This is a genomic window from Paenibacillus sp. S29, assembly GCF_049319765.1.
Taxonomy (GTDB): domain Bacteria; phylum Bacillota; class Bacilli; order Paenibacillales; family Paenibacillaceae; genus Paenibacillus; species Paenibacillus polymyxa_B.
In genome coordinates, this window is record NZ_JBMOUI010000005.1 from 230,686 (window position 1) to 288,356 (window position 57,671).

Consider the following 57,671-nt stretch of genomic DNA (forward strand, 5'->3'; position numbering starts at 1 on the left):
ATAGATGCGTCTTGTACCTGGCGGTACAGCAAATGCAGCCGTTCTGGTTGACTCGTGATGGCACTGTAAGTCAGTGAAACGCTCAGCTTCAAATATTCAAAGCAAGCTTCACGTATTTGGCGTAATAAGGTTTCTAGCAGTACAGTGTCTGTATGCTCTGCGGGATCGAGAATGTTAAGCATCAGCAGTACACTGTCCTCATCCATATCAACGGTCTCCACCCGGTACGTTTGTCCGCATATTTCAGAAGCAATGTTCATGATTGCAAACTTATAGGGCAGCAGATCAGGTCCACGTTCGCTTTGCCATCGGGTATATTCATCTATGCGCAGCAGCACAAGGCGGTAGTCTTTGTCGAACTGGAACGTAATCCCAAGCTCGCGTAATCGTTCCGGTTCTTCACCGGCAGGAGGATTTTGGATTCCTCGGATCACATTCCGTAAAATGTTTTGCCGGATCGTGTACATGCTGTTTCGTTTCTCCGATTCCAGTGAATTCATATGCACAACAATTTGGCCAATAGGCGTATACAGCATTTTGGATAGCAGCCACGAAGCCACGAATCCTGCCAATGCAATGATGGCGGCTATCAGTAACATCGCATTACGAATAACACTCGCCATTTTGATAACGCTTTCATATGGTGTGACACTAATATACTGCCAACCTAGTCCGTCCGGGGAGGTGTAGGAAATGAGTGATCTTTTACCATGAAAGTCTTCTACAAAATAGCCTGTTTCTTGTTTTTTGACTCTCGTGTGCAACCATAGCTGCTCTTTTTCGTTCAAAGTTTCGTCTGTCAATGTTGTACCAGACAACAGTCTGCCCTGATCGTCTAAAATATAAGCGGTCCCGCCTGAGATTGGATTCGCCGACATTTCCTTGTTCATCCAGGCCGCCGACACATTCACAATCACAGCCGAATTTATCGCTTCGTTCGAGTTAATTGCGTCATAACATAAATACGTATAGGCTGCGATATCTGGGCTTGCTTGCTCTACTCCAGCTCCAGAGTCTGATGCCGACAGCAGCGGATACGTGCGTGGAATAGGCGTAAAGGGTTTATAGTCCTGATAATGATCCAGCACGCGAATGATATCTGTATCAGCCAGTTCATGTTTGCTGAATAACCCGTTTTGACCTTGTGAGGACGCAATGTAGAAGGTGCCGCTTTTAGGGTTAAACACGTAGATGGATTCGATATACGGCATGGAGTTAAGATAATTGTTCAATTCAGTCATGGCAGCGGTTACATCATATACATTAGGTTTTGGATAATACAACAACTTGGACAGGGTACTGCTGCGATACATTTGAAATGCCAAAGATTGAGCAATAGACGTCATGTTAATAACTTCTTTGCTTCTCAACGTCAAGCTGTTGTGATTGGCCTCGAATGCCTGCTCCTTTTCCACGCGAATATAGTAAAAATAATACACAGTGGTGGATACCAGCAACGTTAGCGTAATACATAACGTAATGCTGACCAGCAATTTGCTGTGAAGCTTGTGATGCTTTTTGAAATTGCTCATATGAACAGGCCTCCTGTCTGTGTGCGCGTAGCTGTAAAGTACACCCTATTTATGTATTCATTATACGTGTGATCTTGTGAACAGGACAGTGAACAAACCGATTCTTTGTGAAAAATAATGATATTTTCGTAAAAAGGCCAGGAACACTTATACGCATTGGATTGCGTCGGTTCCCGGCCGGGTTTGTGTATTCAAATAAAAGAAGGAAAGATGACGGTACTGCAATTAGTCAGGAAATTGAACGTTACCATTAACGATATAGGCTCCGCCTGTACCATTTTCCGCTAGAGCTGGGATTGTGTCGTTTAGCACGACACCGCGAATGTCCGTAATCCGTATTTTCAGAGGTTGTTTTCCTAAGTTAGTACCTAGAAAGTGGTTGTAATCCTGTTTTTCGAGATTGAGCCATTGTCCGTTTTGTTGGACTTCCATCTTCAAGACCGGATATTTATGATTGCGTACTTGAATGGCTGCCCACCATTGGCTGCTGCCTTCTTTAATGCGGTAGGAGACATTGCCGTTAACCGGAGCTTTGACAACTTTCCACGAAATATTAATTTTTCCGTCTATTTGATTGCCAATCAGGTTGAACGCGTTTGGGGACAGATCGAGCGCGCCACTTGGACCTTCAGGGTAAAGATCAGTTACATATACGGTTGTTTTCCCTTTGGGACCTTGAACTTCCAAATAGGCTCCAGCTAATGCAGCTTTGATTCCGTTATAATTCAGTTGTGTGCGGTTAAGCGCTGTAATTTTGGCATCCGAAGGGATGGGATCAAGCAGTAATGCCCCTCCAGAGTAACCTGATCCTGTATATGTGGCGTACCCCGTGTATGTATCATTCCAAGCAGCTGAAGCGGGAAGGGCGAATAATACAAGACTTAGCAACGATGTTAGACCGATGGTTTTGAACTTTCGGAACGTCGATATTTTTTGCATAACATTTCCTCCTTATTCATTTAATAGATTCATATAGTAAATATAAACACTATATTACCTAATATTTCAAATTGTACAATAGGACTTTGAGGCAAAAAGAAAATATTGAAGATGTTTGTCAACATACTCATAGGCCATATGGCGTGTTTTTTAAGAAATGGTTGTACAGATAAAGAATAAGGGGAGGATTAAGTAATGAGGACGAAACTAGGACTTTTGGATGAAGTCTTTTAAATAGAATAAGCGAACTATTGTTCTCCTTTTGTTTGTCGTATACAATCGAATCATGCTGATTCAAATGGAGTGATGTTGAACTCTGTTGTATGCTGCAACGAAAGGATGTTTTGCACCATGATGGGAAGAGCCCATTTGATTATTGGAACCGGGGTCTCCCTGTCGGTATTAGCTTTAAGTGGATACGAAGTGACCCCGGCTGCCGTGGCAGCTGCTGTGGTCGGTTCACTGTTGCCGGATATTGACGAGCCTAACTCCATGCTCGTGAGCCGTGCGCTGCCAACCAAAATGCTTAGGCTTATACAGCTTCTAATGATTGGGGCTGCTGGTTGGGTATTTTTCACCCGTTTGGCTCCACCGCCATGGAATCTTGTTCTGGCTTTGCTGATGATCAGTGCTTCTTTTATGCCTTCACGATCCATGCGCAAGGTTATTATCTTTCTAATTGGTATCGGCCTAGCCTGGTATGGAGAACCATATGCACCGTGGAATTATATCGCCGGGTGTCTGCTGATCATTTGTACGTTAGTCCCACACCGGGGGTTGACACATACGGTATACGGGACAGTCGCATGGACTGCGTTGCTTTATGGTACGACACGTTTGCACGGTGACAGCATATGGCTGGCTGGAGGTCTAGCGTACTTGCTGCATTTACTGGCAGATTCCTTGACGAATAATGGAATCAAACCTTTGCCGCCGTTCAAATGGAAGCTGCGATTTAAATTGATGAGTACCGGAACCCGGAAGGGAGCTAAGATAGAAAACGTCTGTATTGCTTTAACTACTGTACTTGTAGTGATTGCTTTGCTTCGTTATAAGCATTTGATTTGATATATTCTATCTTTTGTTTCTATTAAATTAAAAAAACAGTCAAAGCACGTTGTACGTGTCTTGACTGTTTTTTTATAGATTGCGATTCTCTGTTACAACTTAGGCTCGTTCAATAATGGTATTCAGCGTTGTACGATCCAGATTTTGAACCAGCTTGATGATCAGCTCTTTGGCTGCATCATAATCATCAGTGTGAATAATGGACGAGGAAGTATGGATGTATCGTCCACAGATGCCTATGACAGTGGATGGCACGCCAATTCCGCTCAAGTGCACTTGACCTGCATCGGTTCCCCCTGTGGAAATGAAATATTGATACTTGATTTTGTGAGTTTCCGCCATGTCTTGCACGTATTCCACAATCCCTCGATGTGTAATCATACCTGGATCAAATACCCGCAGCAGTGCGCCTTTACCGAGGTGCCCGTAAGCATTCGGGTCGCCGCCCATATCGTTGGCTGCACTGCAATCCAGTGCAAAGAATATATCCGGCTGAATCAGATTGGCCGCTGTGCGTGCACCACGCAGTCCCACTTCTTCTTGAACAGTGGCCCCCGCATACAATGTATTGGGAAGCTTGTCTTTTTCTTTATGTAATGCTTCAAGCAGTTCAATAGCCAAGCCTACACCGTAGCGGTTATCCCATGCTTTAGCCATGATTTTTTTAGGATTTGCCAGTGGAGTGAAATCACAGATCGGCGCAATGGCCGTTCCTGGTACGATCCCCAGATCTTGCGCTTCTTGTCTGCTGTCTACGCCGATATCCAGATACATATGCTTGATGTCCATAGGTTTGCTGCGTTGTGATTCATCCAGCAAATGAGGCGAGACAGAGCCAACTACACCGATAACTGGGCCTTTTGGAGTCAATACTTGAAGACGTTGTGACATAATGGCTTGGCTCCACCAGCCTCCAACCGGCTGAAAACGAATCATTCCAGTTTCCGTAATACCATTCACGATAAAACCGACTTCATCCAGATGGCCTGCCACCATTACACGTGGTCCACTCTCTTGACCGCGTAGCACCCCAAAAAGACTGCCCAATCGATCTTGCACGATTTCATCGGTATAACCGGATATCCGTTCTTTGACCCATGCCCGCAACTCACGCTCATGTCCAGGAATGGAAGGAAACTCCGTTAAGGTTTTAAACAATTCCAATGTTTTTGATTCCATGATGTATACCTCACTCCTTATTAATTAACCAGTGGTCGTCATGTATTCAGTATGAATGGATTTGTATCGAATGTCCACGATATCATTTTCCTGACATAACATTTCTCCAAAAAGCTCATAATGAAAAAGACCCAAGCAATTCGAACCGCCAAGCGCGAAAACTTACAGATAAGGGGTGGTGAATGATGCCAGCTAAATCCGGGCAGCGCGGTTTTCGTACTAATACGTCGCCGCTGTCCATAAATGAGAAGGACTATCAGAATATTTCACAAAAGCATGAACCCTCGAGAAAAGTATTTGCCAATTGTGTGCGCGCTTTTCTGGTTGGAGGCGGGATATGTGTGATTGGACAGGCGATTCAAGAGGCTTTTATGGCAGGAATGCACATATCAGCCAAGGAGGCCGCCCCGCCGACCTCATCGATGATGATCTTGCTGGCGGTCATATTAACCTGTATCGGGGTTTACGATAAGGTTGCTCAATGGGCAGGAGCAGGAACCGCTGTGCCCATTACAGGCTTTGCTAACTCGATGTGTTCGGCTGCATTGGAATATCGTTCCGAGGGACTGGTGCTCGGAGTAGGCGCCAATATGTTCAAACTTGCAGGCTCGGTTGTCGTATTCGGGGTGGTGGCTGCATTTATCGTAGGCGTTATATATGCCATCCTTGGTGTGGGAGGCAATCACTTATGAGAAGACAGGGCGGACAAACCTGGAAGTTTGAATCGAGACCGCGCATTATTGGAAGTGCCACTGTTGTGGGCCCGGATGAAGGAGAAGGGCCGTTGTCCACAGATTTTGATTATATTTATGACAATATAGAAATCAACGAGAAAACGTGGGAAAAAGCAGAACGTAGATTGATTGAGCATTCTACAGAGCTGGCGTTAATTAATGCCAATTTGAACAAAGAAGAAGTGCAGTTTTTTATTAGTGGTGATCTGATGAATCAGATTATCAGTAGCTCCTTTTCGGCTAGCAAGCTGGCTATTCCCTATTTGGGTGTTTTTGGAGCCTGTTCAACATCAATGGAAAGCTTAGCCTTAGCCGCACTTATTGTGGACTCAGAGGCCGGTGACTACGTGATGGCGGGTACGACCAGTCATAACTGTACTGTAGAAAAACAATTCCGCTATCCTAATGAATACGGATCACAGAAGCCCCCTACGGCTCAGTATACTGTTACCGGTTCCGGCGCCGCAATTGTAGGACATGCCAAGTCAGGGACGGTGGTGGATTGTGCTACCATTGGACGTGTAATGGACATGGGCATTAAAGACCCTTTTAATATGGGTGGAGCCATGGCTCCCGCGGCTGCGGATACGCTGTTGTCTCATTTTCGAGACACTGGCCGTGACCCTGGTTACTATGATCTCATTGTAACGGGCGATTTAGCCTCAGTGGGGCTACCAATTGCCAAGGAGTTGCTCAAAAAAGATGGGTTCGATATGAATCAGACGGAATTTAATGATTGCGGTTTACTGATTTACGACATCAATAAGCAAAAGAAAGTCATTGCAGGAGGCAGTGGTTGTGGCTGCTCGGCTGTTGTAACCTACGGGCATTTGTTGAAGCGGATCGAAAAAGGAGAGCTGCAAAAGGTACTGGTCGTGGCGACCGGAGCGTTATTATCTCCTTTGACTACACAGCAGGGTGAAAGCATTCCTTGTGTTGCCCATGCTGTAGCTTTTGAAGCGGGAGGAACAGTATGATATTTCTATGGGCTTTTTTAGTGGGTGGTGCCATTTGTGTCGTGGGCCAGTTGATGATGGATGTGTTCAAAATGACGCCGGCACATACGATGAGTACGTTGGTGGTTGCAGGTGCAATTGCTGATGCTGTTGGGATATACGATCCGCTTATTAAATTTGCAGGAGCGGGTGCGACCATTCCAATTACCAGTTTTGGTAACTCACTTGTACACGGCGCATTAACCGAATTGGAGAAGGACGGATGGCTGGGTGTCATTACAGGGATCTTTAGTCTGACAAGTGCAGGAATTTCCTCTGCGATTATTTTCTCTTTTCTGGCATGCTTGTTTGTTCGTCCAAAAGGAAGCATATAAAAGACGCGTACTATAGAGTTGACATAAAAATAAATGATTATATACATGTGCCCTTCGGATCTAATGACCGAAGGGTTTTTAATTGTTCTGCACATGAAAGATCGAAAGAAGGATAGAGTTTGAATCATACGGGCAGGGGGTTAAGTGTACTCTGTGCCCACCTTCATGTACAATAATAGGAAACATGTTGCTATCTAGGAGGTTTACAGAGCTATGCCCGTACGTCAAGAATCTGTGCAGATTGTATCTGCAATCCGTTCTAATCTGGAATCATGTATATTAGGTAAATCCTTTGAAATAAAATTACTGCTTACGGCTATGCTGGCGGGTGGACACATTCTGATCGAGGACGTTCCGGGTACGGGGAAAACGCAAATGATCAAGGCTCTTGCCAAATCCATGCGCGGTGATTACCGCCGTGTTCAATGTAATCCTGATATTCTCCCGAGTGATATTACAGGGGTATCCATATTTCATCCACGGGACGAGCGTTTTTATTTCCGTCCGGGTCCTGTGATGACTAATATTTTGCTGGCGGACGAAATTAACCGAGCGACGACGAAAACCCAGTCGGCTCTGCTGGAGGTTATGGAGGAACGCAGTGTGACAGTGGATGGGGACACTCATATGTTGCCTCATCCTTTTATGCTGTGTGCGACACAAAATCCGATTGATTTTGAAGGCACTTATATGCTGCCGGAAGCACAGTTAGATCGTTTTATGCTCAAAATCAGCTTGGGTTATCCTGACATGGAGACGGAGCGAAACATGCTGCTTCATCATCAGGCAGGCCAGCCAGCAGACCGTCTGGAGGCTGTAGCTCATATGGAGCAGATTGCTGACATCCAGCAGGAAATTAGAGGGATTTATATGGACGAAGCAGTGACGTCCTATTTACTTGATATCGTTCGTGCGACAAGAGAACATCCATCCGTGCTGCTGGGAGCTAGCCCCCGGGCGGCGCTTGCTTTTGTAATGGCTGCGAAGGCATACGCTTTTCTGGACAACCGTGACTATGTGCTGCCTGATGATGTGAAGGCGCTGGCACCTTATGTGCTAACGCATCGTTTGTTGCTGCGTCCCGAGGCGCGTCTGGACAGTTCCAGTGCCCAGTCCGTGCTGCAGGCTGTCCTTCGGCAGGTTCATGTACCCGTACGAATGGAGCGTCCTTAGGGAATGAATATGGTCAAAAGGAAGCGCAGGCTTCCACGGCTGTCAGGCCGCATCTGGCTTCTGGTGGTCATATGGGTGGTGTGCCTGCTATATTTGTTGTTTCAGGGCGGCAAGACGTCGGTCATGCTGTTGTCTATGGTTACGCTGTTAATCGTTTATTTATGTATCGTTGGTCTGAGCGGAGTTCGCCGTGTGCAAGGCTCCCGGCAGCTTTCGCAAGGCTCGCAGTTTGGAGAAATGCTGCATGCGGGAGATCAGGTGCATGTAAAGCTGAGCCTTAGTATACCTGGTTTTCTTCCGTTACCCTATGTCATTGTCCGTGAGGTCCTCAAGCGACATACAGGTGAATCCTGGTCGTTTGAGGACAGTGTCATTCCCAGTCTAAAAGGGGGCGGTCAGCTTACATTTCAGACTCCTGCTTTAGAGCGAGGAAGCTATCACTTTGAGGATACGGAATGTGTGAGTGAGGACATCTTCGGTCTGTTGGAGCACAAAGGCAGCTTGAACGCACGCGGTGAATTTCGGGTGCTGCCCCGAACGGTATTCATTCCATATTGGCAGATGAATGACCGTCGCTCAAGGATGTCTGGACCGCAGACCGTTCAAACTCGAACGCGGCGTGAAACGACACAAATTAACGGTGTACGGGATTATGTATATGGAGATCGGTTTTCGCGCATCCACTGGAATGCGACGGCGCGTACAGGTAGCTGGAAATCCAAGGAATTTGAGCATGAGACCGTTCCTAAAACGATGCTTGTGCTGGACGTACACAAGAAGCATTATGTAAACGCCGAACAGTTTGAGCTAGCTGTATCCTCTACCGCTTCATTGCTGGAATATGGTGGACGGGAGCGAATGGGGGTTGGATTGTGCACAGCTGGAGAGAAAGGTACCGTCTTTCAGCCAAGTGAGCAGACAATGGAACGACAACGAATGATGCATCACTTGGTAGACATACACACAACTTCACAAGGTAACTTGAAATCCGCTGTAGAAAGCAGTGTACGCCAGTTTCCGCAAGGCTGTTATTTTATACTGATTAGTCCGCTCAAGGATTATCAGGCGATGGAGCTTCTTCGCTGGGCCGATACCCGGGGGATGACTCCGTGCCAAGTCTATATCGGAGAAGGTTCTGCTGAGGGAGAAGCTGAAGAATGGATGAGCATGCTTCGTGCAAGAGGAATCAAGGGCTACGATGTTGAGAGCCTTGAGGAGCTCCCGGCTGTAATGGGGGGAGGGACACTATGAAGAGCTGGTTACAATCGTTAAAGGGTTCCTGGGCCCCCGCTTTTACATTTTTATGGATTATTATTATTGCCATGCAATGGGTTTCTTTTGCTTCCGAATTATGGCTGGAAGAGACAAGAGCACTTGTACTGATGACCATTACGATGCTGGCTCTGGTGAAGATTGTACTACCATTTCGTCCTTGGATTGAATTTATTGTTAAGGCGGCGGCGCTGTTTTTTATTTTGTATCGGACATTGGTGTCTTACTCCATCATTATCCCCTTCGGAGGGGTAGCCAATCGCCTGGACCAATTTATATCCAATATGTCTCCTTATATTTGGTTTTCCCTTATCGCTTGGCTAGTTATTGAAATGGTGCCGCTCATCGTTACAACGAAGCAGCGGATTCTTGTTTTTGTGGGTATTAATATTGCCGCGCTGGCAGTGCTTGATTCCTTCACGCCAACTGTGCTGTGGGAGGAGGTTGCTTGGATCGTCTTTGCTGGTATGGGTTGGCTAGTGACACAGCATTTGCAGTATTTTCGGCAGCATTATCCTCAGGGATGGAAGCATATTCGGCGCTATCCGTATAAAATAGCAGCCAATATTGCGGTCATTTTTGCGCTCATTATTATGGCTGGTGTGAATATGCCCGAGGTACAGCCAGCTTTGACGGATCCCTATACAGCGTGGACCCAGAGGGATAGCTCAACCACCGCTGGGATCAGCAATGGATCTGGGGCACTGAATCAGCGGATGAACACCGCATCGGGTTATAGTCGCCAGGATAATCGGTTGGGTGGAGGTTTTAATTTTGATTATTCTCCTGTCATGACCATCACGACCACTCAGCGAAGCTATTGGCGGGGGGAAACGAAACGAACCTATTCTGGTACAGGCTGGAGTGACGGGGGCAACGATGATCAAACGCTAAATGATGTGCCAATGACCGCAGAGCTTGAAAACACACAAGAAACGCGGCATTCGACTGAGCAGGTCGTTCAGACCATTACGATGCAAAACGACCAAAGCTATCCTGTTCTATTTGGCGCTTATTCGGTGCAGCGTGTTCAATCGGTGGACAGAGATTCACGGGCAGATGGGTTACGTTGGAACCCGGAACAGGCGGAACTGCTTTGGAATCCATCCTCCCGAAGAACTGCTTATCCTAAAACGTATACTCTGGTATCGCATGTCCCTGTGATCCCTGAGAAAGAGCTACGCACAAAAACTTTTAATGAGTTGTACGGAAAAAATAAACAGGAAGCCTATCTACAAATTCCAGATGAGTTGCCACAGCGGGTTCGTGATTTGGCTCAGAACGTAACGTCAACGGCGAAAACGCCGTATGAAAAAGTCGGATTACTACAGCAGTATTTGCAGCAAAATTATGCATATACGAACAATCCGGACCTCTCACGGAAAAGAAGCAGAGATTTTGTGGATGCCTTTCTGTTTGAGATTCGGGAGGGCTATTGCGATTATTATTCCACCTCATTAGTCATGATGGCTCGCTCTGTTGGGGTTCCAGCCCGCTGGGTTAAAGGGTATGCACCTGGTCAGCAGACGTTTTCAGATGATGCAACAACGGGCGAAAGTGACGAAAATATGTCCTCTTACTCCGTGACAAATGCGGATGCTCATTCCTGGGCGGAAGTATATTTAGGTGAATACGGTTGGGTCCCTGTAGAAGCTACGCCTGGCTTTGATATGCCACTGCTTACGGAACAGGAGGATTCAAAGACTCCAGAAGCCCCTGAGGTTAAAGATCAGCCTGAACCAGAACAGCCTGAGCAGACCCCGCAGACTAATCCGGAGGAAGGTTTAAAAATTCATCCTGTAATTATAGGTTCTGCTGCTACAGTTCTGCTGCTGTGGGCTGCTTATATCGTCTGGCGTAATCGGGCAGACATTCACTTTTACCTGCTGCGTTTACGCAGAGGTAAGCCGCTGACTCCGGATGAAAAGGTGGTCGTCGAAACTGAGCACTGGTTAAGGTACATGCGAAGAAAGGGATTTGTCCGCGCCAGTCACGAGACGCTGAGGGAATCAGTTAATAGATGGTCGCTAGAAGTACCGGAACACGCTTCAATTTTACATCAGCTGCTTGGCCGATTTGAACAAGCGCGTTATAGTCCCTCATCTGTAACCGCAGAAGATTGGCATATGGTTCGCCAGCAGGCATCTCTGTTACACAAAGAAGGATGGATAAAACGATGGGCTGGACGAAAAGCTGCGACGGATCAGAAGGATCAAGACTAGTCTATTTTTGATTAGGTCCAAACGCCGTCTAATTTAATCTTAAGCTATATATTTAGTGAAAAAGCTGTCCGTTTGTTGCGGATAGCTTTTTACTAAGCCATAGTAATATGGTATAGTTTGTCGTATGAAACTGAGGTGACCGACGTTGTTTGAAATGCTGATGCCCAAATTACGGGTGAATACCGTCTTTGATATTGATCTTGAAGGCTTGTATGCTCAAGGATATCGCGGCATTATTACGGATCTAGATAACACGCTGGTCGGTGCAAAAGCGCCGAATGCGACTCCCGAGCTGGTGGCCTGGTTTGAGAAGGTCAAACAGGCGGGTTTTAAGCTTGTCATCGTGTCTAACAACAATATGGACCGTGTATCCGTGTTTGCTACGCCTTTGGACATTGAATTTATACATGCCGCACGGAAGCCCTCCAACTCGTCTTTTCGTAGAGCCATCCGTATGATGGGGCTGACTCCGGAAGAGACTATTATGGTCGGGGACCAAATGTTGACGGACGTATTGGGAGGCAACCGACTGGGATTGCATACGGTGTTGGTGCTACCGATATCCATTCATGATGAAGGAGTCATGACCCGATTTAATCGGCGGTTGGAGCGAATCGCGCTCACAAGGTTACGTAAGAAAGGCTTATGGCTTGAGGAGGAAAAGAAGAATGACTGAAAGACCTGACGGCGGCACTGCCGTCAAATGTAGTGGTTGCGGTATCACCGTGCAGACCACTAGCCCGGAGCTTCCGGGATATATTCCTGAAAAATTGCTTACTCGCGAACCTGTCATCTGTCAGCGTTGCTTCCGGATCAAAAACTATAATGAGACGTCTTCAGTTACGGTGGATCAAGATGAGTTCTTGAAGCTGCTCAGCCAGATTGGCGACAAAGATGCGCTCGTTATCCACATTGTAGATATTTTTGATTTTGAAGGTAGCTTGATTTCCGGTTTGCAACGCTTTGTAGGCTCCAATCCAGTTATACTGGCTGTGAACAAGACCGATTTGCTGCCTAAGGTAACGAATTGGAACAAGGTACGTAACTGGGTACAAAAGCAAGCGAAGGAGCAAGGACTTCGCACGGAAGAAATCGTACTGTGCTCAGCTAAAAAAAATCAGGGCTTTGACCGTCTGTTGGATGTGATATCTGAGCTCCGTGGTAACCGCGATGTATATGTAGTCGGAGCGACAAATGTGGGTAAATCGACGCTTATTAACCGCTTGATTCGTGATTATAGCGATATGGAGCAGGAACTCACAACGTCCCGTTACCCGGGAACTACACTCGATATGGTGAATATTCCGCTCGACGACGGCAAGCACATTATTGATACTCCGGGTATTGTATACCCTTGGCGATTCAGTGAAATCGTCTCCCGCCAGGACTTGAGCGCTATTATGCCAGACAAGCCGCTGAAGCCTGCTGCATATCAGCTTGATGCCGGACAAACATTGTTTTTCGGCGGTATGGCCCGATTTGATTTTGTGGAGGGTCAGCACCAATCATTTACCTGCTACATTAACGGTGGTCTTAAGATACATCGCACGAAGCTGGAGCGAGCTGATCAGTTGTTCGCTGATCATGCCGGGGAATTGTTATCTCCGCCAACACGCGATCAATTGGCAGAGATGCCGGAATGGACAAGACATGAGTTCCGCGTTCCACGCAAATCTCCATCGGACATCTACATTTCCGGTTTGGGATGGATCAGGGTAAATAGCGAGAACGGAGCTCTGATTGCGGTTCATGCTCCTCGGGGAGTCCGTGTGCTTTTGCGGCCTGCGTTGATATAACGTTGCTGTAACCATGTTATAGGGCGGCAAGGAACAGGTACTGGTTCCTGCCGCCATTCATGTATTTGTGCAGCCTAATATTTTGCAATATGGGGGAGAACAACGATGAACAGCGGGGAGTCTGAAGCGACCGAACAAGGTCTTGTACTATTGGGCGTATTGGGTGATCCGATCAAGCACTCCAAATCGCCTCTTATGCATAAAATAGCTTTACAGGCAGCGGGGATTGAAGGAGATTTTGTACCTCTTCATGTCAAACCGGATCAGCTGGAAGATGCCATGAAGGGGATTCGCGCTTTGCATTTCCGCGGAGTCAATGTGACGATTCCCCATAAAGTTGAGGTTATGAAATATCTGGATGAGATTGATGAAGGGGCCAGACTCATTGGCGCTGTCAATACGATAGTGAATGACAATGGACGTCTTAAGGGCTATAACACGGACGGAATTGGCTACGTACGTTCCCTCAAAGAAGAGACTTCTGTCGAGTTGAAGGGCGCAAGAATTGCTGTTCTTGGAGCCGGAGGGGCTGCTCGTGGTGTGATTCATGCTCTGTTGGAGGAGCAACCGGAATCGGTTATTATTTTGAACCGAACACGTGACAAAGCTGAGCAACTGGCATTAGAGTGGACGACGGAAGCGATCCCAGTGAGGGGTTATTCCAACGAAGATGCCAAGAGCGTGCTAGCCACAGTGAATGTGTTGATTAACACAACCTCGGTGGGAATGTCTCCTTTAGCGGATGAGCTTCCACTGGAAACGAGCTTGATTCCGGAGGGAATCATTGTGAGTGATTTGATCTACAACCCGCTGGAAACGAGACTTTTACGGGAAAGCCGTGAACAGCGCGGCTGTACTGTACATGGAGGCTTGGGCATGTTCGTGTATCAGGGGGCTGTGGCTTTTGAGTATTTTACAGGGGTTGTCCCTGCTGTAGAGCAAATGAGAGCGGCTGTGCTGAGTAGCCTGTCGTAAGTAAGATTGTACATTAAAATTATGGAAATGCTGCATTGCATATGTGGCGACGAAGGGGTTAAATATACATGTTAACAGGTAAACAAAAAAGATATTTGCGTTCAATGGCGCATCATTTGGACCCGGTTTTTCAAGTAGGTAAAAACGGTACGAATGAGCATCTTATGCGTCACATCAACGATGCGATTGAAAAGCGTGAGCTGATGAAAGTGCAAATTTTGAACAACTGTTTGGACGACAAGCATGAAATTGCGGAAGAACTGGCCGCGGAGACAGGTTCTGAGCTTGTACAGATCATCGGGAGCACTATTATTTTGTACAAAGAATCCCGTGATCATAAGGAAATCGAGTTGCCTAGAGGATAACACGCGGGGAGAAAATTATGAAAATCGGTATTATGGGTGGTACATTTGACCCGATTCATATTGGACATCTGCTGGCTGGAGAAGCGGCAAGAGATGCCTATGGGCTGGATCAAGTATGGTTTATGCCTTCTCATATTCCTCCGCACAAGCATCAGGCGGGGGCGAGCGGTAAGGAACGTCTGGAGATGACGAGTGAAGCGGTGGCAAGTCATCCTGCTTTTGAAGTGCTGGATATTGAAGTGCTTCGCGGGGGAGTATCCTATACCATTGACACGATCAAGGAGCTTCAGGAGTTGCACTCTGCTGTGGATTTTTATTTTATTATTGGTGCGGATATGGTGAATTACTTGCCTCATTGGCAGGGAATTGAGGAACTGGCGCAGCGGATTTGTTTTATTGGTGTTCGGCGCCCAGGGTTCCAGCTGGCGTTGGATGAGTTGCCGCATTATTTGCAGGACAAGGTACTGCTGGCGGATATGCCAGTGGTGGACATTTCGTCGACGGATATTCGAGAGCGTGCTGCGGAAGGGCGCACTATCCGTTATCTTGTGCCAGATCGTGTGCATGACTATATTACAAGGGGCGGTTTGTATGAAGTACAGCCGTGAGCAATTAATGGAAGCCGTATCTGGTCAAATGCCTGAAAAGCGCTGGAAGCACACACTAGGTGTTATGCATACCTCAGTGGAGCTTGCGCAGCGCTATGGAGCAAACCCGGATAAGGCTGAATTGGCGGCTATTTTGCATGATGTAGCAAAATATTGGCCTGTCCAGCAGATGGAAGAGGTGATTCGCAGTCATCCCGAATGTGATCAGGAGCTTTTGGAACATGACAAGCAGCTCTGGCATTCAGAGGTAGGATACTGCGTTGCAGCAAGAGATTACGGAGTGGATGATCCGGAAATAAGGAATGCGATTCGCTGGCATACGTCAGGACGCGTAGGTATGAGCCTGCTGGATAAAGTCGTGTGTCTCGCTGATTACATCGAACCGGGACGGGATTTTCCGGGGGTTGAGCATATCCGTAAACAGGCAAAGAAAAGCTTGGAGCAGGGCCTTATCGCTGGATTCGACTCCACGATTTCATTGTTGCTGGAAAAGAAAAAGGTTATTTTTCCACTAACAGTCTTGTCGCGTAATGACTTGATTCAACAACTAAAACAGAGAAAAACGGAGGTTCATGAATGACCCTAACTAATGAGCAATTAATGCAAACAGCGGTTGATGCTGCAAATGATAAAAAGGCAATGAATGTTGTCGCACTGGATTTGCGGGGAATATCACTAGTAGCTGATTATTTTGTCATCTGCCATGGTAATTCGGATACACAGGTACAGGCGATTGCAACAGAAATTCGCAAACGTGCTCATGATGAAGGTGTAACCATCAAAGGAATCGAAGGAATGGATTCCGCCCGTTGGGTTCTAATGGATTTGGGGGATGTCGTAGTGCATGTCTTCCATCGCGACGAGCGCGAATACTATAACATTGAACGACTCTGGTCGGATGCTAAGGTTGTGGAAAAGGTATGAGTTTGATCGCCGGTACTTATGTCACCATTATGGTGGATCGTGAGGTATCTCCTTTCGGCTACTTTCTCACTGTTGGTGAGCAGGATGTGCTGCTGCATTATACGGAGCTGACACGTGAAATTGAAGTTGGTGAACGGTTGGAGGTATTTATTTTTCACGATACAGAGGACCGCTTGGCCGCAACCATGAAAAAGCCGTTCTTGTCGTTGGGCGAAATGGCAAAGCTTGAGGTGGCCGATGTGCATCCGCGTTTGGGTTGTTTCCTAGAGATGGGATTGGGTCGTCAGCTTTTGCTGCCGATTCGTGAGTTGCCAGAAAACCGAGATTTACATCCTCGGGTGGGCGACTACGTATATGCCATTATGGAGCATGACAAGCAAGGCAGACTGCGGGCTAAGCTGGCAGGGGAACAGGAGCTTGCTCCGTTGTGCTTCCACGCCCCTGATTCGTGGCTGAATACGTGGGTACAGGCGACTGTGTACAAGCCGCTTCAAATGGGTACATTCGTTCTGGTGGACGGAGGTGTGCTTGGTTTTGGCGCGATTGGGATGATTCACTCCTCGGAACGCAACCGGATGCTTCGCTTGGGCGAAGAGGTCAAGGTAAGGGTCACACTTGTTCGCGAAGACGGTCGGGTCAATCTGGCGATGTCGCCACGCAAGGAAGTAGGCCGTGATGAGGATGCAGATCGATTGATTGCTTTTCTGAAAGAGCGTCCGGGTGGCGGCATGCCTTACTCCGACGCAACGCCGCCGGATATTATCAAGCAACGGTTTGGTATTAGTAAATCCGCCTTCAAGCGTGCGATGGGCAAGCTGATGAAGGAAGGAATGGTTACACAAAAGGAAAACTGGACCTACCTGGTGGAGAAAATGCCGAAACCGAAGGACGGGAATGGGGAATAAAAATGGCTTCTTACCGGAAGTTTGCCTATGTGTATGATGAGCTGATGCAGGACATGCCGTACCCGGACTGGTTACGCTTTGCACGGCAGGCTTGGGATCAGTACGGTATGCCGCATACGGTGGCTGAGCTAGGCTGTGGAACGGGTTCGATTACGATTCCCCTAGTTAACTCGGGCTTCGAAGTGTCTGGAATCGACTTATCCTCTGACATGCTGGCAGTAGCCCGTCGCAAAATGGAAACCACTCCCCAGGGACAGCGATTGTTTCGTGAGGGAAGCGTTCGCTGGATACAGCAAGATATGAGAGAATGGGTTTTACCCGAGCCTGTGGATTCTGTAATTTCTTTTTGCGATTGTCTGAATTACTTGTTGGAGGAAGAAGATATAATTTCTACTTTTCGTAGAACTCATGCTGGTCTGAAGCCTGGCGGAACCTTCTTGTTCGATGTACATCATCCGCAGACGTTTTTACGTTATGATGAAGAGCAGCCATTCGTACTGGATGATCGCTCTATCTCATATATCTGGACATGTGCGTTGGACACTCCCCGTTGTGAAATTGAGCATCATCTTAGTATCTTTGCGAAAGCAGAACATGAGGGACGCGATTTGTATCAGCGTTTCGAGGAAATTCATGTACAGCGTGCCTATGATCCAGACTGGATGAAGGCAGAATTATCCAAAGCAGGTTTTCGTGATGTGAAGGTATATGCGGATTTTGAATGGGTAGAAGCAGAAGGTGACGCGGCGAGACTGTTTTATGTTGCTGTAAAATAGTGAAGACTCATTGAGCAAATTTAGGAAAAGAAAGACGCTCTTCATGATGACATGAAGGGCGTCTTTTTGCACTCATATATTCACTTTATAGTTCAACTGAAGCTCATCACCCGGTACACCCCGAATACCCCAGTTCTGTTTGGGCGTTTCAAATATAGTAATCTCAAGATCCTGTGGAGCAATGCCAAAATGGTCCGTAATTCGTTGGAATAACAGCTGGATGAGCTGCTTCTTAGCTTCTGTCGTTCTGCCTTCAAAGATACTGATTTCAATAATGGTGTACGCCTCAGAGCGACCATCGGCATATATAAAGTCTTCCTGATCCATAGGGAAAAAACGATGAAACCTCTTGTCTGGAGGGTATTTGAATGCATCCACCACAGCAGAATGAATCACCTCTGAAAGCTGCTTTTTGATTGGATTTAGAGCTTCTTTTATTCCGAAAATTTTAATCTGTGCCATGTCTCAGCTCACCTTTCTTATCTCAACTCAACTCAATTTGCATCAATTTAATTCGAAGTTATTATAAAACATTCGTATGCATGTGTCATGAACAATTAGTATGAAGAGGGTATTTAACACCAAAGCTAGTCCTTATTTGACTTTTTTCGCGGTTTTCAATATAATAGTGCCATTATTAACGGTTAAACAATCGCTGATGAGGAATAGTAGCTTTGTCTGGACATATAGAGAGCCGGCGGGTGGTGCAAGCCGGTTGACAGCGCAAAGTGAACTCGCCTCGGAGATATGCGTCCAACGCAGGAACGCCTTTACAGGTGCTTGGTCCTGTTATTAACCCGCATCGGATCACCTCCGTTATCAGGTGCAAAGGGAGTAGAACGCGAAGAACGCTTTCTGCTAACTAGGGTGGTACCACGGGAATATAACCTCTCGTCCCTAGCGCTGACACGCTACGGGATGCAGAGGTTTTTTTGTTGCATACCGTTTGAGGAGGAAAAAGACAATGACAGACACACAGCCGAAGCACGGCTATCAACCGCAAAGTATTGAACCAAAATGGCAGAAATATTGGGATGAGAATAAGACGTTCCGCACCGGGGAAGAGCCGGGCAAACCGAAGTTTTATGCTTTGGATATGTTTCCGTACCCATCTGGAGCCGGCCTGCATGTAGGCCACCCAGAGGGCTACACAGCTACGGATATTGTTTCACGTTATAAAAGAATGCGCGGCTACAACGTATTGCATCCGATGGGTTGGGACGCCTTCGGTCTGCCTGCCGAGCAGCATGCGCTGGATACAGGGGAGCACCCACGCGAAATTACGGTGAAAAACGTAAATAACTTCCGCCGTCAAATCAAATCGCTCGGCTTCTCCTACGACTGGGATCGTGAAATCAGCACGACGGACCCTGATTACTACAAATGGACACAGTGGATCTTCATCCAGCTGTACAAGCGCGGCCTTGCATATGTAGCTGAAGTACCCGTGAACTGGTGCCCAGCGCTGGGAACAGTGCTGGCGAATGAAGAAGTTATTGACGGCAAGAGTGAGCGTGGCGGTCATCCGGTCGTCCGTAAACCAATGCGTCAATGGATGCTGAAAATTACGGAATACGCGGATCGTCTGCTGGATGATCTGGAGGAACTGGATTGGTCTGAGAGTATTAAGGATATGCAGCGGAACTGGATCGGTAAGTCTACCGGGGCAGAGGTTCGTTTTCCAATTGAAGGGTATGACGAGCAACTCACAGTATTTACAACCCGCCCAGATACACTGTTCGGCGCAAGCTACTGTGTGCTGGCACCAGAGCAGGAATTAGTAGATATTATCACTACGCCTGAGCAAAAGGATGCTGTACAACAGTACCGTGAACAAGCTGCTCGTAAAAGCGATCTGGAGCGTACGGATCTGGCCAAGGATAAAACAGGCGTATTCACAGGAGCTTATGCAGTGAACCCGGTGAACGGCGAAAAGCTGCCGATCTGGATAGCTGACTATGTACTGGCAGGCTACGGAACTGGAGCGATTATGGCTGTACCTGCTCACGATACGCGTGACTGGGAATTTGCCAAGCAATTCGGATTGAATATCATTGAGGTTGTCCAAGGTGGAGATGTGGCTAATGAGCCATATACTGAGGATGGACCGCACGTCAATTCAGGCCCGCTGAATGGACTTACCAATGAGGAAGCGATTCCGAAGATGATTGAATGGCTGGAAGCCGAGGGCAAAGGACACGGCAAAGTCACCTACCGCCTGCGTGACTGGCTGTTCAGCCGTCAACGCTATTGGGGCGAGCCGATTCCGGTAATTCATCTGGAGGATGGAACGATCAAAACGGTTCCTGAGGACCAACTTCCGCTCGTACTGCCGGAGATGGACAATATTAAGCCTTCAGGTACAGGTGAATCCCCGCTGGCGAACGCAACAGATTGGGTGGAAACCATTGATCCTGAGACAGGTATGAAAGCACGTCGCGAGACGAATACAATGCCGCAATGGGCAGGAAGTTGCTGGTATTACCTGCGCTTTATTGATCCGAAAAATGACAAAGAGCTTGTATCCAAAGAGAAACAACGTGAATGGATGCCTGTTGATTTGTATATTGGCGGAGCGGAACATGCGGTTCTTCACTTGCTGTATGCCCGTTTCTGGCATAAGGTACTGTATGATATCGGCGTAGTGGAAACGAAAGAGCCTTTTTATAAGCTGGTCAACCAGGGTATGATTTTGGGCAACAACAATGAAAAAATGAGTAAATCACGCGGTAATGTCATTAATCCTGATGATATTGTCAATACATTTGGCGCCGATACGCTGCGTATTTATGAGATGTTTATGGGGCCGCTGGAAGCGACCAAGCCATGGAATGAGAATGGGGTAGAGGGAGCACATCGTTTTCTGTCCCGCGTATGGCGCCTGTTTGTTTCGGAGGATGGTAGCCTGAATGATAAAATTACAAATGACGGCGGTAGTGATGAGTTCAATCGTACTTGGCATAAAACGCTGAAAAAAGTAACCGAAGATCTGGATGCGCTGCGCTTCAATACAGCGATCAGCCAGCTGATGATCTTCACCAACGATGCATACAAAGCAGACCTTCTGCCGCGTGCAGCAATGGAAAACTTCGTGCAAATGCTGTCGCCGCTTGCACCCCATCTGGCTGAGGAATTGTGGCAGCTGCTGGGGCACAATGATAGCATTACCTACGCGGCTTGGCCTGCTTATGATGAAGCATGGACGGTGGACGCCGAAGTGGAAATTGTTGTGCAAGTAAATGGTAAAATCGTACAGCGTGCAACGATTGCCAAGGACCTTGATGCTAAAGCGATGGAGGCATTCGCTGTGTCGTTGGACAATGTTCAGCAGGCACTGGCCGGCAAAACGATCCGCAAGGTAATTGCTGTTCCAGGTAAGCTGGTTAATATTGTTGCCGGTTAATCGGCTTTAAGCCGAAGGAGACATCTACCTTTTGCATGTCCTCTTCATACTTGTTGTGCGTGGCCTGTATTAGCTCGGGAAAGACGCTATGCAGACTGATGTCCAACAATGCGAGAGCTTCGGCGGTAATACCTCCGGGAACCGCCACTCTGGCCTGTAACTCGGCTGGTGTCATCCCGCCTTCCGTGAGCAGCTTTCCAGTGCCGATGATCATTTCACCGGCCAGGGCGCATAGCTCCGTACGGTCTATACCTGTAGCTTGAACTGCGGCTTGAATCCACTGGTCCATAAAAAAGGCCAAGAAAGCAGGACCACAACTCGAAAAATCCGACGTGATCCGAGTATAAGATTCTTTAACCCGAATCGGCCTGCTGATGTGGGACATAAGCTCTTCCAGAAGGGTGCGATCCTCCTCTGTAATCCGGCTTCCATGGATGCACAGTGAGGCTCCGCTGCCCACTTGGTGGGTGATACTTGGAATAATTTTGGATACTTTGGCTTTCAGTGCATGTTCCAAAATACGAATCTGCACCGGGCTTGTGATAGATACGACGATTTGCTCTTCTGTAATGACGTTGCGTATTTCATCCGTTACGGCTTTTGATTCCAGCGGCTTCACACAGATAAACAAAACATCGCTTTCCGCTGCCGTTTCACGGTTGCTTTGGGCTGCATGCAAACCTGGATAGCGACGGGCTAGCTCGGTTACCTTGGAATGCGTTCGATTGCTTGCTGATATTTGCTGCGGCTTGAGTGCGTTAGAATTAATAAAAGACTCAATTAGCAGACTTCCCATGCTGCCAGTCCCGATAAATCCAACTTTCATTGTTCAACGTCCTCCTTTCATACTTTGCGGTATAGACGCTGTGCTGTCAGCTGTCATTCTTCTTAGTGTATGCGCCTGGTCTTGGCCGACATGACGAATTTTATGTCTGAGCATGTTAGATCGTCCCCGGGGTCGTACCACTTTTTTGTGAAAATGCTCACAGCGAGACCGTATGGAGGTTGTTTGCACCCTCCGGTTTAACGGGAATTGGACAGACTTGCTCTGTTTGATTGAGACGGTGTTTTCAGTCGGCTCAATTTCCCGAAATCCATGTGGAGTAGGGGACGATACGGAAATGAAACGTGTATGGACAGGAACAGCGATAACGCTTGCTGTAATCGGGAGTGGACTTATTTTATTTGCCGGAGGACAGCGCTCTGAGCCGCAAGAAGAGTGGACTTTACTTAACAATAAGGTGGAGCAAGCTGTGGCGATGGAGACAGAGCCAAATAAGTCGCAGCGCAGCAGTGACTACGCCCGGAAAAAGCCTGGTGTAAAAGAACCTTCAGACAAAGCTGAGCGCAGTAGGAATGCCGAAGCCGCTGACAATGTGAAACGTGATACTGTGCAGATTTCTACTGGTGTATCTGCTGCTGTGAGCGAAAACTCTATTGCGGGAAATTCAAGTACCGTAAAGCAGTCAGGTGTTGCGAATCCGAGCTCAGACACAGGTATTGTTAGTTCGAGTGGTGCAACGACGAGTAGGACCAATACGGTAAGTGATTCAGTTACTACACCCGATTCCGGCGAAAAAAAGGTAAACATTAACACGGCGACTGCTGCTGAGTTAATGGAATTACCGGGGGTTGGGGCTAAAAAAGCCGAGGCTATACTGAACTACCGTAATCAGCACGGGGCGTTCAAACGTGTGAACGATTTGGATCACGTAAAGGGAATCGGAGCTAAAATGTTGGCTAAAATGAAGCCGTATGTCAGTTTGTAACTTATATAAGATTATAATGTACAGGTCCTGAGAACGGCGGTAGCGGATATGGTTTACGTTTTAACTTGTTTATCGGGAGAGATGGAAATGAGTGCAGATGTACGCAAGGACTGGGACACCTATTTCATGGATATCGCTTATATGGTATCCACCCGTTCGCGCTGTGCGCGGCGTCATGTTGGAGCCGTACTTGTACAAGGTAAAAAGCTTTTGGGGACGGCCTATAATGGAGCACCATCCGGGGTACCTGACTGTTCTGAGGCAGGCTGCATGATCTCAGAGGAGTATGAGGTCGTTCATCGTGATGGGCGCGAGGAAATGGTTAAGAAGCAGCGTTGTATTCGCACTATTCATGCGGAGCAGAACCTGCTGCTGTTTACTGACCGAATTGATCGTGAAGGCTCTTCAGTATATGTCACCGACCAGCCATGCTGGACGTGTGCCAATATGTTGGCGAACAGCGGTATTGTGGAGATTGTATACCACCGACCTTATCCCAAAGATGCCGACAAGGTTCGTGCTATGATGGAGGAAAAGGGAATCGCCTTTCGTATGCTGAAAACCTATCATCCACCAAAAGAAACGCTGATGGATGTAATGAATTAAAAAAGTAAACGAGGAAGAACCTCTGACGAATGCTATTTTGTCAGAGGTTCTTTTTGTTTTGTGTTTTTTGGACAGAAAGCAATGTTTGCTACCGGAAGGTGATCGTATTCAAGCTAAGCTTGTGTTAACTAGACCTATATTGACCCTTACTGTTTGTTGGATTACAGGAAGTACGGGAGCATGTCTGTATTCTGGACATATGCTTTTGTTACTCTGGGCGGGGGTTACCCTGATCTTTCCGCTTATAGCTTTATGGATGAAAATCCCCATCCGGCATATGGTATTACTTTGGCTTGCATTCAGCGGGGGTGGATTTCATTGGTTTTGGCATGATACGCATAATGTTAGCAGTATTCCCGATGCTCTTCATGTATCGTCTTCTATGGTGGAAGACATGCCTGTTCAAGTAGCAGGGCTTATCGCTTCTAAAGTACAGGTAGATGGTGATCGAACACAGTTTGAGATGAGAGTCACCTCAATCAATCACTACGGAAGTCATTCGAAAAAGGACGAGAATCGTACACCAATTTCTGAACAGGTCATTGTTCATATCAAGTTGGCTGCCAAGCAGGAACAGCAACTTGCGGCAGCGTGGCAACGTGGAGATGCAGTCGTACTGCGTGGTACCTTAAAGGCTCCTGCAAAAGCGGGGAACTTTGGCGGCTTTGATTACAGTGAATACCTGCACACACAGGAAATCCACTGGCTTTTCAAAGGCGATGGAGCAGCCTCGTTACAGAAGCAGGAGGCTTCACTGTGGAACCGCTACACTTTGTTCAGATGGAATGATCAGCTTAGGGAGCAGCTAGGGCAGAGAATAGAATCGGCATTTACATCACTTCATCACGCAGGATATATGAAAGGACTGGTACTTGGGGTAACAGATGAGTTGGACCCAGCAACGTATAACGAGTTTACGCAGCTTGGTTTAACGCATATTTTAGCAATATCGGGCATGCATGTGGCAGTATATGCAGCTACACTATTATATTTACTCAGGCTGTTACGAGTTAGCCGCGAGACATCTCTTACAGTCGTTTTGATACTCATTCCGGCTTATGTCCTGCTGACAGGTGCTTCTCCCTCTGTTGTGAGGGCAGGAATTATGGCGATGATCGGCTTGTTTGCAGCCCGACGAGGTATGCTCAAAGACGGACTTAATATTCTAAGTATATCCGCGTTGCTCATGCTGATTTGGAATCCATATTATCTACTTAGCGTCAGCTTTCAGCTTTCCTTTTTGGTGACAGGTGGGTTGCTCATTTATATGCCGCTTATGAAGCCGTTTTTCGCCAAATGGCCTTTCCTAATCGGAGGTGAGGTTGCGATTACAATTACGGCACAGCTTGTTTCGTTTCCAATGACGGTATTCTACTTTAATCAATTTTCGCTGTTATCATTTGCGGCCAATTTTGTGCTTGTACCCCTTATTACATATATCGTGCTTCCAATAGGTACGGTGGCGATGGGGCTTTCCTTTTTGTGGGGGGATGGGGCTCGTATTCTTGCGTGGCCGGCAGAGCAATTGAACGAATTGACCTTTTTACTAGTGAAATGGCTGAATGTGGATGATGCTTATGTGAGTATTTGGCCGTCTTCCTCCATCCTGTGGGTCATGGCGTATTACGCAGCTCTGTATAGTGTTCTGTACTGGCTTAAAACGTGGCTGACATCTCGCAGGCAAACAGACGATAATTCTGTTTTGGATTCCACTCCCATATCATCACCCGTGTATACGGGATTAGCGGCTTCTGCCGAATGGGCTGCTGTTTTGAATACAGCTCATGAACCTGAGGGAGCAGGGAAATTTGCGCGTCGACAGTGGAATGGTTATCGTCATTTGGCACTGGCTCTAAGTGTTATCGCCTGGCTTGGGATATTGTATACAGGTTACCAATCTCCTAGTGGAGGAAATACGGGAACTGTTCAATATCTGGATGTGGGCCAAGGTGACAGCATTTTAATTACCACGCCGGGCGGGAAACATATTTTGGTAGATGGCGGGGGTACAATGGACTTTGCTACAGGGAAAAATGCTTGGCGCAAACGCGCAGATCCCTACGAGGTAGGTGAAGATACGATTGTGCCCTTGCTAAAACAACGAGGTGTACATCGGCTGGACGCTGTCATTTTAACACACGGAGATCATGATCATGCCGGAGGACTACAGGCTGTGCTTGACCAGATTCCCGTATCTACCTTGTTTTTTAATGGTACCCTGACAGATAAAGCCCCATTCCGTAAGCTGTTGAACACGGCTTTAGACAAGCAGATTAAGCTGTACGGTGCACATCATAGTATGGAATGGGAGCCAGACCAGGCTACGAAAATCCGCTTTCTCTATCCGTTTACGCTACCGGAGGACGAATCTGAGCAGTTGCCTGTTATGAAGGAGCAAAATCATTACTCTGTTGCCATGATATTGGAGATGGAGGGAGCCTCTTTTTTGTTCACAGGAGATATGGATGATGCAGCAGAGTCGTCGTTGCTCTCTGAATTAACTCGTTTTTCATCAAGTGTGAAAGATAAGGGCGCAACGGGGGCTGTCGGGAAAGCTGTAGATGTCATGAAAATAGCACATCACGGTAGCAAGTATTCCACCTCGGAAGAGTGGTTATCCTACTGGCGACCGAAAGTATCCGTTATTTCGGTCGGTGCGACCAATACTTACGGACATCCGAATGAAGCGGTATTGGAACGTTTATCGGCAGTTGATTCTGCTATATATCGAACAGATACGATGGGAGAGATACAGATTCGAGCACAGCAAGGAAAACTGAGTGTGCGCTACCAACGCAAACAGTACAAAACAGATACTAATACAACAACATACTAAAACGGGTGCTCACTCTCAGGAGTGGGCTGTTTGCTTTGAATCCAATCTGCATGGACAGTAGCTGTAAGCTTTGATAGAATCATATGAGTAATGAAAATGAGAATCATTATTAACGGGAGGAATATTGTGAGTTATTTTAAATTTAGAGCATCAGCTTGTTTGTTCATCATTTCGTTAATGCTGGTATTGAGTGCATGCGCTACAAGTGGGGGTGGGACTGTAACAGAAAGCGGTCAATCGACTGCTTCCAAGACCACATCAATTGGAGATGAGGCTGCCACACGTACATATGAAAGTGATAAAGGTACAATTACTCTTCCTGAGCATCCCCAGCGTGTCGTAGTAGCAGTCGGTGATTATGTAGGTGATGTGCTAGCACTTGGTATTACACCTGTAGGGGCTCCAGATACCGTATTTAATGCTCCATATTATAAAAAATACTTGAATGGTGTTGAAAATATCGGTGACAGCTCCGCATTGTCCCTTGAAAAGGTAATCACCCTAAAGCCGGATCTGATCATTACCTATGATGAGAAAGCATATGAAAATCTGAAAAAAATAGCGCCTACAGTGTTTATCCCATATGGTAAATATCAATATAAGGATCGTCTGATGGAGCTGGGCAAAGTGTTAAACAAGGAGCAGGAAGCGAAGAATTGCCTGGCTGATTTTGCAACCAAGATTGCTGAGAAGAAACAGGCTTTGTCTGACGTCATTGATTCGGGTAAAAAAATCGCTATTTTTGAGATTACAGGAAAAGAATTATATCTATATGGAAAATCTTATGGACGTGGAGGAGCCATACTTTATGATGAGCTGGGACTTCATGCTCCTGAGAAGGTAGAAAAGGCAGCGTTCGAGAAGGGGTGGGCCAGCATTTCAATAGAGGCTTTACCGGAGATGCTGGGCGATGCCGATTTTTTAATGTTGGGTATCCGAGGCGACGGAGCAGACCAAGGAAAAGATATTTTATCTAAAAGTGTGTGGAAGAACCTTTCTGCCGTTAAATCAGGTAAAGTATATCAATACTCAATCGACGATTTTTATTTTCAAGATCCGATTGCTCTGACTTATCAATTAGAACTCATATCTGATTTTTTGGTTTCCAAGAAGTAACAATATGATCCTGCAGCTCGATAGGCTAGCATTTAGATGTATGTAGGAGCTAGGGGAAGGTGACTACCTTCCCTTTTTCTGTTATTCTAAGGGAGGATACGCTGGGGATTCTGGGCTTTTTGGTATAATTTTTTTTGTTAAAAAAATAAAATTAGTGTCAGACGTCTATCCTGCAACAATTTGCAAAATGGATACGTCTGTAATATTGCAGGGAGAGGGGGATCCTTTGTGGTAGAGCAGGGACTCATTCGAGCCGCTCAATCGGGCGATCGCGACGCTCTCATTACCCTATTAAGAGAGATAGAACAGCATGTGTACCGTACGGCATATTACATTCTAAACAATGAGCAGGACGCCATGGATGCTTCACAAGAAGCCCTCATACGGATCTATTCCAAAATTAACTCTTATGAGGAAAAAGCGCAGTTTAAAACTTGGGTCCAACGCATTGTAACGAATATATGCATCGACAAATTCAGAAGAACGAAACCCTCGGTTTCCATTGACGAGCACGACATGATATTCAACGATCCCCAAAACGTGGAGGTCGAGGTGTTGACCTCTTACATGGCACAGGATGTTCGTGAGGCTATACAACAGCTTCCGGAGCACCACCGGACGGTAATTGTCTTAAGATATTTGCAGGATTTCTCCTATAACGAGATTGCAGATTCTCTGGATTTGCCGCTAAATACGGTCAAGTCATACTTATATCGTGCAAGACAGCAATTGCAAGGGCTACTTCAGGAATATCAGAAAGGTGGTGTATCAGGATGAAGTGTGGGGAAGAGGTGATGGATTGGATGCAGCGTTATGTGGATCATGAGCTGGGCGAAGAAGAGACGTCCCAATTAATGAACCATATTGCGACTTGCCCGGACTGTGCGGAAAAATTTCTTATTCTTCAGACACTCTCTCGCGAGCTGGAGGAATTGCCTGCGGTTTCCCCGGCGTTCAGCCTGGTGGATTCCATCATGCCTCAGCTTGATGCCATTGACCGCGCACGTGAAGAGCAGGGAAGTGCGCTTCAGGAAATGCAGCCTGTGGCTGTAGAGCCTGGACCAGTGCCTAGACAGCGTACCCAGCCTACACCTTGGTGGAATCGAATGGCTGGGCGCGCTGCTATGGGCGTGGCTGCCGCTGCTGTTGTACTGGGGATTGTAGTATTTAACTTCGAGCCTAAAACAGTGCAGGATGCGGAAGGCATACTTACAACCCAGTCGCCCGAAGTGACGAATCCGCAGAATCAGACGGAAATTCCTCCAGATACATCCAATGGCAGTGGAGGCCGTGATGCAGCCATTGGTTCGGATTCTACACAGCAGCCGTCAGAGCAGGGGCAAGGAACGGATGCATCTCAGCTACCTGCGGATAAAGATCCTGACCTGAGCAAAGGTGCAACCAATGCAGACGATGAAAAGAACTCTTCCAAACGGGATGCTGGGAAACGTGACGATCAGCGAGCTGGGGAGGAAGATTCGACGAAATCTGCACCAGCTGAACGTTCTTCTCGTCAGGAGGAAGGGCAGGGACAGCTACGTACGGATCGTCAGATGACAAAGGAAAATCCGTCTGCTGGAGATGCTCCTAAATCTGAGGACAAACAGTTAAGTCAGGAAAAATCTGATCAACCCACGATTGCTCCTGATGAACAGTTAGAACCGAAAATGGAAAAAGCGCCCCTAGCGGGTACGGGTACGGCTCAGGACGGTAATAACGATAGCACGAGTACGAATGATTCATCTTCGTCGCTTAGTCAGGAATTGAAGGTGCAGGAGCGGATTGCGTCAAACGAAACGTCGAAAGACACGACTTCCAAAAGCATCACTAAGGATTCGGGGAATGCCTTGGGAACGGATAGCAGCAATGCAGCTTCTAATGATCAGCAATCATCCGTGTCACAAGACCCGGTTCGTAAAGAAGGCTTTGTATCTAATTCACTGGTCTCTCCAGACAACGATAATGCTTCCAGCTATAGTGCCCAATCCGCATCTACAGATCAGCTCAACTCGCCTGATGGTAGCTATGCGGTGGCTATTGAGGGCAAAAAGCTGAAAGTGTATAAGCTTTCCGATAACGGTGTAGACCGAACAACCCTGGAAGTCCGTACTTTAAAAGGTGCCTGGGTCAAAGGCAGCTGGTCAGAAGACAGCCAGACCTTTATGTATGAGACGGAGCAGGATGGGACAGCAAGTAAATATACGTACACCGTCCCGCGCAGCACTGGAAAATAGTTTCCGTAAGTTGACACACTTTTAAAAATAGAGAATAAACTATATGAACCGACGTCGTATCCCGACGGCCGAAAGTTTCTAGAGCTTTCTGCTGCCGTGTTGATATAGATGGTGGTGAAGGGATCCTGCCTATAGGCAGGGTCCTTTCGTTTGTATCATGACTTGCCTTCCGTTCGGATGTCGGGTACGATCAGTGGGTGGGGGGAACGGAAAATGGATGTAAAAACAGCCTCTAAGGCTATTCGCAAAGGCGACATTTCGCCAGTGTATTTGCTATACGGCAGTGAAAAATATCAAATGAAGCAGTTTGTTGAAATGCTTAAAGAGAAAGTGGTGGAAGAGGAGCATCGTGACTTCGCCATCATTCCTTATGATTTAACCGAAACGCCCATTGAGGTGGTCGTGGAGGAGGCGGAAACAGCGCCTTTTCTGGTACCAAAGAAGCTGATTATTGTACGGGATACCAGTGTATTTGCAGCAGGCAAAGATAGCGGTAAGATAGAGCACCGGCTTGAGACGCTGTTGACTTATATGGATAACCCGACTGACTATAGCGTCATCGTTTTTACGGTTCAGGCTGAAAAGTTGGATGAACGGAAAAAGATTGTCAAAAAACTGAAAAGTGATGCTTCGGTTATTGCTTTTGCTCCAATGGGTGGAGATGATCTTGTGGCTTGGATTCATAAGCGTGCAGGAGAAAGAGAAGTACAATTGGCTGCAGGAGCTGCTGAAAGCCTCATTCAATTCACAGGTACCGGGCTGCAATCCTTGGCTGCTGAGATAGACAAGCTCTGCTTGTACGCAGGAGCACAGGGAACCATCTCATCTGCTGATATAGAATCCCTGGTGCCTCGTAACACAGAGCAAAACGTATTTGCGATGGTTGAGGATCTGGCTAATTTGCGGCTGGATAAGGCACTCAGTATTTTCTATGAGTTGCTTAAGCAAAAAGAGGAACCGATCAAGATTGCCGCTTTGATCACGCGCCAGTTCCGTATTATGTTGCAGGTCAAAGAGCTGGCAGGTCAAAGCTATTCCCAGCAACAAATTGCGAGTCAGCTTAGTTTGCATCCTTATGGGGTGAAAGTCGCAGGAGACCAAGCGCGGAGGTTTCGCCCTGAGCAGCTGCGTCAGCTTCTCTACGAATTGGGCGAGCTGGATTATCATATGAAAACAGGTGTCGTTGATAAGGTACTGGGACTGGAATTATTTTTGATGAAAATGGGTGCGGGGGCTTCAATCTAATTCCCTCCATGTGCTGTTATAGAGTCAGCTAATGTATCGTGAAAAGCTGACTCTATAAATTAATAAAAGTTATAAACTAAAAAAACCTGATCAGCCAAGGCTGGTCAGGTTTTTTTCATTAACGTATGAAAGTAGCTCTTGCTTACGCTTGAGCTGTAAGAGCGTTAAGTTTTTTCGCCAAGCGGGATTTCTTGCGAGCAGCTGCATTTTTGTGGATCAGACCTTTAGTTACAGCCTTGTCCAGCTTTTGGGAAGCTACTTTGAAAGCAGCAGCAGCAGTTTCAGCTTCGTTACCTACCAACGCTGTATCGGCAGCTTTTACTGCTGTACGAAGCGCAGATTTTTGGGAAGCGTTCAACGCACGGCGTTTGTCGCTAGTTTTAACGCGTTTGATAGCGGATTTGATGTTTGGCATTACATTCACCTCCTGTAAAGGCATTACTTATGAACACAAACGTTTCACAACTTAAAATATTTTAGCATGCCACACCTCAAATTGCAATAAGAAAACATTCTGAGGCGATGCGAATTACAGGATGAAAATGGATGTGCATAAACCTGTTGGGTGTCTCGCACACTATAGTCAAAGATGGTATCCAAGGAGGCTTAAAAGATGGATCTGGATTTGCAGAAGTATGCGGTACGCACGGATTTGGCATTAGAGGCAAGAGAACTGGCCGAACGGGATCAGCCTGTACCTCTGGCGGGCATAAGTGAGAACGTGGAGGAAGATAACGGAATCAAAATCACACGGCTGGATGTACTGAATGAAGAAGGAGCCAACCGTATTGGGCGGGTACAAGGACATTACGTCACGCTAGAAGTACCCGGCTTGCGTGAAGGCGACACGGGGCTCCAACAACGTGTCGCTATTGCATTTGCAAAAGAAATGGAGCATTTTATACAAAAAATAGGAATCTCTAATACGGCAAAGGTACTGGTGGTAGGTCTGGGCAACTGGAACGTCACTCCCGATTCGCTGGGTCCGCTTGTCGTTGAAAATTTAATGGTGACTCGTCAATTTTTTGAACTGACACCTGATCAAATCAACCCGGGCTATCGAGATGTGAGCGCAATTGCACCGGGCGTCCTGGGTATTACGGGGATCGAGTCCAGTGAAATTGTTCAAGGCATCGTGGATCGCACAAAGCCAGAACTGATTATTGCCATTGACGCTCTGGCGTCACGTTCACTGGAGCGTGTCAACACGACCATTCAGGTGGCCGATATCGGGATACATCCAGGTTCAGGTATTGGCAACAAGCGGCGCGGTATCACCAAGGATATTATGGGCGTTCCGTGTATCGCTATCGGCGTACCAACGGTATGCTACGCTTCGACCATTGTCAATAACGTAATTGAACTGATGAAAACACATTTTACCAAAGAAAAGGCTTCTACAAAAGCAATCCTGGGGATGTTGGACGATATTTCAGAACCTGAGAGACTTGGGCTGGTGAGAGAGGTACTGCAACCGCTGGGACATGATCTGATCGTGACTCCTAAAGAGATCGATGAATTTATTGAAGATATCGCGAACATCATTGCTACTGGATTGAACGCTGCTCTGCACGAAGCTGTTGATCCTGGCAATGTCGCCGCCTATACGCATTAATCAAGGGTTGGTAAAATCGTATTTCATACACAAAAGTCTCTATTTAACAGGATTCTAATCTCTTTCAAAAAGGGAGGTGATATACCTGTAGTAGAGATTTTTTGTGTTCTAGCAATTGTTCTCCGTTCATAGAGTTGAAGTATAAGAGATTTCCGTAGCAGATAGGAACCCTATGTTCCTAAATAAAGCGGGTTTCGACGGGACGAAGGAGGACAAGGCTCACATGAAAAAAATTCAGACCTGGAACGTCGGAAGATGGAGAAGAAAAGGTATCGAAATTTTGGCGATGGGACACACGCTTGTGCTGCTGATCATGGGCTCGGCGCTTTTATTTGTCGTTTTGGGGCTAGGGGGATTGGCAGAAAATCGTCTACAAACCTCTCCTGTTTCTTCCATGAAAGGATTGGCAGGATCGGTGTCCAGCGGTTTTTTCGCGGATATGCTAGGTATGGAAGTACCTCATTTGGCACAAAAGAAGCAGCAATCTTCGTTGTCGGGTGAACAATGGTCGCCTTTTGTTTTTCAGATGCTTACAGGTATTAATCCGCAGGATCCCAAAAGTCTCATTTCTCGTGAGATTCCTGGCATGTCTGCAGGAGCACCTGTCTTGCTGCGCAAGGGTTCGGGGAACACCAAGGTAGAGGGTCCTACGGACTATCAGCCTGATCAGGGGACGACGGATGCCCCTGGTGGCTCAGATACATCTGAGAATCCACCGACTACTACGCCGGATATTCCGACAACACCGGAAACAGACCCGGTACGTGAGGATCATCCAGGTGATACAGCCAAAGGGGACAAGCGTATATTAATCTACCATTCTCATCCCAGAGAAGCATATAACCCACTACTCAGCAAAACCAGTTCCAATCCTAATTCAGGTTCTAAATCAGCTAATGTGTCAAGGGTAGGGGACTTTGTAAAGAAGAGACTGGAAAAGCAAGGGATATCCACACTGCATGTAAACAAGGATTATGCCACTACAGTTCAAAATTACAATTGGAACTACTCCTATAAATATTCACGCGAAACAGTCAAGGAAGCTTTAGCTGGAAATAAAGGTTTAACTTATCTGCTTGATATCCATCGAGATTCACAACGTCACGGAAAAACAACAGCAACCATTAATGGGCTTTCATATGCCAAGGTGTATTTTATTATCGGGCATGACAACAAAAATTGGCGCGAGAATGAAGCTTTTGCTGCTCGTATTCATGAAAAGCTGGAAAAATCGTATCACGGCGTATCACGTGGTGTATGGGGGAAAGATGGTGGCAAAGGCAATAACGGTGAGTACAATCAAAGCTTGTCTTCCCACAGTATTTTGATCGAAATCGGGGGTATTGACAACACCGAGGAGGAGTTAAAACGTACCTCGGACGTTTTGGCAGACATGATCGGTGAAGTGTATTGGGAAGATCAGAAAGCTCAGAAAGCGGGCACTAACGTATCGGATACAAAAAAGAGCAACAGCGGCAATTAAATGAGGTATCGGTAAGGGGGAAAGGTAATGTCTGGACATTTTCGTAAGAAAGCACTTGGATTTGTACTGCTCATGGGGGCAGGTATTCTACTCGGTATGCAACTGGCAGGATCTGGCCTGCGTTCAGTGTATGGACCGGAATGGAACGGGGATACGATTCAATCGGTAAATCAACAGAAAGTCGGATATGAACAGACGGTTATTGAGGATACACCCGCAGCTAACACTCGTGAATATAGCGGTATGTATAGCACAAGTGGAAATGTTAATGTTGAGCCGACAACGGGAGTGGGTATGAATGAAGCTAGTGGAAGGGAAGAAAATGAGGAAGAGACGGAGCGCGGGGCATCCAGGTGGTATTCGACGACTGCGCAGCATGTCAATACTCAGGGCCTGGAGACACCGCGTAAACTGCTAGCCGTCAAGGAACAGCAAGCCTCGGTGGATACCATGGCGGACAAAACAGCTGGGTTGCTTCAAAACCTGTCGAGACAGGGCATTCGATGGGTCGTATCTGTATTTGATGGAGTAACAGAATAGAAATATTGCTGACCCCCCTTACAACTGCTATAATAAGCTGATTGACACTAGGCATTGTGTGGGGGTAAGGCATGACTGACATTTTGGCAAGACAACGTAAAATTCGGAACTTTAGTATCATTGCACATATAGACCATGGTAAATCCACGCTGGCTGACCGGATTTTAGAATATACCGGTGCACTCACTTCTCGTGAAATGCAGGAACAAGTGCTTGACCAGATGGAGTTGGAACGGGAGCGCGGAATTACGATCAAGCTCCAGGCAGTGCGACTCACTTATAAGGCCGATGACGGCGAAGAGTACATTTTGAATTTGATTGATACACCGGGACACGTCGATTTTACGTATGAGGTATCCCGTAGTTTGGCAGCCTGTGAAGGTGCTTTGCTGGTAGTAGACGCCGCGCAGGGAATCGAGGCACAGACGTTGGCTAACGTATATTTGGCGTTGGATAACAATCTGGAGATTTTGCCGGTGCTTAACAAGATTGATTTGCCAAGTGCTGATCCTGAACGGGTAAAACAGGAAATCGAGGATGTTATCGGCTTGGATACAAGCGAGACCGTACATGCTTCAGCCAAAGCTGGAATCGGTATCAAGGAAATTTTGGAGCAGGTGGTCAGAAGTGTACCTGCTCCGCAAGGTAATCCGGATAATCCGCTCAAGGCACTCATTTTCGATTCGCACTATGATCCTTATAAAGGCGTTATCGTATATGTTCGCGTCGTGGATGGTAGTATTCGAGCCGGTTCGAAAATTAAAATGATGGCGACTGACAAAACGTTTGAGGTTATTGAAGTTGGTGCTTTTATGCCGCGTATGAACATTGTGGACGAGCTGAATATCGGTGATGTTGGCTTTATCGTTGCCGGAATTAAGCATGTAGGCGATACGCGTGTCGGGGATACCGTGACAGATGCAAAAAATCCAACATTAGAACCGATGCCAGGTTATCGCAAAATAAATCCGATGGTTTATTGCGGTCTGTATCCAATTGAAACATCGGAGTATAACGATCTGCGTGAGGCGCTTGAAAAGCTACAGTTGAACGATGCTTCGCTCAGTTTTGAGCCGGAAACATCAAGCGCGTTGGGTTTTGGCTTCCGTTGCGGATTCCTTGGTCTGCTTCATATGGACGTCATCCAGGAGCGGATTGAACGTGAATTTAACATTCCGCTGATTACAACAGCACCAAGCGTTATTTACCGCATAAAGTTGACGAATGGGGAAACGATCCAGATCGACAACCCATCGAATTATCCGGAAATCGGACGGATTGAACATGTGGAAGAGCCCTATGTAAAAGCAGGTATTATCGTCCCTAATGATTACGTAGGTACGGTGATGGAGCTTTGTCAAACCAAGCGTGGAGAATACGTAAATATGGAATACCTGGATACGACACGGGTAACCATTACGTATCAAATTCCGCTGTCTGAAATCGTATATGATTTCTTCGATCAGCTTAAATCAAGTACCAAAGGCTATGCTTCCTTTGATTATGAGATTTCAGGCTATCGCCAGTCCAACCTGGTGAAAATGGATATTTTGTTGAATGGCGAGCAGGTCGATGCGCTGTCGTTTATCGTGCATAGAGATCGGGCTTATCATCGCGGACGTATTATCTGTGAGAAACTGCGCGAGCTCATCCCGCGTCAAATGTTCGAGGTGCCGATCCAGGCATCTGTGGGAACAAAGGTTGTGGCGCGTGAAACCGTTAAGGCGATGCGTAAAAACGTCTTGGCCAAATGCTACGGCGGCGATATTTCTCGTAAACGGAAGTTGCTCGAAAAGCAAAAAGAGGGCAAGAAGCGTATGAAGCAGGTCGGTAACGTAGAAGTACCACAGGAAGCATTTATGGCGGTACTGAAAATAGATGAGTAAAGCTGCTTGAAGTATTCGTCCATTCTTTCATGGGGCATTTGCCGTGCATGGAGAATGGACGTTATTTATTTGAGCAAGCTATCCAGAGATGGAGTGTTTGTTATCTCAGTTGCAAAAATAGTATATCAACAGCATCTTTAGCGTATTTCTAAAGATGCTTTACTCTTACTGCAACACCTACACCACAAAAAAATGACCGATGGTGGTAGGCAGCAGCGGAGTGGATAGAATCGTTCTGAAGAAGCGTTAGCGTTCGCCTTTATCCCCGGATTTTACCCTATTAAGTTTATTTAGAAAGAAAAAATCCGGGGGTAACAGCGATCGGAAGAATGATCCATCCACGGAGCGTTCTCCCCCTCTTCGCCATTTTTTCAATCACCACACTCTGAATTGACAAGGAGGATCGGTATGACCGCATCCATACAAAAACATGAACATTCATCCGCGCCTCAAGCGGTTTACCTGCATATACCTTTTTGCACGAATAAATGCTTTTACTGTGATTTCAACTCTTATGTGCTCAAGGATCAACCTGTTATGGAATATCTGTATGCACTGGAACGAGAAATGGAACATACAGTCAAGCTTCACCCGCCAGGAGAGATTAAAACCATTTTTGTTGGGGGTGGAACACCAACAACCCTAAACCCGAAGGAAATGGAATATTTTCTGAAGAGTGTCCGAACCTATTTCCCTCATTGGGCGGAAGATATTGAGTTTTCCATGGAAGCCAATCCAGGCACCACTGATTTTGAAAAACTCTCTGTGATGAAAGAAGGCGGCGTCAATCGACTGAGCTTTGGTGTACAGGCTTTTCAGAATGAGCTACTCACAGGCATAGGTCGTATTCACAGTACAGATGACGTATATCGTAGTTTGGAAAACGCCCGTAAGGTCGGCTTGGACAACCTGTCGATTGACCTGATGTTTGGTTTGCCGAATCAAACGGTGGACATGCTGCATGAAAGCGTGAGTAGAGCACTAGAGCTGGAGCTTCCTCATTACTCTATCTACAGCTTGAAGGTTGAAGAAAACACGCTCTTCCACACGCTGTATCAGAAAAATCAGCTACCGCTTCCACACGAGGATGATGAATTGGAAATGTATTTACTTCTCATGCGTCGCATGAAAGAAGCGGGGTATGAGCAGTATGAGATTAGCAATTTCGCAAAACCAGGTTTGGGGAGCAAGCACAACATGACCTATTGGCGAAATGAAGACTATTACGGTCTCGGCGCAGGGGCACATGGATATGTTGGCAGAGAGCGTCATATGAACATTAAGGGTATTAACCCTTATGTGGAGGCTAGTCGTAATGGGCTGCCACGTCTGGATAGCTTTGAGGTACCGGCGGCGGAAGCCATGGAGGATTTTCTTATGGTCGGTTTGAGAATGCTAGAGGGCGTTTCTAAGTCCCGCTTTGAAGCTCAATTCGGTCAGGCGTTGGAGGATACATTTACTGCTCCTCTCGGAAAAATGCTCAATGCCGGGTTAATCGAATCAATTGAGGACGGTTATCGTTTGAGTGAACGCGGCATTTTATTCGGAAATGATGTATTTGCAGAGTTCATCGGTTCTATCACGGTAAATTCATAAGTCGTAGGCTTCAGTACAGTACGTTTCAACTTTATAAGCTGGGACGATCATTTTATAACACCATTCTGTCACAGCAGGGTAAATGGAGTATTGCGATTCTATGCGTTATGTTGTATATTTATTCATTATATGCGGCAAGCGGCAGGAGGAGAGCAAGATGGCTTCAGTGTGTAAAGATATATTGTGCAGAAGTGCGGTTCCTGAAGATGTGGAGCCTTTATATCAAATGATTAGCGGCTATGCAGAGCGGGGGATTATGCTGCCACGTTCGAGGGAAGTGCTTACGCGCCAACTGGAGCTGTTTATTGTTGCAGAGGTGGACGGCGAAGTTGTTGGTTGTGGTTCTTTATGCAAATTGGGCGCTGATCTGGTAGAGATTCGCTCCCTTGGCATCTCTGAAGGACACAAAGGTATGGGTATTGGCTCCAAGCTCGTGGAGGGCCTTATTATAGAAGCACGGCGGCAACGTATTCCTAAAATTATGGCATTGACCTACGAGGTCTCCTTTTTTATAAAAAACGGTTTTGATGTAGTAAGCAAAGAGATTTTCCCTGAAAAGGTATGGACCGACTGCATTCACTGTAGTAAACAAAACAATTGTGATGAAATCGCAGTGTTGAAAGTACTGAACTGACCTGTCAATAATGAGGTCAGTTCTTTTTTCCTCAGGACCTAATCATGCGTATATTATACAGCCTACATTGTTTAATCCTGATTCATTTCTCATATGTTTTGAGCAACCACCAAATGAATTGATGATGAGGCTCTCAGTTCGGAAGGTATTCCATTCAGGCTTCTTATGGGATGGTCCTTATGATAATCAGTATCATTATAAAAGTATGCAGTGCCGTCTAATGGAACTCGGTGTTTATATTTATACAAGGCGACAACATATCTTTCAGACGCTCCGCTTCTGCTTGGACTATATGTATATCCTTCCCAATCGGCTAGTGTTAAATCATCGTAATGTTGTATTGCCGATATACTGTATTTTATTTGCTTGGGAATACTTGGACTGGATTCTTGAGGGTAAAACAAAATGGTATTCCATATGCTTAAAAGTATTGTAGGAACCAAGATTAAGGCACAACACAGGGGGCTAAATTTACGAATTAAATGGATGATTGAAATAATAAGGGCTGTATTCAGGATGAATACCAATGGCAAAGCAACTATTCTTCCTAGTCCTGTATACGGAAACAACTCAATTAAAATCTGAAACATACAAATTGTAGGTAAAAGTGCGATCGATGCGTATAAAAGATTGCGGCGATTAGTTCTCAAATTTAATTCCTCCTCAAGGACAAAGAAGCTATAATGGTATGGAGACATAGTCTCGAATTTTTCTATTTTCTGTGTCACTATACATAAATACGGTTTTTATACGCTGTATATTGAGATTTTTCGTGAAAAAGTGTAAACGTTGTGGATTCATTCCAGTAAACTAAACTGTTGTGATAAATCTTGTTTATTGAAAATACTGAACTGACTTGACAATGATCAGGTCGGTTTGGTATTTTTGTATTAACGGTTAGCACTCATCGCGAACGAGTGCTAATGATTCCATTAACAATCATGCTATTATGGATAAACAACAAGGGGGGATTCGCTTGTTAACCGAACGTCAGAGACTCATTCTGAATGCGATTATTGATGACTACATTCGTTCGGCTGAGCCAGTGGGTTCCCGCAGCATATCCAAAAGGCAGGATGTCGGATTCAGCCCGGCCACAATCCGTAATGAAATGTCGGATTTGGAGGAACAGGGCTATCTGGAGCAACCCCATACTTCTGCGGGACGCATCCCGTCTCATAAAGGCTATCGTTATTATGTGGACCATCTGGTGCCACTGAATACACTGAAGCCTATGGAAATGCGGGAACTGAAAGCCTTTTACGCCGAAAAGCTGAATGTAATGGAGCAAGTGATCCAGCATGCGTCAGGCATTTTGTCCCATATGACCAATTATACTTCCATCCTGCTTGGGCCGGAGGTTTTTCATACTTCATTGCGTCATTTTCAGCTGCTGCCGCTCAACGAAACGACGGCTGTGGCGATAATCGTGACCAATACCGGTCAGGTGGAGAATAAAACGGTAGATATTCCACCGGGAATTTCAATTTCCGAGATGGAGAAGGTTGTGAATTTACTGAACAGCAAGCTGGTCGGTGTGCCGATTTATCAGCTTAAATCACGCCTTTACACCGCACTTGGTCAGGAGATGGAAAAGCATGTGTCTCATTTTGAGGACGCTATGAAGGTGCTGGATAAAGCACTGGATAATGAATCGGATCAGCGCTTGTATTTGAGCGGTGCGACGAACATGCTCAATCAACCTGAATTTAAAGATGTAGAAAAGGTTAAACATATTCTCGATCTGCTGGAGGAAACACCAACGCTACTTAAACTAATGACACCTGTTGCCGGAGCACCTGAAATTCAAGTCCGCATCGGCACTGAAAATGATCATGAGGCGTTTGCCAATTGCAGCCTAATTACTGCTACGTATGCAGTAGACGGAGAAGCGTTGGGTACTATAGGCATACTGGGTCCGACACGGATGGAATATGCGAGAGTTATTAATATTTTGGGTATCCTGTCTAAGGATTTGACCGCAATGCTAACGCAGCGGTTTAAATAGAACAAGACCGCATAGGTTGCGGTACTACATGTTCCGCGCCGGGATACGGTTTGTATCCTGCGTGGGTGCATTGTTGCGTGTTTTTGTAAAGGTAGTTATGACTTGAAGGAGGTGAAACATTTTGAAGGAAGAACAAGCGTTCCAAGAAGAAAAACAACAAAATGTAAGCACAGAGGAAGCCGCCGAAACGAGCCAGCAGGAAGAGCCGGTTAATGAAGCGGCAGCACTGGAAGACCAAGAAAGCGAAACAGAGCTGAATAAGCTTCGCGCTCAGGCGGAAGAGCATCAGCAACGGTTTTTACGCGCTCAGGCGGATTTTGATAATTTTCGCCGTCGTACGCTGAAAGAAAAAGAAGATCTTGCCAAATATGCATCTATGAAGCTGGTTACCGAGTTGGTGCCTGTTTTGGATAACTTCGAGCGTGCGCTGGCAACAGCACCGCAAGGAGCGGAGTCTGAGTCATTCAGCAAAGGCGTGGAAATGATTTTCCGCCAGTTTGAGAGTGTGCTTCAGGCAGAGGGAGTAACGGCCATGAATTCAGTGGGACAACCGTTTAATCCTGATTTCCATCAGGCTATTATGCAGGTAGAGAGCGAAGAGCATGAGGAAGGCATCGTTGTTGAAGAGGTACAAAAAGGATACATGCTGAAGGACAAGGTGCTTCGTCCAGCGATGGTAAAAGTGAGCATGTAGCTTTTTCAATATACATTAGAAATACATCATTTTGATTCAACCATTCTGGCCTGCGGGCCTCGTATATACAGAAGGAGGAATTGTCCGATGAGCAAAGTAATCGGTATTGACTTAGGTACAACCAACTCTTGTGTGGCTGTTATGGAGGGCGGCGAAGCGGTCGTTATTCCAAATCCGGAAGGCGCACGCACAACCCCTTCCGTTGTTGGTTTCAAAAAAGATGGAGAACGTACTGTAGGGGAAACGGCAAAACGCCAAGCAATTACGAACCCAGATCGTACAATCATGTCCATCAAGCGTCACATGGGTACAAATCATAAAGAAAGCATTGACGGCAAGGAATATTCCGCACAGGAAATTTCCGCTATGATTTTGCAAAAGCTGAAATCCGATGCTGAAGCTTACCTGGGACAAACGGTTTCTCAAGCTGTTATCACTGTTCCAGCTTACTTCAACGACGGTCAACGTCAAGCAACCAAGGATGCAGGTAAAATTGCCGGTCTGGAAGTTCTGCGGATTGTCAATGAGCCAACAGCAGCTGCATTGGCATACGGTATGGAAAAATCCGAAGACCAAACGATCCTCGTGTATGACCTGGGTGGTGGTACATTCGACGTATCCATTCTGGAACTGGGCGACGGTTTCTTCGAAGTTAAAGCAACAAGCGGCGATAACAAGCTGGGTGGCGATGACTTTGACCAAGTGATTATTGATTACCTCGTAAATGAGTTCAAAAAAGATCAAGGCATTGACCTAAGCAAAGATAAAGCTGCTGTACAACGTCTGAAAGATGCAGCGGAAAAAGCGAAAAAAGAACTGTCTGGCGTACTGACAACGACGATTTCTTTGCCGTTTATCACAGTAGCTGATGGCGTTCCACAGCATTTGGAGTTGAACCTGACTCGTGCGAAATTTGAAGAATTGTCTGAAGGTCTGGTAGAACGTACTTTGGGACCTACTCGTCAAGCGATGAAAGATGCAGGCATGAGTGCCAGCGACATCGACAAAATCGTTCTGGTCGGTGGTTCCACACGTATTCCGGCTGTACAAGAAGCAATCAAAAAGCTGACAGGTAAAGAGCCTCACAAAGGCGTAAACCCTGATGAAGTGGTAGCTTTGGGCGCGGCAGTTCAAGCGGGTGTACTGACTGGTGATGTCAAAGACGTCGTTCTCCTTGACGTAACTCCACTGTCCCTCGGTATTGAAACCGCAGGTGGCGTATTTACTAAAATGATTGATCGTAACACGACGATCCCTACGAGCAAATCGCAGGTGTTCTCGACGTATGCCGACAATCAGCCTAGCGTAGAAATTCACGTGTTGCAAGGTGAACGTGAAATGGCAGCAGGCAACAAAACGTTGGGTCGTTTCCAATTAGGAGATATCCCTCCAGCACCACGTGGTGTACCACAAATCGAAGTTACCTTTGATCTGGATGCGAACGGTATCGTGAACGTATCCGCTACAGATAAAGGCACAGGTAAAAGCCAAAAAATTACGATCACATCTTCGAGCGGCTTGAGCGATGAGGAAGTAGAACGTATGATGAAGGATGCCGAGTTGCATGCGGAAGAAGATAAAAAACGCAAAGATTTGGTAGAAGCGAAAAACGCTGCGGATCAACTGATCTACTCTGTAGACAAAACGATTAAAGATCTGGGCGAAAAAGCGGATGCAGGCGAAGTCGAAAAAGCAAATGCAGCTAAAGAAAATCTGCAAAAAACGCTGGAAACCGACAACCTGGAAGACATCAAAAAAGCTACTGAAGAACTGACTGAAATCGTTCAGCAATTGTCTGTGAAGCTGTATGAGCAAGCTGCTCAAGAAGCACAGGCTCAACAAGCTCAAGATGGCGCAGCAGACAGCAAAGGCCGCGACAATGTGGTTGACGCGGACTATGAAGTTGTTGACGAAGACCAGAAGAAAGACTAAGTTACGGATCGGGTAGTGGTAGCTTTACGGTACACCGATGCATTATGATATACTGAATAGTAATTGCAGCGTAGCTGCCTTGATAAATAACAATTAGCCGAAGGGTAACAGTTATTTCCAAGATAAATAAGCATATTACGGGTTGTACTGCCTTGAAATGATGGGAAGGTCAAAGCCGGGTCATCCCGTGCCTTTGGCTTTCCTTTTATATGTAGTGCAGACACGTTGTAGGCATGGGGGTGGAACATTGGCTGATAAGCGTGATTATTATGAGGTGCTGGGCGTCGCGAAGGGCGCTTCGGATGAAGAAGTCAAAAAGGCTTACCGTAAGCTTGCGCGTCAGTATCATCCGGACGTGAACAAGGCTGCGGACGCGGAAACTAAATTTAAAGAAGTGAAAGAAGCTTACGATGTTCTCAGCGATGGTCAGAAGCGGGCAAGATACGACCAGTATGGTCATGTAGACCCGAACCAGGGCATGGGAGGCGGCTTTGGTGGTGGTGCCGACTTCGGTGGCGGGTTTGGCGATATTTTTGATATGTTCTTTGGTGGCGGCGGCAACGGTCGACGCGATCCGAATGCACCGCAGCGTGGGAACGATCTTCAATATACGATGACAATTGAGTTCAAGGAAGCGGTGTTCGGTAAAGAAACCGATATTCATATTGAACGTACGGAAACATGTGATACGTGTCACGGTACGGGAGCCAAAGCGGGTACACAACCACAAACCTGCTCCGTCTGCCACGGTAGCGGACAGGAAGAAGTGGTGCAGAATACACCGTTTGGTCGTATGGTTAATCGACGCGCCTGCTCCAATTGCGGCGGTTCCGGTAAAATCATTAAAGAAAAATGTACGACTTGTAGCGGTTCGGGTCGGGTACGCAAGCAACGTAAAATTCATATCCGTATTCCAGCGGGTGTGGATGACGGCGCACAAATGCGTATTAACGGTGAAGGCGAAGGCGGTGTCAACGGAGGGCCGGCAGGTGACTTGTACGTCGTGTTCCGTGTGAAATCGCACGACTTCTTTGAGCGTGAGGGAGACGATATCTACTGTGAAATTCCGCTGACGTTCTCACAGGCAGCATTGGGAGATGAAGTCGAGATCCCAACGTTGACCGAGAAAGTGAAGCTGAAAGTTCCAGCAGGTACACAAACAGGTACTTACTTCCGTCTTAAAGGAAAAGGTGTGCCAAAACTACGCGGCGTAGGTCAGGGTGACCAGCATATTAAGGTCGTTGTGGTAACGCCTAGTAAACTGAGTGAGGAACAAAAGGATTTGCTGCGTCAGTTCTCTTCGCTTAGCGGAGAGCAGACACATGAGAATGAGCAGTCTTTTTTTGACCGTGTGAAGCGCGCCTTCCGAGGCGACTAAGCCCAATTAGGAATCGCGGAGCTTCAACCATGAATCAAAGGAAACTATTCCGCAATTGCGGGATAGTTTCCTTTTTTTATATTCACGTAAACACATACATAACCATTTTTGTATAGGCATGTTGAACTGTTGAGACTTAATATCAAGTAGAAAGGGGTGAGTTCCATCGGAAATGTACAGCTCAAGCTGCGTCGGGGTAAACCGCTATTAAAGCTCAGAGGCCTAATTACACTGCTAGTATGTCTAGTTATGGCACTTGTGCTTCTGCCTGTAACCCTGTTATTTGCTGAGAGAGTGGAGCATGAAACTGAGAAGGGACTAGAAGAAAAGGCAATGTCCATCGCGCGTACACTCGCCCATACGCCGCTTATTGTCGAGCAATTGCAAGGGACGGGTTCGTCTCCTTCCATGCAGGAGTATGTGAAGAGGGTTTCAGCAGCAAATCACATCCAGTTTATCGTGGCAATGGATATGAAGGGAATTCGTAAAACGCACCCGGATGCTAGGATGATCGGCAAAGCCTTTGTCGGCGGAGACGAGTCTACTGCACTTCATGGACATGAGAGCGTATCCGTTGCGAAGGGAACATTGGGCTTGTCCATGCGAGCCTTTTCCCCCGTGTTCGGTTTAACGGGGAAGCAGGTAGGGGCGATTGTTGTGGGTATATCCATGCAAGATGTACAGATGGCTCAGGAAGGCAACAACCGCCTTATTGCGATAGCCATTGGCACTGGAATGTTGATTGGCACTGGAGGTGCGGTTGTGCTGGCTCGTAAAATCAAAAATATGCTAGTCGGTCTCGAACCGCCGGAAATCGCACGCTTGCTGGAGGAACGCAGCGCTATGTTGCAATCTATCAAGGAAGGAGTTATTGCGGTAGATGAATTCGGTTGCGTCATGCTGATGAATGCAGAAGCGATACGTCTGCTTAGACAAGCGGGGATTGAAGATTTCTCATTCTCCGGACAGGAGATTACCGTTTATCTATCCGCTTTTCGATTGCAAGAGGTCTTGGAAGCGAGTACTCCACAAATGGATGAGGAAATGGAGCTGGGTGGAATAACTTTGCTGACCACCAGTGTTCCGATACGGGTCAAGGGGGAAATTGTGGGGGCAATTGTAACCTTTCGGGATAAAACGGAGATGAACCAGCTTGCGGAACGTTTGACAGGAGTGTCCCTGTACACAGAAGCACTACGTGCGCAGGCTCATGAATTTATGAACAAGCTGCATGTCATTATGGGGATGGTACACTTACGAATGTATGATAAACTGGAGCATTACATTATGGATGCCGTCGAGCATCATCAAGTGGAGATTGGCTCCATCACCCGGCAGATCAGGGACCCAGTTATGGCAGGGTTTGTGTTGGGGAAATTAAGCCGGGCCAGAGAAGTAGGGGCGAATTTTGAACTGACTCCAGGTAGTTACTTGCCCGAATCCAGTCAAACTCAAACGACGCATGAACTGATTACTATTCTTGGCAATCTGTTTGATAATGCGGTGGAGGCGATGGAATCTTTGGAGCACAAGCGGATTACCCTTTCACTTTATTATGAGGAAAGTCAGAAGAACGGTTATCTGACCTGTATCATGTGCGATAATGGTCCGGGTATACCGGAAGGGCTTGTAAAGGCTATATTTGAAAAAGGTTTTTCGACCAAGGGAGAGTCACGAGGAATGGGCCTTTATCTGGTGACGCAAAGCGTGAAGAGATTACAGGGAAGTATAAAGTTGATCCCAGCCGAGCAAGGGTGCTGTTTTCAGATTACGATTCCATACATTATAGCGGGGAATGATGAACATGATTAATGTCCTGATTGTAGAAGATGATCCGATGGTTGCGGAATTTAACCGCAAATATATGGAGCAGGTGGAAGGTTTTCGATGTGGGGGCTGGGCTTCTTCTGTAGAAGAGGCGAAGAAATATATAGCTGAGCAGGCCATTGATCTGATACTGCTAGATGTGTATATGCAGGAAAGCAATGGCCTCGATTTACTGTCATTCATACGGGAGACAGGTGTAAATATAGATGTCATTGTCATCTCGGCTGCAAGTGACATGAACAGTGTCAAAAAAGCGATGAACTTCGGCGCGGTGGATTACTTGATTAAGCCGTTCCACTTTAACCGTTTTTTGGAGGCCCTCACGGGGTACCGAGAGCACATTAGCATCGTGCGTGAGCACAGTCTACTTTCTCAGGAGGAACTGGACCGACTGATTTATCATAAAAGCTTGACTAAAGACTTGGCACGGTTGCCCAAAGGCATAACTAAATCCACGCTGGCTATGATATGGAATTGTATCCAGCGGCATAATAAGGTACTATTTTCCACTGAGGATATTGCGGAGAGCGCAGGGATATCCAGGGTGTCTATGCGCAAGTACCTGGCTTTTATGACAGAGATTGAGGCTCTTTCCATGGAAACCATATACGGTACCATAGGACGCCCTGTTTACCAATACCGAATATTGCCACAGGCAGAAGGCATCATGAACAGTTTTATTTAAATCTTCTTTCTGATTACTTTAATTACAAAAGTGAATGATTAGTTATAAAACCAAATAAAGCGTTTTCCAAGGTGTAGAATGGAAACATGATCATCATTCTTCACTTTATGGAGGGAGATTTATGGAAAATGCTACGAATCAGCCTGTCATTCAAAAGGGGCAAAGATGGAGTAAAAATTTTGTAGATGGCATCAGAATGCTGGGTAGGGTAAAGTTGGGGGTTATTCCTCTTCCACTCTATGCCGTGATCGCGCTGATTGTTTATGCAGCTGCAGTTACTGAAAGACTTCCAAACGATCTGTTGGGCGGGTTTGCCGTCATCATGATTTTAGGTATACTGCTCAGTGATCTAGGGGCCAAACTTCCGTTGCTTAAGCATATTGGCGGGCCGGCCATTTTATCACTTATGGTTCCATCGTTAATGGTATTTTGGAATATGTTTAGTCCATCTGCGATGGGTGCGGTACACACGCTTATGAAAACCTCGAATTTTCTTTACTTCTACATCGCATGTCTAGTAACGGGAAGTATTCTTGGCATGGATCGCAAAATGCTGATGAACGGAATTGTCAAAATTTTTGCCCCCATTATTATAGGATCTATTGCAGCTGTTGGCGTGGGAATGGTGGTGGGTATGGCTTTTGGCTATAGCGCCTATCATACATTTTTTTTCATCATCATTCCGATTATCTCCGGTGGGATTGGGGAAGGCATTTTACCGTTGTCCATTTCGTATGGGTTGGTGCTGGGCAAGGATTCGGCAGTATTCGTATCCCAGTTTATCCCGGCTGCAATTATTGGGAACATTGTTGCAATCATAGGTGCGGGTGTTCTGAAGAGATTAGCAGAGAAGAATCCAAAAACTTCAGGTAACGGAAGGTTACTAAAACTAGATAAAGATGCAGACAAGTTAGCCCCGGCAAGTCTGGAACAATCGATTTCTTTTCCATTGATGGGAGGAGGTCTACTGTTAGCCTGTACTTTCTTTATTGTGGGTAAGCTGCTGGAGCCGTATCTCCATATTCCAGGTCCGATCCTCATGATTCTGGCGGCGGCATTGATTAAGTGTATTCAGATCATGCCGAACACATTGGAGCAGGGAGCTTTTCACTTGTACAAATGTATAACGGCAAGTCTGACGTGGCCCTTGATGGTGGGATTGGGTATTTTGTATGTACCTTTGGATAGTGTAGTTGGGATTTTAACGGTTCCTTATGCCATAACCTGCGCATCTGTTGTAGTTGCATTGATTGTTACCGGATACTTCACAGGAAAATGGATTCATATGTATCCCGTAGAAGCTGCTTTGGTGACTAGCTGTCGCGGTGGATTAGGGGGCACGGGAGATGTAGCCATTCTGTCTGCATCCAATCGGATGGAACTAATGCCTTTTGCACAAATTGCAACACGTATTGGCGGGGCAGGCACGGTCATTTTAGCCACTTTGTTACTCCAATTTTGGAGCTGATGAGTTTTATACACAGGACTGAGTTTTCATATCCAAATAGAGACATGAAAGGACGGAGAAAAATATGAGCAGTTTAATAGACGAAATTAGAGAATTACATGCAGGTGGCAAAATGGAGACCTTACCAAAGAAGCGAATTGAAACGATGGAGGGGTTGTCCAAAGTGTATACGCCGGGTGTAGCTGAAATTTGTATGGAAATCGCCAATGACCCAGCCAAAGCGTATCAATTAACGATCAAAAAGAATACAGTAGCAGTCGTTTCAGACGGAACAGCAGTACTTGGATTAGGAGATATCGGACCGGAGGCCGCTATGCCTGTAATGGAGGGTAAAGCAGTGTTGTTCAAACAATTTGCAGGTGTCGACGCCTTCCCAATCTGTCTCAACACGAAGGACGCTGATGAAATTGTTCAAATTGTCAAAATGATTGCTCCTGCCTTTGGCGGCATTAATTTGGAAGATATATCTTCGCCACGCTGTTTTGAAATCGAGAGACGGTTGAAGCAGGAACTAGACATTCCAGTTTTTCATGATGATCAGCATGGTACGGCAGTTGTTGTATTAGCGGGTCTGGTCAATGCATTAAAGGTATGTGGCAAAAAAATGGAGGATGTTAAAGTTGTATTTGCAGGGATTGGTGCGGCGGGTATGGCCTGCTCCCGTATGCTGCTTAAGGCAGGTGTGCGCAATCTGATTGGCGTTGATCGACAGGGAGCTATTCATCGTGACGTGGAGTACAGTAACCCGCATTGGACAGAGTATGCGAACATGACTAATCCGCACAATTTAAGTGGAAGTTTATCCGATGTGATTGTGGGAGCTGATGTATTCATTGGTGTGTCAGGCCCGAATATACTGACTGTAGAGGATATACAGAGCATGGCAACTGATCCTATTGTGTTCGCCATGGCGAATCCGAAGCCGGAAATTGATCCAGCTGTAGCCGCACCTCATGTACGTGTACTTGCTACCGGTCGCTCCGATTTTCCAAATCAGATTAACAATGTGCTGTGCTTCCCGGGAATTTTTCGGGGTGCTCTAGATTGCCATGCTACGACGATTAATGAGGAAATGAAACTAGCTGCCGGACTTGCCATCGCTGATGCGATCTGTCCTGAAGAGCTAAGTGAAACTTATATCATACCGAATGTTTTTAATCCGAAGGTGGTTCAAAAGGTACGGGATGCTGTTATTCGTGCTGCATGGGAGACAGGAGTAGCCAAGTCAGGTGAAGCTCCGGCAGCTACTTTACACCCGTAAAAGTTATAGTCTTCACAAACTATAGTTCACTGTCTAGGCCCACTGTTTCCATTATCGTCTGCATCCGTCTAGTCTTCGTAGGGAATATAAAATCGTGCCAATGAGCAGGATATAACAAAGCGTAACGCTCTATGCTTTTGAAGAGCAGTTACGCTCAATACTACACAGGGAGATTTTGAGATGGGCGAAAAAAATATTTTGGCGTATTTCAAAAGTCCTGAGGAAGCACAGGGAGCCGCTAGAAAACTGGAAGCACTCCGGGTAGCCGATGTGTCGATAGACCGATTTAGCCGGTATCCGCGGCAGTCTACTGGCAACGCCGGATTGCCTGTATTTTCAGGACAGATTAGCAGCTTGTCCTCACTGACACAGGGCGTGGACTTTACAGATGCAACTCCAGCAATACTGGCTGCGGCTGATCCGTCCGCCAGTGGCATGAGTGATGGAGGACAAGGCGGACCGACAGGCCGCGATATTTTGTTGACCGCTGTGGTGGATGAATCCATACATCATCAGGCGATGTCCATCGTGGAACAGGCGGGTGGAATGCTGTGAAAAGTTTGGAAGGAGCAGTGACCGATGTCCAAAAACAAACGGTTTGATAAAGTGCTGACCAAAACCGAAAAAATCAAACGCATGCAATCTGCTAAAAATGAAGATGTTGAGTTCTCGGCAGATCAGGCAGATGCTGAGGATCTAGAAGCGATCCGGCGTAGCGAAGTAGCTGACCGTCGTCAGCAGCGTATCATAAACGACAATGAGTAGAATTTAATAAAACGGGTTATCCCCATCAACAATGATGATTTTGGGATAACCCGTCTTATTTGTGTTCTTTCCTCTTCCTATTCATTATCCGCTATATGCTGTAGCACTAAAAACAAGAGGACCGGAGACAAATGCAGTCGTCGCAGGCGTCTGATTTTCAATAATCAGTTGGTAGTTTTGCACGCCCAGAGGTGCAACGTCTACCGTTTCGACATTAAGAATAATATTGTTATCGAAGACATTGGATTCCAGTCCGTAATAAATTTCTTTGCCAGCTCTCCAAATCCGTACAAGTACTCTAATGTTACCGGCACCGACAAAACGTAGTCCAATCGAGGCTTTTAACTCTACTCGGTTGTTGACAGCTCCAGGAATAGCAGGATCAATAAATACAGACGTCGTAGCAATTCCAAGTCCGGCTGGAGAAATCGGAACAGGAAGATTTATACCATTGGTGATAGGTGTAATAACACTGGCATTATAATCTAACACTGTCTTTGCCATACTAAATCACTCCTTTTCTAGTATATTGTATTGTATGTACTAGAGTTAAGGGTGCTTGGACTAAAAGAGTGGACAACGTATACAAGTTCTACAAAAAAATATTTTAAATTCCGATAATACTAGCTTTTTTGAACTCCTATGCATGTATATAGTACAATGTAATGTATGCATGTGAAATGAGGAGGAAATGAAAACCATGTTGTGGAATGAAATTACAATACATACAACCGAAGAAGCCATCGAAATGATTTCGAATTTTCTGCACGAAGCAGGTGCAGGAGGGGTTTCCATCGAAGAATCCGGTTCGCTCAATAAACCGCGTGATACGTCCTATGGGCAGTGGTATGACCGGCCTTTGAACGACATACCTGAAGGACAAGCGATCATCAAAGGCTATTTTGCTGAAGAAGTGGACATGGATAGTATTCGTTCGCAAATTGTGCCGCGCGTCGAAGAATTGAGAACTTTCGATATTGATCCTGGTGAGGTTCAGTATGAGCTGAAAACAGTTGATGAGGATGACTGGGCAAATGCTTGGAAGCAATATTTCAAGCCTTTGCGTGTATCGGACCGTCTGACGATTAAACCCACTTGGGAGGAATATGAGCCTGCGAGTGAAGAGGAAAAAATCATTGAACTGGACCCTGGTATGGCCTTTGGGACCGGAACGCATCCTACGACATCCCTTTGTCTGAGAACGCTGGAGTCTGTGATTAAGGGTGGAGAAGAAGTTATTGATGTCGGCACGGGTTCCGGTATTTTGGCCATTGGAGCTGTAAAGCTGGGAGCGAAGCATGTACTTGCCTTGGATCTGGACCCGGTGGCAGTATCCAGTGCGCGGGAAAATACGCGTTTGAACGGACTGGAGGAACGCATTACCATTAAAGAAAGTGATTTGCTATCTGTGCTTAATGCAAGCGATCCAACGCTGGGTATCCAGCTGCCGGTCAAGCTGGTGGTAGCTAATATTTTGGCAGAGATTATTTTGCTGTTCATTGATGATGTATATAAAGCCCTGGAACCAGGTGGTATTTATATTGCTTCAGGGATTTGGAAGAACAAAGAAGAGGTTGTCGAAACTGCGTTGAAGGCAGCTGGCTTTGAGATTGCCGAAATAAGCCGGGATGAAGATTGGCTGGCGTTTGTGGCGAGAAAGAGGTAAGTATGGATTTTTTACAAAATATTTTTCGTGTAAATTTAAATGTTCTTCCCTTTTATTTACTGGCTGTGATCATATCGTTCACGGTTCATGAGTTTGCACATGCGTATTATGCCAATAAATTTGGTGACCCTACGGCCAAGCTACTTGGGCGCGTGACTTTAAATCCGGCAGTGCATATTGACCTGCTGGGTACGCTGCTGCTGTTAATCGGAGGCTTTGGCTGGGCCAAGCCAGTTCCGGTTAATCGTGATAATTTTAGCCGTCCGCGCCTCATGGGCATTATCGTATCGGCTGCGGGTCCGCTGAGCAATTTGCTGCTTGCATTTGTTACTACTTTGATCTATGCCGTGCTCCTTCATTTTCAAGTATTGCCGGGGATGGAGAACCAGCGGGTGGCTCAGGCAATCTATTTGTTTATCAATGCACTGATCAATTTAAATCTGTTTTTGTTTATCTTTAATTTGATCCCACTGCCTCCTCTGGATGGATACCGGATTGTGGAAGATGTGGCCCCCACTCCTGTACGCCGCAAACTCCAGCAGTTTGAACAGTGGTCGATCTTTATTTTTCTGCTTATCCTGGTCATTCCGCAGGTTCGAGCTATAACGATTGAACCTCTTTACACGCTGGCCCAGATGATTTATATACAGTTTTTGCAGTTCTCTTTTTATATCACTGGATTGTTTGGAGCCTAAGGGCTCCTTTTTTTACGAGAATAGGTAGGTATAACCTGAATAGAAGAGGGAACAGACTGGTCATACAGGCGCAAAAGATGATATGATGTTGCTTGGTGATTTATTCGGATTTTGTACGGAACGTTAGTGGATAACAGTTATTTTTAGAATGAGTATTTTGCAAAATCCAGGAATAGGTGTGAGAGAGAATGCAGCGTTATTTTATTCCGGCAGAGCAATTTCTAGAAGATCACGTGATTGTCGCGGGTGAGGACGCGCGGCATATCGCCAAAGTCATGCGGGGCCGTAGTGGTGACAAAATTATAGTTAGTGACGGGGTATCTAAAGAAGCGCTGGTTGCTTTGGATACGATTGAGCAGGATCATATTACGGCGACGATTATTGAGCCGCTGAAGATGACCTCTGAACCACATGTGCAGGTCACCATCGCTCAGAGTCTTCCTAAAGGAGACAAGATGGAGACGGTGATGCAAAAATGTACAGAAATCGGAGCAACCGGGTTTGTACCGTTTTTGTCCGAGCGCACGGTCGTGCAGTATGATGCCAAAAAAGAAGGCAAGCGACTGGAGCGTTGGCGCAAGATTGTGAAGGAAGCGGCTGAACAAAGCCACCGTAACCGGATTCCAGAAATTAGCGCGCCCATGACGTGGAAAGAACTTCTGGCTTCTTTTGCTGGGTATGATTTGATATGTTATTGTTATGAAAAAGAGCAGGGTAAACAGCTACGGGATGTAATCCAGCCTTTGGCAGGACAATGGGCGTCGACGGACATGCCGCGTGTTCTGCTGGTGGTAGGCCCGGAAGGCGGCTTTACTGAAGCGGAAAGTCTGGAGGCCGAGCAGGCTGGAGCCCAGTCTACAGGACTGGGAAGACGTATTTTACGTGCTGAGACCGCAGGAATGGCTGCATTGGCATGCATTTTATATGAGACAGGAGAAATGGGAGGGGTTTAATATGCCGTCAGTGGCATTTTACACATTGGGCTGTAAAGTAAACTTTTATGATACAGAAGCGATCTGGCAGCTGTTTAAAAATGAAGGTTATGAACAGGTGGACTTTGATGAGCAGACTGCTGATGTCTATCTTATTAATACATGTACCGTTACGAATACCGGCGATAAAAAGAGTCGTCAGATTATTCGCCGCGCGATTCGCCGGAATCCAGATGCCATTGTGGCAGTGACGGGCTGTTACGCCCAAACTTCTCCTGCCGAAATTATGGATATTCCTGGTGTTGATCTCGTTATCGGGACTCAGGATCGGGACAAAATCATTCCGTTCGTGCAGGAAATTCAAGGGACGCGTCAACCGGTGAACGCCGTGCGCAATATTATGAAAACGCGTGTATTTGAGGAAATGGATGTGCCTGATTTTGCTAATCATACTCGGGCCTTTTTGAAAATTCAGGATGGGTGCAATAACTTCTGTACCTTCTGCATCATTCCGTGGTCGCGGGGTCTATCCCGCAGTCGTGACGCTGCGAGCATTATTACACAGGCACGTCAACTGGTACACGCAGGCTACAAGGAAATTGTGCTCACAGGTATCCACACTGGTGGTTATGGTGATGACATGGATAATTATGACCTATCTGATCTGCTGTGGGATCTGGAGAAGGTGGAAGGGCTGGAGCGTATCCGTATCAGTTCGATTGAAGCCAGCCAGATTGATGAAAAAATGCTTGATGTGCTGAACCGTTCCACCAAGCTGGTTCGTCATTTTCACATACCGCTTCAGGCGGGGGATGACACTGTATTGAAACGGATGCGTCGCAAGTACACGACAGAAGAGTTTTATAACAAAATGCTTATGATTCGCAAAGCAATGCCAGATGTAGCGATTACAACGGACGTGATTGTCGGCTTCCCTGGGGAGACGGATGAAATGTTCCGCAATGGCTATGAGCTGATGAAAAAAATCGGTTTTTCGGAAATGCACGTGTTCCCGTACTCCAAGCGCAGTGGAACTCCTGCGGCGCGTATGGAGGATCAGGTGGACGAAGACGTGAAAAATGCACGAGTGCATGAGCTGATACAACTGTCAGAGCAAATGCAACTGGCGTATGCTGAGAAGTTTGTAGGTCAGGTGCTGGAGGTCATTCCGGAAGTTGCGCCGAAAGGGACCGAAGATAGCGGCATACTCCATGGATATAGTGACAATTATATTCAACTGGCGTTTGAAGGTACTGAGGATCTGGTTGGCAAGGTATGCCGCGTGAAGCTGACGAAGGCAGGCATTAATGAAAGTGAAGGCCAATTGGTCCGCGTACTAGAGAATGGGCTGCAAACAGCTCTGTAAGAACAAAAAAAGTCTGAACAGGCAATAGAGATGGCAAACAAGGATTTCGCCTTTCCTTACAGAGAGGACGGAATCCTTGTTGCGCAAGGAAGGGAGATTACAGGATGGCAGCAAAAAAGGAAATTTCCGCAGGCGGCGTTGTGTTTCGCAAACAGGGGGAGCAGCTTGAAATTCAGCTCATTACTGACCGATATGGCAAGGTATCCTTGGCTAAAGGGAAAATGGAGTTGGGAGAAACAATCGAACAGACGGCTTTACGTGAAATTCGCGAGGAAACAGGGTTGAACGGGCGGATTATCCAGCATGTAGATATGATTGCTTATACGTATCAGCATCCAGAATTTGGGGAAGTAGATAAAGAAGTACACTATTATCTCGTAGAGGCACTGGATGGGGATTTACAGGCACAGATCGAAGAAATTAAAGGAGTTGCGTGGCATACGCCTGAGGAAGCATGGCGTCTCCAGCGCCAGGGTGGATATGACAATAATGATGTCATTTTAAGCAAGGCGCTGTCCATGCTAGGAATTAATGTTTGATTCTGTGGGGAGATATACGATCCTCTAAACGCGTCCACACAGGTAGATAGCAGAGAGGCAAGACCAGCAGAGAGCTAATAACGTTAAACAGAGTTTGGGCATGGGCTACCTTGGCTCCGGGCTCGGTAGATATCCAGGCAGCCGCCATCTCCAGACCAGGGATCAACGGCATAAAGAGCAAGGCTCCGCCGACGTTCAGCAGCACGTGGGACCAGGCTACAAATTTGCCGGACACGCTGCCGCCAACAGCGGCAATCAGGGCGGTTACGCAGGTGCCTACATTGGAGCCGATGACGATGGCGATCCCCACATCGGCTGGCAAGGCTCCAGCAGCGGCAAGGCTAATCGCCATGCCAATGACGGCTGCGCTACTGTGAACCAGCGCGGTCAGGCAGGCTCCAGCAGCGAAGGCCCACCACATGTTGGCTGCAGCGTGATCAAGAAACCAACGGAATAGTCCGGCCTGCTCAATCCAGGGTCCGACCGACTGCATCACGCGAATACCCGCCAGAATCAGCGAAAATCCAGCAAAGACGAGGCTGATATATTGTACAGCCTGCGAACGGCTGAGCCCATTGGAGCCGGATGAAGCTCCGGCAGACACATACTGGCGGCTGGGGACAGCTTCACTCCACAGGACGGCAGTGCTCCAGCAGAGCAGTGAGCCGCAGAGCAGCGGAACAGCCAGCTTGCCGAGCTGGAGCCCCATCAGCTCGGTGGTCAGGCAGGTGCCGATATTGGTGCCGAGAATGATGCCGAGCGTGCGGCCGTAGGTCAACAGCCCGGCGTTGACCAGTCCGATCGTCAGCACCGTTACGGCGGTGCTGCTTTGTAGCAGGGCGGTAATGCCTGAGCTGAACAGCATGCCCCGCCAAGGGGAAACGGTGGCACGGTTCAACCAGCGGGTGAGGAAGGGGCCGGCCAAATGCCGGAGGGCTGCTTCCATCAGCTTCATCCCGCCCAAAAAAATAAACAGCCCACCGCACAGCGGGAGTATAACATGTATAAACACGGGCATAGCCCCCTTTTCTAGGTGAAAATACTTATGTAACAGCCTATGATCTGTCGGGGACAGCCATGACAAGCATGGCCGAGCTGTTTTTTTATAGAACGATAATTTTTGTAGTATCTTCACAAGCTTTAAAAGCGTGACGTCGATATACAGGCGGGCAGTAGCGAAGCGGATCATTTGAATCTGGAGAAGCGAGAGCGATCGTAAGATCAAATGATCCGCGGAGCCGCGCCCCTATCGAACAACGTTTTAACACTTTGAGTAATTCAAGAATGGGAGTGAAGGATTTTGCCTTCAGTAATATTAGAACGCAGCCGTAAAAAAAGGCTGGAGCACGCACACCCTTGGGTGTTTAAAAACGAAATAGCCAAGATTGAGGGTGACCCAGAGGCAGGCGATTTGGTCAGCATCGTTAACCATCAGGGACGTTATTTGGCGACAGGTTACTATAATCCGGCTTCACAAATTACAGTACGTGTGATGTCCTACGAGCCGCTGGAAGCAATGGATCAAAACTTTTTTGCCCAACGCTTTCGCAAATGTCTGGAGCACCGCGAACGTTTTGTGACCGGAGGAAACGCTTATCGGTTGGTGTACGGCGAGGCTGATTTTTTGCCTGGACTGATTGTAGATCGATTTGGTGATGTGTTAGTCGTGCAGTTGTTAACGCTTGGCATGGATC

Annotated in this window: 55 protein-coding genes and 1 other annotated feature (2 of these 56 only partly in view); of the genes, 46 read left to right on the top strand and 9 right to left on the bottom strand. The window is 46.7% G+C overall.

Annotation, left to right across the window (positions count from 1 at the left end):
* Nucleotides 1-1,532, bottom strand: the 5' portion of a protein-coding gene (locus tag ACL9RM_RS10880; RefSeq protein WP_250268866.1) for an AraC family transcriptional regulator. 730 nt of this gene lie to the left of the window's left edge; the window shows 1,532 of its 2,262 coding nt (coding positions 1-1,532); its start codon is at nt 1,530-1,532; the stop codon falls past the left edge of the window.
* Nucleotides 1,533-1,757: 225 nt separating this feature from the next.
* On the bottom strand, nt 1,758-2,471 hold the full coding sequence (locus ACL9RM_RS10885) for an expansin EXLX1 family cellulose-binding protein (protein WP_061830386.1): 714 nt from the start codon (nt 2,469-2,471) through the stop codon (nt 1,758-1,760).
* Between the two features lie 351 nt (nt 2,472-2,822).
* Here ACL9RM_RS10885 and ACL9RM_RS10890 point away from each other — a divergent pair, with 351 nt between their 5' ends.
* The gene (locus ACL9RM_RS10890; protein ID WP_250268865.1) at nt 2,823-3,539 is read left to right on the top strand and encodes a metal-dependent hydrolase; all 717 of its coding nucleotides are present in this window, start codon (nt 2,823-2,825) and stop codon (nt 3,537-3,539) included.
* A gap of 99 nt (nt 3,540-3,638) precedes the next feature.
* Here the strand turns inward: ACL9RM_RS10890 and ACL9RM_RS10895 are convergent, their stop codons facing one another.
* A complete protein-coding gene (locus ACL9RM_RS10895) occupies nt 3,639-4,718 on the bottom strand; it encodes a M42 family metallopeptidase (RefSeq protein WP_061830384.1) in 1,080 nt (359 codons plus the stop codon).
* Between the two features lie 185 nt (nt 4,719-4,903).
* Between ACL9RM_RS10895 and spoVAC the strand changes: the two genes are divergently transcribed.
* The 15 genes from spoVAC (at nt 4,904) to ACL9RM_RS10970 (ending at nt 17,798) form a co-directional block, all read left to right on the top strand.
* Nucleotides 4,904-5,410 carry a stage V sporulation protein AC gene (spoVAC, locus tag ACL9RM_RS10900; RefSeq protein ID WP_025723396.1) on the top strand — a complete coding sequence of 169 codons (507 nt, stop codon included), beginning with the start codon at nt 4,904-4,906 and terminating at the stop codon, nt 5,408-5,410.
* Nucleotides 5,407-6,429 carry a stage V sporulation protein AD gene (gene spoVAD, locus ACL9RM_RS10905; RefSeq protein WP_023989537.1) on the top strand — a complete coding sequence of 341 codons (1,023 nt, stop codon included), beginning with the start codon at nt 5,407-5,409 and terminating at the stop codon, nt 6,427-6,429. The genes spoVAC and spoVAD overlap by 4 nt, the downstream gene beginning before the upstream one ends.
* Nucleotides 6,426-6,782, top strand: a complete 357-nt coding sequence (spoVAE, locus tag ACL9RM_RS10910; RefSeq protein WP_013311204.1) for a stage V sporulation protein AE — start codon at nt 6,426-6,428, stop codon at nt 6,780-6,782. The genes spoVAD and spoVAE overlap by 4 nt, the downstream gene beginning before the upstream one ends.
* A gap of 213 nt (nt 6,783-6,995) precedes the next feature.
* Nucleotides 6,996-7,955, top strand: a complete 960-nt coding sequence (locus tag ACL9RM_RS10915; protein ID WP_103049576.1) for an AAA family ATPase — start codon at nt 6,996-6,998, stop codon at nt 7,953-7,955.
* A 3-nt stretch (nt 7,956-7,958) separates the two neighbouring features.
* Nucleotides 7,959-9,206, top strand: coding sequence for a DUF58 domain-containing protein (locus tag ACL9RM_RS10920; RefSeq protein ID WP_250268864.1), 1,248 nt, complete (start codon nt 7,959-7,961; stop codon nt 9,204-9,206).
* A complete protein-coding gene (locus ACL9RM_RS10925) occupies nt 9,203-11,449 on the top strand; it encodes a transglutaminase TgpA family protein (protein WP_250268863.1) in 2,247 nt (748 codons plus the stop codon). The genes ACL9RM_RS10920 and ACL9RM_RS10925 overlap by 4 nt, the downstream gene beginning before the upstream one ends.
* A 145-nt stretch (nt 11,450-11,594) precedes the next feature.
* Nucleotides 11,595-12,125: a YqeG family HAD IIIA-type phosphatase gene (locus ACL9RM_RS10930; RefSeq protein WP_013311200.1), complete on the top strand. Its 531-nt coding sequence runs from the start codon at nt 11,595-11,597 to the stop codon at nt 12,123-12,125.
* Nucleotides 12,118-13,245 (top strand): ribosome biogenesis GTPase YqeH, encoded by a 1,128-nt coding sequence (gene yqeH / locus ACL9RM_RS10935; protein WP_250268862.1) that lies wholly within the window; start codon nt 12,118-12,120, stop codon nt 13,243-13,245. The genes ACL9RM_RS10930 and yqeH overlap by 8 nt, the downstream gene beginning before the upstream one ends.
* Before the next feature lie 105 nt (nt 13,246-13,350).
* Complete coding sequence (aroE, locus tag ACL9RM_RS10940; protein WP_250260878.1) at nt 13,351-14,220, top strand: shikimate dehydrogenase; 870 nt, start codon at nt 13,351-13,353, stop codon at nt 14,218-14,220.
* Nucleotides 14,221-14,288: 68 nt separating this feature from the next.
* Nucleotides 14,289-14,585 (top strand): ribosome assembly RNA-binding protein YhbY, encoded by a 297-nt coding sequence (gene yhbY / locus ACL9RM_RS10945; RefSeq protein ID WP_013311197.1) that lies wholly within the window; start codon nt 14,289-14,291, stop codon nt 14,583-14,585.
* Nucleotides 14,586-14,602: 17 nt separating this feature from the next.
* Entirely contained in the window at nt 14,603-15,193 is a 591-nt protein-coding gene (gene nadD, locus ACL9RM_RS10950; protein ID WP_250260880.1) for a nicotinate-nucleotide adenylyltransferase, read from the top strand.
* A complete protein-coding gene (yqeK, locus tag ACL9RM_RS10955; protein ID WP_250260882.1) occupies nt 15,177-15,773 on the top strand; it encodes a bis(5'-nucleosyl)-tetraphosphatase (symmetrical) YqeK in 597 nt (198 codons plus the stop codon). Before nadD ends, yqeK begins: the two co-directional genes overlap by 17 nt.
* Nucleotides 15,770-16,117, top strand: coding sequence for a ribosome silencing factor (gene rsfS / locus ACL9RM_RS10960; protein ID WP_025723405.1), 348 nt, complete (start codon nt 15,770-15,772; stop codon nt 16,115-16,117). The genes yqeK and rsfS overlap by 4 nt, the downstream gene beginning before the upstream one ends.
* Nucleotides 16,114-17,022, top strand: a complete 909-nt coding sequence (locus ACL9RM_RS10965) for a CvfB family protein (RefSeq protein WP_029515375.1) — start codon at nt 16,114-16,116, stop codon at nt 17,020-17,022. The genes rsfS and ACL9RM_RS10965 overlap by 4 nt, the downstream gene beginning before the upstream one ends.
* A 2-nt stretch (nt 17,023-17,024) precedes the next feature.
* Nucleotides 17,025-17,798: a class I SAM-dependent DNA methyltransferase gene (locus ACL9RM_RS10970; RefSeq protein WP_250268861.1), complete on the top strand. Its 774-nt coding sequence runs from the start codon at nt 17,025-17,027 to the stop codon at nt 17,796-17,798.
* 72 nt (nt 17,799-17,870) lie between these two features.
* Here ACL9RM_RS10970 and ACL9RM_RS10975 read toward each other — a convergent pair whose 3' ends face one another.
* Nucleotides 17,871-18,260, bottom strand: coding sequence for a tautomerase family protein (locus ACL9RM_RS10975; RefSeq protein ID WP_069290032.1), 390 nt, complete (start codon nt 18,258-18,260; stop codon nt 17,871-17,873).
* 184 nt (nt 18,261-18,444) lie between these two features.
* Nucleotides 18,445-18,700 (top strand) — a binding site (T-box leader).
* Between the two features lie 62 nt (nt 18,701-18,762).
* Here ACL9RM_RS10975 and leuS point away from each other — a divergent pair.
* Nucleotides 18,763-21,201 (top strand): leucine--tRNA ligase, encoded by a 2,439-nt coding sequence (gene leuS / locus ACL9RM_RS10980; protein WP_250260885.1) that lies wholly within the window; start codon nt 18,763-18,765, stop codon nt 21,199-21,201.
* On the opposite strand, the gene comER is transcribed toward leuS, so the two are convergent.
* The gene (gene comER, locus ACL9RM_RS10985; protein ID WP_028540440.1) at nt 21,182-22,027 is read right to left on the bottom strand and encodes a late competence protein ComER; all 846 of its coding nucleotides are present in this window, start codon (nt 22,025-22,027) and stop codon (nt 21,182-21,184) included. The two genes, leuS and comER, sit on opposite strands and share 20 nt — an antisense overlap.
* A gap of 295 nt (nt 22,028-22,322) precedes the next feature.
* Between comER and ACL9RM_RS10990 the strand changes: the two genes are divergently transcribed.
* From ACL9RM_RS10990 to holA, 7 genes are all read left to right on the top strand, one after another.
* Nucleotides 22,323-22,970 (top strand): ComEA family DNA-binding protein, encoded by a 648-nt coding sequence (locus ACL9RM_RS10990; protein ID WP_250268860.1) that lies wholly within the window; start codon nt 22,323-22,325, stop codon nt 22,968-22,970.
* A gap of 87 nt (nt 22,971-23,057) precedes the next feature.
* Nucleotides 23,058-23,576 (top strand): deoxycytidylate deaminase, encoded by a 519-nt coding sequence (locus ACL9RM_RS10995; protein ID WP_025723414.1) that lies wholly within the window; start codon nt 23,058-23,060, stop codon nt 23,574-23,576.
* Nucleotides 23,577-23,832: 256 nt separating this feature from the next.
* Nucleotides 23,833-26,412, top strand: a complete 2,580-nt coding sequence (locus ACL9RM_RS11000; protein ID WP_250268859.1) for a ComEC/Rec2 family competence protein — start codon at nt 23,833-23,835, stop codon at nt 26,410-26,412.
* Nucleotides 26,413-26,538: 126 nt separating this feature from the next.
* Nucleotides 26,539-27,528, top strand: a complete 990-nt coding sequence (locus ACL9RM_RS11005; RefSeq protein WP_061830380.1) for an iron-hydroxamate ABC transporter substrate-binding protein — start codon at nt 26,539-26,541, stop codon at nt 27,526-27,528.
* A 228-nt stretch (nt 27,529-27,756) separates the two neighbouring features.
* Complete coding sequence (locus ACL9RM_RS11010; protein ID WP_013311184.1) at nt 27,757-28,305, top strand: RNA polymerase sigma factor; 549 nt, start codon at nt 27,757-27,759, stop codon at nt 28,303-28,305.
* On the top strand, nt 28,302-29,762 hold the full coding sequence (locus ACL9RM_RS11015; protein WP_250260889.1) for a zf-HC2 domain-containing protein: 1,461 nt from the start codon (nt 28,302-28,304) through the stop codon (nt 29,760-29,762). Before ACL9RM_RS11010 ends, ACL9RM_RS11015 begins: the two co-directional genes overlap by 4 nt.
* Before the next feature lie 213 nt (nt 29,763-29,975).
* Nucleotides 29,976-31,007: a DNA polymerase III subunit delta gene (gene holA / locus ACL9RM_RS11020; protein WP_029515366.1), complete on the top strand. Its 1,032-nt coding sequence runs from the start codon at nt 29,976-29,978 to the stop codon at nt 31,005-31,007.
* Nucleotides 31,008-31,149: 142 nt separating this feature from the next.
* Here the strand turns inward: holA and rpsT are convergent, their stop codons facing one another.
* Complete coding sequence (gene rpsT / locus ACL9RM_RS11025; RefSeq protein ID WP_013311181.1) at nt 31,150-31,422, bottom strand: 30S ribosomal protein S20; 273 nt, start codon at nt 31,420-31,422, stop codon at nt 31,150-31,152.
* 198 nt (nt 31,423-31,620) lie between these two features.
* Here rpsT and gpr point away from each other — a divergent pair, with 198 nt between their 5' ends.
* The 6 genes from gpr to ACL9RM_RS11055 all read left to right on the top strand — a co-directional run bounded on the left by gpr (nt 31,621) and on the right by ACL9RM_RS11055 (nt 38,761).
* Nucleotides 31,621-32,622 (top strand): GPR endopeptidase, encoded by a 1,002-nt coding sequence (gene gpr, locus ACL9RM_RS11030; RefSeq protein ID WP_039272306.1) that lies wholly within the window; start codon nt 31,621-31,623, stop codon nt 32,620-32,622.
* A 223-nt stretch (nt 32,623-32,845) separates the two neighbouring features.
* The gene (locus ACL9RM_RS11035; RefSeq protein ID WP_069290028.1) at nt 32,846-34,105 is read left to right on the top strand and encodes a stage II sporulation protein P; all 1,260 of its coding nucleotides are present in this window, start codon (nt 32,846-32,848) and stop codon (nt 34,103-34,105) included.
* Nucleotides 34,106-34,132: 27 nt separating this feature from the next.
* The gene (locus ACL9RM_RS11040; protein ID WP_250260890.1) at nt 34,133-34,645 is read left to right on the top strand and encodes a hypothetical protein; all 513 of its coding nucleotides are present in this window, start codon (nt 34,133-34,135) and stop codon (nt 34,643-34,645) included.
* Between the two features lie 71 nt (nt 34,646-34,716).
* Nucleotides 34,717-36,531 (top strand): translation elongation factor 4, encoded by a 1,815-nt coding sequence (gene lepA, locus ACL9RM_RS11045; RefSeq protein WP_029515362.1) that lies wholly within the window; start codon nt 34,717-34,719, stop codon nt 36,529-36,531.
* A 408-nt stretch (nt 36,532-36,939) separates the two neighbouring features.
* The gene (hemW, locus tag ACL9RM_RS11050; protein ID WP_039272303.1) at nt 36,940-38,127 is read left to right on the top strand and encodes a radical SAM family heme chaperone HemW; all 1,188 of its coding nucleotides are present in this window, start codon (nt 36,940-36,942) and stop codon (nt 38,125-38,127) included.
* 157 nt (nt 38,128-38,284) lie between these two features.
* Complete coding sequence (locus ACL9RM_RS11055) at nt 38,285-38,761, top strand: N-acetyltransferase (RefSeq protein ID WP_250260891.1); 477 nt, start codon at nt 38,285-38,287, stop codon at nt 38,759-38,761.
* Between the two features lie 89 nt (nt 38,762-38,850).
* On the opposite strand, the gene ACL9RM_RS11060 is transcribed toward ACL9RM_RS11055, so the two are convergent.
* Complete coding sequence (locus ACL9RM_RS11060) at nt 38,851-39,411, bottom strand: hypothetical protein (RefSeq protein ID WP_250260892.1); 561 nt, start codon at nt 39,409-39,411, stop codon at nt 38,851-38,853.
* Nucleotides 39,412-39,737: 326 nt separating this feature from the next.
* Between ACL9RM_RS11060 and hrcA the strand changes: the two genes are divergently transcribed.
* The 10 genes from hrcA (at nt 39,738) to ACL9RM_RS11110 (ending at nt 50,779) form a co-directional block, all read left to right on the top strand.
* Complete coding sequence (gene hrcA / locus ACL9RM_RS11065; protein WP_013372178.1) at nt 39,738-40,769, top strand: heat-inducible transcriptional repressor HrcA; 1,032 nt, start codon at nt 39,738-39,740, stop codon at nt 40,767-40,769.
* Between the two features lie 121 nt (nt 40,770-40,890).
* Entirely contained in the window at nt 40,891-41,463 is a 573-nt protein-coding gene (gene grpE / locus ACL9RM_RS11070) for a nucleotide exchange factor GrpE (protein ID WP_250260893.1), read from the top strand.
* Nucleotides 41,464-41,550: 87 nt separating this feature from the next.
* Nucleotides 41,551-43,395: a molecular chaperone DnaK gene (dnaK, locus tag ACL9RM_RS11075; RefSeq protein ID WP_013311171.1), complete on the top strand. Its 1,845-nt coding sequence runs from the start codon at nt 41,551-41,553 to the stop codon at nt 43,393-43,395.
* A gap of 247 nt (nt 43,396-43,642) precedes the next feature.
* On the top strand, nt 43,643-44,773 hold the full coding sequence (dnaJ, locus tag ACL9RM_RS11080; RefSeq protein ID WP_023989511.1) for a molecular chaperone DnaJ: 1,131 nt from the start codon (nt 43,643-43,645) through the stop codon (nt 44,771-44,773).
* 156 nt (nt 44,774-44,929) lie between these two features.
* Nucleotides 44,930-46,585, top strand: a complete 1,656-nt coding sequence (gene dcuS, locus ACL9RM_RS11085; protein WP_250260894.1) for a DcuS/MalK family sensor histidine kinase — start codon at nt 44,930-44,932, stop codon at nt 46,583-46,585.
* A complete protein-coding gene (gene dcuR, locus ACL9RM_RS11090; RefSeq protein WP_069290023.1) occupies nt 46,578-47,285 on the top strand; it encodes a two-component system response regulator DcuR in 708 nt (235 codons plus the stop codon). Before dcuS ends, dcuR begins: the two co-directional genes overlap by 8 nt.
* A 121-nt stretch (nt 47,286-47,406) precedes the next feature.
* Nucleotides 47,407-48,753 carry a 2-hydroxycarboxylate transporter family protein gene (locus ACL9RM_RS11095; protein ID WP_069290022.1) on the top strand — a complete coding sequence of 449 codons (1,347 nt, stop codon included), beginning with the start codon at nt 47,407-47,409 and terminating at the stop codon, nt 48,751-48,753.
* Nucleotides 48,754-48,817: 64 nt separating this feature from the next.
* Entirely contained in the window at nt 48,818-50,014 is a 1,197-nt protein-coding gene (locus tag ACL9RM_RS11100) for an NAD(P)-dependent malic enzyme (protein WP_235309324.1), read from the top strand.
* A 180-nt stretch (nt 50,015-50,194) separates the two neighbouring features.
* On the top strand, nt 50,195-50,569 hold the full coding sequence (locus tag ACL9RM_RS11105) for a hypothetical protein (RefSeq protein WP_013311164.1): 375 nt from the start codon (nt 50,195-50,197) through the stop codon (nt 50,567-50,569).
* Nucleotides 50,570-50,593: 24 nt separating this feature from the next.
* A complete protein-coding gene (locus tag ACL9RM_RS11110; RefSeq protein ID WP_069290020.1) occupies nt 50,594-50,779 on the top strand; it encodes a YfhD family protein in 186 nt (61 codons plus the stop codon).
* Between the two features lie 84 nt (nt 50,780-50,863).
* Here ACL9RM_RS11110 and ACL9RM_RS11115 read toward each other — a convergent pair whose 3' ends face one another.
* Nucleotides 50,864-51,283 carry a hypothetical protein gene (locus tag ACL9RM_RS11115; RefSeq protein WP_039272296.1) on the bottom strand — a complete coding sequence of 140 codons (420 nt, stop codon included), beginning with the start codon at nt 51,281-51,283 and terminating at the stop codon, nt 50,864-50,866.
* Nucleotides 51,284-51,479: 196 nt separating this feature from the next.
* On the opposite strand from ACL9RM_RS11115, the gene prmA reads away from it, so the two are divergent.
* The 5 genes from prmA (at nt 51,480) to ACL9RM_RS11140 (ending at nt 55,977) form a co-directional block, all read left to right on the top strand.
* Entirely contained in the window at nt 51,480-52,445 is a 966-nt protein-coding gene (gene prmA / locus ACL9RM_RS11120) for a 50S ribosomal protein L11 methyltransferase (RefSeq protein ID WP_250260895.1), read from the top strand.
* A 2-nt stretch (nt 52,446-52,447) separates the two neighbouring features.
* On the top strand, nt 52,448-53,140 hold the full coding sequence (locus tag ACL9RM_RS11125) for a site-2 protease family protein (RefSeq protein ID WP_250260896.1): 693 nt from the start codon (nt 52,448-52,450) through the stop codon (nt 53,138-53,140).
* Between the two features lie 188 nt (nt 53,141-53,328).
* Nucleotides 53,329-54,093 (top strand): 16S rRNA (uracil(1498)-N(3))-methyltransferase, encoded by a 765-nt coding sequence (locus ACL9RM_RS11130; RefSeq protein WP_039272293.1) that lies wholly within the window; start codon nt 53,329-53,331, stop codon nt 54,091-54,093.
* A gap of 1 nt (nt 54,094) precedes the next feature.
* Nucleotides 54,095-55,438 (top strand): tRNA (N(6)-L-threonylcarbamoyladenosine(37)-C(2))-methylthiotransferase MtaB, encoded by a 1,344-nt coding sequence (mtaB, locus tag ACL9RM_RS11135; RefSeq protein ID WP_250260897.1) that lies wholly within the window; start codon nt 54,095-54,097, stop codon nt 55,436-55,438.
* 104 nt (nt 55,439-55,542) lie between these two features.
* Nucleotides 55,543-55,977 (top strand): NUDIX hydrolase, encoded by a 435-nt coding sequence (locus ACL9RM_RS11140; RefSeq protein WP_013311157.1) that lies wholly within the window; start codon nt 55,543-55,545, stop codon nt 55,975-55,977.
* On the opposite strand, the gene ACL9RM_RS11145 is transcribed toward ACL9RM_RS11140, so the two are convergent.
* The gene (locus tag ACL9RM_RS11145) at nt 55,967-56,989 is read right to left on the bottom strand and encodes a Na/Pi cotransporter family protein (protein ID WP_250268943.1); all 1,023 of its coding nucleotides are present in this window, start codon (nt 56,987-56,989) and stop codon (nt 55,967-55,969) included. The two genes, ACL9RM_RS11140 and ACL9RM_RS11145, sit on opposite strands and share 11 nt — an antisense overlap.
* A gap of 288 nt (nt 56,990-57,277) precedes the next feature.
* Here ACL9RM_RS11145 and ACL9RM_RS11150 point away from each other — a divergent pair, with 288 nt between their 5' ends.
* Nucleotides 57,278-57,671, top strand: the beginning of a protein-coding gene (locus ACL9RM_RS11150; protein WP_039272290.1) for a class I SAM-dependent rRNA methyltransferase. It continues 986 nt past the right edge of the window; only the first 394 of its 1,380 coding nucleotides appear in the window; the start codon lies at nt 57,278-57,280; its stop codon lies beyond the right edge, outside the window.

Bases quoted from the DNA above. Each gene is read 5' to 3' on its own strand.
- ACL9RM_RS10885 (WP_061830386.1), bottom strand. From the start codon at position 2,471: ATGCAAAAAATATCGACGTTCCGAAAGTTCAAAACCATCGGTCTAACA.
- ACL9RM_RS10890 (WP_250268865.1), top strand. From the start codon at position 2,823: ATGATGGGAAGAGCCCATTTGATTATTGGAACCGGGGTCTCCCTGTCG.
- ACL9RM_RS10895 (WP_061830384.1), bottom strand. From the start codon at position 4,718: ATGGAATCAAAAACATTGGAATTGTTTAAAACCTTAACGGAGTTTCCT.
- spoVAC (WP_025723396.1), top strand. From the start codon at position 4,904: ATGCCAGCTAAATCCGGGCAGCGCGGTTTTCGTACTAATACGTCGCCG.
- spoVAD (WP_023989537.1), top strand. From the start codon at position 5,407: ATGAGAAGACAGGGCGGACAAACCTGGAAGTTTGAATCGAGACCGCGC.
- spoVAE (WP_013311204.1), top strand. From the start codon at position 6,426: ATGATATTTCTATGGGCTTTTTTAGTGGGTGGTGCCATTTGTGTCGTG.
- ACL9RM_RS10915 (WP_103049576.1), top strand. From the start codon at position 6,996: ATGCCCGTACGTCAAGAATCTGTGCAGATTGTATCTGCAATCCGTTCT.
- ACL9RM_RS10920 (WP_250268864.1), top strand. From the start codon at position 7,959: ATGAATATGGTCAAAAGGAAGCGCAGGCTTCCACGGCTGTCAGGCCGC.
- ACL9RM_RS10925 (WP_250268863.1), top strand. From the start codon at position 9,203: ATGAAGAGCTGGTTACAATCGTTAAAGGGTTCCTGGGCCCCCGCTTTT.
- yqeH (WP_250268862.1), top strand. From the start codon at position 12,118: ATGACTGAAAGACCTGACGGCGGCACTGCCGTCAAATGTAGTGGTTGC.
- aroE (WP_250260878.1), top strand. From the start codon at position 13,351: ATGAACAGCGGGGAGTCTGAAGCGACCGAACAAGGTCTTGTACTATTG.
- yhbY (WP_013311197.1), top strand. From the start codon at position 14,289: ATGTTAACAGGTAAACAAAAAAGATATTTGCGTTCAATGGCGCATCAT.
- nadD (WP_250260880.1), top strand. From the start codon at position 14,603: ATGAAAATCGGTATTATGGGTGGTACATTTGACCCGATTCATATTGGA.
- yqeK (WP_250260882.1), top strand. From the start codon at position 15,177: ATGAAGTACAGCCGTGAGCAATTAATGGAAGCCGTATCTGGTCAAATG.
- rsfS (WP_025723405.1), top strand. From the start codon at position 15,770: ATGACCCTAACTAATGAGCAATTAATGCAAACAGCGGTTGATGCTGCA.
- ACL9RM_RS10965 (WP_029515375.1), top strand. From the start codon at position 16,114: ATGAGTTTGATCGCCGGTACTTATGTCACCATTATGGTGGATCGTGAG.
- ACL9RM_RS10970 (WP_250268861.1), top strand. From the start codon at position 17,025: ATGGCTTCTTACCGGAAGTTTGCCTATGTGTATGATGAGCTGATGCAG.
- ACL9RM_RS10975 (WP_069290032.1), bottom strand. From the start codon at position 18,260: ATGGCACAGATTAAAATTTTCGGAATAAAAGAAGCTCTAAATCCAATC.
- leuS (WP_250260885.1), top strand. From the start codon at position 18,763: ATGACAGACACACAGCCGAAGCACGGCTATCAACCGCAAAGTATTGAA.
- comER (WP_028540440.1), bottom strand. From the start codon at position 22,027: ATGAAAGTTGGATTTATCGGGACTGGCAGCATGGGAAGTCTGCTAATT.
- ACL9RM_RS10990 (WP_250268860.1), top strand. From the start codon at position 22,323: ATGAAACGTGTATGGACAGGAACAGCGATAACGCTTGCTGTAATCGGG.
- ACL9RM_RS10995 (WP_025723414.1), top strand. From the start codon at position 23,058: ATGAGTGCAGATGTACGCAAGGACTGGGACACCTATTTCATGGATATC.
- ACL9RM_RS11000 (WP_250268859.1), top strand. From the start codon at position 23,833: ATGAAAATCCCCATCCGGCATATGGTATTACTTTGGCTTGCATTCAGC.
- ACL9RM_RS11015 (WP_250260889.1), top strand. From the start codon at position 28,302: ATGAAGTGTGGGGAAGAGGTGATGGATTGGATGCAGCGTTATGTGGAT.
- holA (WP_029515366.1), top strand. From the start codon at position 29,976: ATGGATGTAAAAACAGCCTCTAAGGCTATTCGCAAAGGCGACATTTCG.
- rpsT (WP_013311181.1), bottom strand. From the start codon at position 31,422: ATGCCAAACATCAAATCCGCTATCAAACGCGTTAAAACTAGCGACAAA.
- gpr (WP_039272306.1), top strand. From the start codon at position 31,621: ATGGATCTGGATTTGCAGAAGTATGCGGTACGCACGGATTTGGCATTA.
- ACL9RM_RS11035 (WP_069290028.1), top strand. From the start codon at position 32,846: ATGAAAAAAATTCAGACCTGGAACGTCGGAAGATGGAGAAGAAAAGGT.
- ACL9RM_RS11040 (WP_250260890.1), top strand. From the start codon at position 34,133: ATGTCTGGACATTTTCGTAAGAAAGCACTTGGATTTGTACTGCTCATG.
- lepA (WP_029515362.1), top strand. From the start codon at position 34,717: ATGACTGACATTTTGGCAAGACAACGTAAAATTCGGAACTTTAGTATC.
- hemW (WP_039272303.1), top strand. From the start codon at position 36,940: ATGACCGCATCCATACAAAAACATGAACATTCATCCGCGCCTCAAGCG.
- ACL9RM_RS11055 (WP_250260891.1), top strand. From the start codon at position 38,285: ATGGCTTCAGTGTGTAAAGATATATTGTGCAGAAGTGCGGTTCCTGAA.
- dnaK (WP_013311171.1), top strand. From the start codon at position 41,551: ATGAGCAAAGTAATCGGTATTGACTTAGGTACAACCAACTCTTGTGTG.
- dcuR (WP_069290023.1), top strand. From the start codon at position 46,578: ATGATTAATGTCCTGATTGTAGAAGATGATCCGATGGTTGCGGAATTT.
- ACL9RM_RS11095 (WP_069290022.1), top strand. From the start codon at position 47,407: ATGGAAAATGCTACGAATCAGCCTGTCATTCAAAAGGGGCAAAGATGG.
- ACL9RM_RS11100 (WP_235309324.1), top strand. From the start codon at position 48,818: ATGAGCAGTTTAATAGACGAAATTAGAGAATTACATGCAGGTGGCAAA.
- ACL9RM_RS11105 (WP_013311164.1), top strand. From the start codon at position 50,195: ATGGGCGAAAAAAATATTTTGGCGTATTTCAAAAGTCCTGAGGAAGCA.
- ACL9RM_RS11110 (WP_069290020.1), top strand. From the start codon at position 50,594: ATGTCCAAAAACAAACGGTTTGATAAAGTGCTGACCAAAACCGAAAAA.
- ACL9RM_RS11115 (WP_039272296.1), bottom strand. From the start codon at position 51,283: ATGGCAAAGACAGTGTTAGATTATAATGCCAGTGTTATTACACCTATC.
- prmA (WP_250260895.1), top strand. From the start codon at position 51,480: ATGTTGTGGAATGAAATTACAATACATACAACCGAAGAAGCCATCGAA.
- ACL9RM_RS11125 (WP_250260896.1), top strand. From the start codon at position 52,448: ATGGATTTTTTACAAAATATTTTTCGTGTAAATTTAAATGTTCTTCCC.
- ACL9RM_RS11130 (WP_039272293.1), top strand. From the start codon at position 53,329: ATGCAGCGTTATTTTATTCCGGCAGAGCAATTTCTAGAAGATCACGTG.
- mtaB (WP_250260897.1), top strand. From the start codon at position 54,095: ATGCCGTCAGTGGCATTTTACACATTGGGCTGTAAAGTAAACTTTTAT.
- ACL9RM_RS11140 (WP_013311157.1), top strand. From the start codon at position 55,543: ATGGCAGCAAAAAAGGAAATTTCCGCAGGCGGCGTTGTGTTTCGCAAA.